This is a genomic window from Virgibacillus halodenitrificans JCM 12304 (assembly GCF_001310895.1).
Taxonomy (GTDB): Bacteria; Bacillota; Bacilli; order Bacillales; family Amphibacillaceae; genus Virgibacillus_Q; species Virgibacillus_Q halodenitrificans.
The window spans coordinates 1-45,743 of record NZ_BAZS01000032.1 but is presented as its reverse complement, the minus strand read 5'-3'; the positions used below and the strand labels follow the sequence as shown (position 1 = coordinate 45,743).

The following is a 45,743-nucleotide window of genomic DNA, read 5'->3' as shown; positions in this document are numbered from 1 at the left end:
CAAAGACGTTAAAAATCTTGCCTTGCGTGAATGGGAGTGTCCGATGTGCAAAACTCATCACCAAAGAGATATTAACGCAAGTATCAATCTTCGTAACGAAGCATTACGATTAACCGCAGGAACTGCGGGGATAGCCTAATCCAAAACTAACCGTTAGGTTGGTGTTCTTAGGAATCTCCCACTTCAATCACACCGTAAGGTCGATAAGTGGTGGGTAGTTCAACGTTTACTTCTCTAATAACCTCCGCTTTCCCCAAAAAGCATCACTTCTGAAAAAGAGGTGGGAGAGTTGTCGCTCAAGATCGAAATGGATAGAAGAGGAAACTGATTTACCATTACATTTTGTGTAAATGATCCTTCCCTAAAGAATTTTTCCGAAATCTTTCTCCCCTCACCCTCAATAGGCTTCAAAGCGTTTGTTACCGGGAACAATTTTCCCTTTGTAGCATCTAACTCACATTAAAAATTTTTCAACCTAAAAAATCCTGCTCATATCCCTAAATTACCACTGCTTTTTTTGGTATAATAAACGAATGAGCGAACTGACATTTTATAAATAGACGGTAGAATTTAATATAAATTGGAGGATTATCACTTTGTATAACATAAAAGAGTGGAAACATATATTTAAATTAGATCCAGCCAAAGAAATTTCTGACGAGGATTTGGAAGCAATTTGTGAGTCTGGTACCGATGCAGTGATCGTAGGTGGTACAGATGATATCACATTGGACGGCGTACTTGATCTATTATCAAGAGTACGTCGTTATACCGTTCCTTGTATTTTGGAAGTTTCCAATATGGAGGCAATTACACCTGGCTTTGATTATTATTACATCCCGATGGTATTAAACTCAACAGAGAAAAAGTGGATGATGGACATTCAACATCAAGCAATAAAAGAATTTGTTGATATGATGGAATTTAGTGAAGTGCTATTTGAAGGGTATTGTATCTTAAACGAGGATGCAAAGGCATTTAGTCATACGAATAGCTATTTACCAGATGAAAAAGACGTAATTGCTTATGCGTATATGGCTGAAAAAGTCTTCCATTTACCTATTTTTTATATGGAATACAGTGGGAAGTACGGAGATCCGGAGCTTGTTGGAAAGGTAAAGGAACAACTGGAAGATACAATGCTTTTCTATGGTGGTGGAATTGAAAACACATTCCAGGCAAGAGAAATGAAAGAACATGCAGATGTTATTATTGTAGGGAATATTATTTATACAGATATAAAGAAAGCATTAAAAACGGTAAAAGCAATAAAAGATAATTAAAAGGCAAGGGCGGTGTAATAATGAGTCAGACAATGGGTGACTTATTATCTGGATTGAATAAAGAACAGCAGGAAGCAGTAAAACATACAGAAGGACCACTTCTTATTATGGCAGGCGCAGGTAGTGGTAAGACACGTGTGCTAACACATCGAATAGCTTATTTACTAGGTGAGAAGGATGTAGCAGCACGGAACGTCCTTGCAATTACCTTCACAAATAAAGCAGCTAAAGAAATGAAGGAACGAGTGAGAAAGCTGGTAGGTCCGGAAAGTGAATATATGTGGGTTTCGACATTTCACTCCATGTGTGTTCGTATTCTCAGAAGAGATATTGACCGAATCGGTTACAATCAAAATTTCACCATCTTGGACAGCAGTGATCAACTGTCCGTTATTAAACAAGTTCTAAAAAACCTGGATATTGATCCTAAAAAGTTTGACCCGCGGGCTATGCTTGGGCAAATTAGTGCAGCGAAAAATGAATTGATTACCCCAGAGGAATTCAGCAATAAGGTGGGGAATTTTTATGAGCGCCAGGTTTCCCAAGTGTATGAAGGCTATCAAAAAATGCTTACAAAAAATCAATCTTTAGATTTTGATGATCTAATCATGCAAACAATACATCTATTTAACCGAGTACCGGAAGTACTGGAATATTATCAGCGTAGATTTCAATATATCCATGTAGATGAGTATCAGGATACAAACCACGCTCAGTATTCATTGGTTAAGCAGCTTGCTAATCGATATCAGAATCTATGTGTCGTAGGGGATTCGGATCAGTCCATCTATCGTTGGCGTGGAGCAGATATTACGAATATCCTCACTTTTGAAAAAGATTATCCAAGTTCAAGAACTGTATTTTTGGAACAAAATTATCGGTCCACCAAGTCTATTCTGGAAGCAGCGAATAAAGTCATTGCAAATAATCCAGGACGGAAACCGAAAAATCTATGGACAGAGAACCCGGACGGAAAGAATATACACTACTATCAAGGGGCGACAGAACAAGAGGAAGCTCTTTTCGTAACGAATAAAATCCAAGAACTTACCCGAGATGGATTTTCTCCAAGTGATATTGCCATTCTTTATCGGACAAATGCGCAGTCACGAGCGATTGAGGCAACATTTATGAAATCCAATATTGTGTATCAAATGGTAGGCGGGCACAAGTTCTATGAGCGAAAAGAGATTAAGGATTTAACTGCATACCTGCGATTAATTACAAACCCTGATGATGATATTAGTTTTGAACGTGTAGTGAATGTACCAAAACGTGGAATAGGTAAAACATCTATAGAGAAGCTGAGAGAGCATGCGACATTGCATGATATATCCTTTTTTGAAGCCGTAAAAGAAGTCGATTTTACCGGTGTATCCAAAAAAGCAGCAAATGCACTTGCGGAATTTGGTAACCTGATTAAGACACTTTCACAGCAACAGGAATTTTTAACTGCAACGGATATGGTTGAGGCAGTACTGCAACGGACAGGCTATGAAGAGATGCTAAAGAGTGAGCGGACTATTGAAGCACAAAGCCGTCTGGAGAACTTGGAAGAGTTTATGACTGTTACCAAGGAATTTGAAGCATCTGCAGAGGATAAGACGCTCGTTGCCTTCCTGACTGACCTGGCATTGGTCGCTGATATTGATAAGGTGGACGAGGAAGATCCTACAAATGAAGAGAAAATCACCTTAATGACATTGCATGCTGCTAAAGGTTTGGAGTTCCCAGTTGTTTTCCTGATCGGGATGGAGGAGAATGTCTTTCCACATAGCCGCTCCCTTATGGAAGAGGAGGAAATGGAAGAAGAGCGCAGACTTGCTTACGTAGGAATAACGAGAGCAGAACAGCAACTATATCTTACTCATGCTAAAATGCGAACGTTATTTGGTAGAACGAATATGAACCTGTTAGTCGGTTTATAAATGAAATACCAGATGAACTTATTGATGGAATGGAAGAGGCAAATGCTGCCTTGTTTGGTGGCAGTATCTTCGGTCAGCCAAAAGAAAAGCCTGCCCCAGTGAAAAGAAAGGCTCAAAAAATGCAGCAAACAACAGGAGCAGAAAGTAAAACATGGGGACCTGGTGACAAGGCAAACCATAAAAAATGGGGTGTCGGTACTGTCGTTAAAGTTCAAGGGGAAGGAGAAGGAATGGAGCTTGATATAGCATTTCCTGCCCCAACAGGAATCAAACGGGTATTGGCAAAGTTCGCTCCAATTACGAAAGAATAAGGAGGCCCTTCGCACATGGAGGAACAACAAGCGCAAAAACAAATTGAAGCACTACGGGAAATATTAAATCAATATAGCTATGAATATCATGTGTTGGATAAACCATCTGTACCAGATTCAGAATACGACCAGAAGCTTCAGGAGCTTATCAAGCTAGAGGAGGCGCATCCACAGCTAGTTACACCTGACTCCCCAACCCAACGTGTGGGAGGAGACCCTTTGGAAGGCTTTCAAAAGGTAGAGCACCGTATTCCTATGTTGAGCCTTGGCAATGCGTTTAACGAAACGGATCTCCGTGACTTTGCAAGACGCGCAACACAGCACATGGAGGAGCCGGTAACCTTTGTCTGTGAATTAAAAATTGATGGACTTGCTGTATCTTTAACATATGAGAACGGAAAGTTTGTCAGAGGAGCAACACGTGGTGACGGAACGATCGGAGAAGATATAACGAGTAATCTGCGTACAATTCGGAGTATCCCTCTTACGATAAAAGAAAAAGAAACGATTGAGGTTCGTGGGGAAGCATTTATGCCACATAAGTCCTTCCTCGCTTTGAACAAGGCAAAAGAGGAAAATGAGGAGGAGCCATTTGCTAATCCTCGTAATGCTGCGGCAGGATCTTTAAGACAGCTTGATCCTAAAATTGCCGCAAAACGGAATTTGGATATCTTCCTATACGGAGTCGGAGAATGGGCGACAAGTTCCCTTCAAACACATAGTGAGCGGCTGGATAAATTGAAAGAGCTCGGTTTTAAAACAAATCCTGAGTGGCGTCGATGTGAAAGCATAGAGGAAGTGCTTGAATATGTCGACTATTGGACAAATGAGCGACCTAATTTAAATTATGAAATTGATGGAATCGTTATTAAAGTAGATAATCTGGAACAGCAGGAGGAACTTGGGTATACAGCAAAGAGTCCAAGATGGGCTATTGCATACAAATTTCCTGCCGAAGAAGTGATGACAAAGCTTGTCGATATTGAATTAAGTGTAGGGCGTACTGGTGTAGTTACACCGACTGCTTTACTGGAACCGGTAAAGGTTGCCGGTACTACTGTTCAGCGCGCATCCTTGCACAATGAAGATTTAATTCGAGCGAAGGATATTCGCATTGGGGATATGGTAGTAATTAAAAAGGCTGGCGACATCATCCCGGAAGTAGTACGTATTGTGGAAGAGAAAAGAACTGGAGATGAAAAAGAATTTTATATGCCGGAGGCTTGCCCAGCTTGTGGAAGTGAGCTAGTGCGATTGGAAGAAGAAGTAGCACTTCGTTGTATTAATCCTAATTGCCCGGCACAGCTGAAAGAAGGGCTGATCCATTTCGTTTCCCGTAATGCCATGAATATTGATGGCTTGGGAGAAAAGGTAATTATACAGCTTTTCCAGGAAAAACTAATCCATACGATGGCAGACCTTTACCGATTAAAGGAAGAGGATTTACTGCAATTGGAGCGAATGGGTGAGAAATCCGTTTCTAACCTATTGAACGCAATTGAGACATCCAAAAGTAATTCGCTGGAAAGACTGTTATTTGGCTTAGGGATTCGATTTATTGGCGCAAAGGCTGCCAAGACACTTGCAGCAGAATTTGGTACAATGGAAAAGCTTCAGAATACTTCCTTTGAAGATCTCGTTGCTATTGATGAGATTGGGGATAAAATGGCTGATTCCATTGTGCAATATTTTGAAGAGCAAAAGGTTATTGATTTATTGAAGGATCTTCGTTCACTTGGTGTGAATATGGAGTATAAAGGGCCGAAACAAGCAACACAATCAGGAGAAGGTATTTTTGCAGGAAAGACCATTGTACTTACAGGCAAAATGGAGCAATTCACCCGTTCAGAAGCCAAGGAGTTAATTGAAGCACAAGGTGGTACTGTAACAGGCAGTGTCAGTAAAAAAACAGATTTTCTTATTGCTGGGGAAGATGCTGGATCCAAATATGATAAAGCCGAAAAACTCGGAATAACAATTTGGAATGAACAACAGCTGAAAGAAGCAATGGAGGATTAAGGAGTTTTAATAAAATGAAAAAAATAAGCTTGCTTTTATTAAGCAGCCTTTTACTTATAACTAGCTGTGCACAGAATAATACAGAGGAAGAGGTCGTGCAGGAAGATAAACAAGAAGAGCAAACCTCAATTGTCCCAAGCTATCAGCTTTCTGATGAGAATTATAAAATGATCCTTCCATATGAACCAAGTCAAGCACGAGGTGTTATTACAAACCAAGTTGGTAATCGCCTTGATATTGATGAAATGGAAGAAGGTTTGAGGAGACATTCCAAGGAAGTGTTCTCACCGAAGGACTATCTATTTCAAGAAGGTCAATTTTTAGAAAAAGATTTATTGTATGATTGGCTTAGCAGGGATTTAACTAAGAAACAGTTTGATGAAGCTTTAGAAGCAGCGATTGATAAACGCAAAAAAGACAAGCAACCCGTCTCTGACCAATGGCTCGCATATAAAAAAGAAGAACTTCGTCGTGGCCTAAACCCGCCTATAAAAGACATGACCGATGAAATGAAAACTAAAGAGAAAAAAGAATTGCAAGTTAATAGTCCTAAATATGTGACACATGTACTTGAACAAAACTTTTTAAAAAAGAAGGAAGATAAATCAGTGGAAGTCGCTGGCATGTCGATAGGTATTGCTATGAAATCTGTTTATCGGTATCAAACCGAAACAGGAGGAGCTTATTATTACAGAGATATACCTAAGAAGGAAATGCTGGAAAAAGGTAATGAAGTAGCACAAACTATTTTAGAGAGAATCCGTGGTATGGAGGGTGCAAAAAATATCCCAATTATGATCGCCATCTATAGAGAAGAAGACCAATCCTCTCCTGTACCAGGAAATTTTGTAGCTAAGACAGTAGTGGATGCTGGAAAAGAAAAGATTGGGGATTGGGAGTCCATTAAGGAAGAAAATATTCTCTTCCCTTCTGATGAGGGTAAGAAAAAGTATTTTGATGATCACGAAATTGTGACTAGCTTTGGGAACGAAATTGCTAGTTACTTCCCTAATTATGTAGGTGTTATTGGTAAAGGCTTCTATATTAATGAGGAATTGCAAAAGCTAACGCTTGAAATTCCAATTGAGTTTTATGGAAAAGGGGAAGTAATTGGTTTTACTCAATTTGCTTACGGGCTAGTTAAAGAAATGTTTTCGGATTACTATGATTTAGAGGTAAAGGTTACTTCAAGTGACAGAATGGAAAGTGTCATTTACCGAAAAGCTGGCTCGGATAAGCCTACAATACATTTTTTCCATTAATCTAATGCATACATTGAACTTTAAGAATATTTCAGTTAAAATGAAGGATGGGAATGTCCCGTCCTTTTTTTGCTTTCTAATGAAAGCGTAATCATACGGGGTAAAAAGGAATAGGAGAGGGGTTTTTTTATGGTAGTACCTTACAAACATGAACCTTTTACAGACTTTACTTTAGAGGAAAACAGGCAAGAAATGCTGAATGCTTTGAAAAAAGTGGAAGCAGATCTAGGTAAAGAGTATCCACTAATTATTGGCGGCGAGCGGATAACGACAGAAGAAAAAATCGTATCTGTGAATCCTGCAAACAAAGAAGAAGTAATTGGGTATGTATCCAAGGCAAATAAAGATTTAGCTGAAAAAGCCATGCAGGTTGCTGACAGCACTTTTGAAACATGGAGAACTTCCGATCCGAAATTTCGTGCAGATATTTTATTCAGAGCTGCAGCCATTATCCGCCGTAGAAAACATGAATTCAGTGCTCATCTTGTAAAAGAAGGCGGAAAGCCGTGGAAGGAAGCGGATGCAGATACAGCCGAAGCTATCGACTTTTTGGAGTATTATGGCCGCCAGATGCTTGCATTAAAGGATGGAGTAAAAGTGGAAAGCCGTCCGATTGAATATAATCAATATCATTACATACCGCTTGGTGTCGGTGTAGTCATATCTCCGTGGAACTTCTTATTTGCGATCATGGCAGGAACAACTGTTGCAGCAATGGTAACAGGTAATACCGTATTGCTGAAACCAGCCAGTGCTACACCAGTTATCGCATATAAATTAATGGAGGTGCTGGAAGAGGCTGGACTGCCGGCAGGAGTTATTAACTATATACCAGGTCCTGGTGGAGAAGTTGGGGATTATCTCGTTGATCATCCGCGCACCCGTTTTGTAAGCTTTACAGGATCTCGTGAAGTTGGAACTCGGATATTCGAGCGTGCTGCGAAAGTACATGAAGGCCAAAAATGGTTGAAACGTACAATCATTGAAATGGGTGGAAAAGATACAATTGTAGTAGATAATGAAGCTGATCTGGAGCTTGCTGCACAGTCTATCGTGCAATCAGCCTTTGGATTTTCCGGTCAAAAATGCTCCGCATGTTCACGAGCTGTTATTCACGAGGATGTTTATGATCAGGTAAAAGCTCGTGTTGCTGAATTAACAAAAGAATTATCAGCAGGTAATCCACATGATAATTCACATTTCATGGGACCAGTAATTGATCAAGGTGCATACGATAAAATTATGGAGTATGTAGAAATCGGGAAAAAAGAAGGAGAATTGCTTGTTGGTGGAGATGGCGATGATAGTAAGGGATGGTTCATAAATCCTACAGTTTTCGCAGATTTAGATCCCGAAGCTCGAATTATGCAGGAAGAGATATTTGGTCCAGTTGTTGGGTTAACAAAAGCCAAGGATTTCACAGAAGCAATTAAGATTGCTAACAATACGGAATATGGCTTAACAGGCGCTGTTATTACAAATAACCGTGCACACCAAGAACAAGCTCGTCGTGACTTCCACGTAGGAAATCTATACTTTAATCGTGGATGCACAGCAGCAATTGTTGGCTACCAGCCATTTGGCGGATTTAATATGTCTGGAACAGATTCCAAAGCAGGCGGTCCAGATTATTTAATCCATCATATGCAAGGAAAGACCACATCGGAAATGTTTTAATTTTAAAAATAAGACTAAAGTAACAATATTAAAATCAGCTTTCTTGATAATAGATCAAAAGTAGGGGCTGATTTTCCTGTTCGAGGAAAATCGGAAAGTTTTTTGGGTGTTTATAGCAGGTAAATGCTACTAATTTTCCCAATATGAATTATCTGAAAGTATGATATACTATTACTATAAGAAAACATTTCCTTCAAATTGGAAAGAAGGTGGGTATATTGATAGAGTTAGGATCTTATATTAAGCTGCAACGTACAAAACAAGAGATGACACAAGGGGAATTAGCACATGGAATTGTGTCCCTATCCTATTTATCAAAAATTGAAAATCTCAAAACAGAAGCAAGTCCAGAGATCATTCAAGCTCTTTGCACCCGCCTCGGAATCCAAATCGATAATTCACTTGAATCTACCATTCAAGAGAAATGCAAAGAATGGTATGGGATGTTGTTTGAAGTAAACGATAAAGAAGAGATTACTTCAAAGTTTAAAGAAATTCAGAGTTTAATGGATTCAAACTTGACTGAAAGCTTACTGTTATTTGAGATTCATAAAATTAGATACTACCTAATTTTAGGTGAATTTGATAAAGCATTAAATAAAATCAATGAGCTAAATGAGATATCAGGTACCTTTGATAATTTACATCTGTATTATTGGTATAAGTTTAGAGGGAATTATAATTCAGTAACAGCTGAATACAACCCGGCGATGCATATGTATAGACTTGCTGAAGATAAACTTAATCGTATTGAGTTAGAAGGGCAGGAAATAGCTGATACTGAATATGCTATATCTGTTACACACAGTAAATTAAGAAATACTTTGGAAGCAATTGATTATGCCAAAAAGGCATTAGATACTTTCATGAAACATTACAATTTTGTTAGATGTGCTCAGTGTCACAACATCTTAGGTATTTCTTATAGAAGAATAAAAATGTATGATAAAGCAATAAAAAACTTTAATTTAGCTTTACATTTAGGAAAGTTAAATAATAATAAACAGTTAATACAGCTTACAAATCAAAATCTTGGTCATTTATATTCCACTAAAGGAGAGGCTAAAGAAGCAATTAAGTACTTCCAAGAAGTTATCAATGATGAAGAGGTACATCTTGTAGAACGAGTAGCTGCGGTAGCTTCCCTAGTGAGAGAATACTATAATGTATACAATTTTGAAGAAACAAAAAAAGCAATTAAGTATGGATTTGAATTACTAGATCAGTTCAAGAATATTCAACAATATAAAATTTTTGATTATGTTTTACACACATATGATTATCTTTTGAGAGAAGAGCATACTAAATTTGAGAATCTAGTCATAAAAGAATTTATTCCTTTTTTAGAGAAAAATAAAGATTTTGCTAATGTAATCATTTATGCAGATTTGTTAGCAAAGCATTTCGAAAAGCAGTATAAATACAAGGATGCAACAAAATATTATAAAGTGGCTAATTTTGCCTATGAGCAAATTACAAATATTTAGAGTTTACTTTGATAAAGGGGGGATATGAGATGAAAAGATTTATAGCAGGTTTATCATTGGGTGCATTATTAGTAACAGGCTTTGCATTTGCCCAACAAAATGATCCAGTAGATTTGTCCATGGATAGAGAGCCTAGTGTACTTTCAATCAAACAACCTACAGTATTTTTTTAAGATGATTTAAGAATTAGTTAATATTTGTTTTTACCCTATTATTATATGATATATACTTGCCTGAAATAGCGTGGAACCTATTTCAGGATTTTTTTGTTTTTCAGAAAAAAATATAAAAAATTTTTAGGCTCATAAATTCAGAGTATTTACGAGGTAACGAGATTATACGCTACAATTTAATACGTACGTTTATCCATTTTTCTCTTAAGACGTTATATGATAGTTAAATCGTTTATTTCGAATCTCAGCCAAGTTGCTTCCACTATAATACACCTGGAAATTTGCGTCTCTGTTCTTACTTCGGTTGAAATATTTTTCTGGATGTGAAACCATAGTCTTTGTGCTATTAAGCAGATAAACAGAGAAAAACAGCGAAAGGAGAAGCAAATTGGAATACGCAATTAGAGGAGCAACATGGTTTTGGCTATTCGTACCAATGCCAATCGTACTTTTATTATCTATCATTACACTATTTACGGAGAGGAGAAAATAAAGCGTGGGTCTCACAACCTTGATTACTTTTATTGTTTATTTAATTGGAATGCTTGTCATTGGTGTCATCATGTACCGCATGACAAATAATTTATCTGACTACGTGCTTGGTGGGCGAAATCTGGGCCCTGGGGTAGCGGCACTGAGTGCAGGCGCGTCTGACATGAGCGGGTGGCTATTGCTTGGTCTGCCAGGTGCAATTTATGCTTCAGGAATGTCGGAAGCCTGGATGGCAATCGGACTTGCTACAGGTGCATATTTAAATTGGCAGTTCGTCGCCAAACGATTACGCATTTATACTGAAGTATCAAATAATGCAATTACCATTCCAGATTTTCTGGAGAACCGCTTTAAAGACAAATCGCATATTCTACGTGTCATTTCTGCTTTAGTAATTTTACTGTTCTTCACTTTTTATACTTCATCGGGAATGGTTGCCGGAGCAAAACTGTTTGAAGCTTCGTTTGGATTATCCTATCAATCTGCGCTTTGGATTGGAACCATCGTGGTAGTTTCCTATACATTGTTAGGAGGATTTTTGGCAGTAGCCTGGACCGATTTTATTCAAGGAATACTAATGTTCTTAGCATTGATTGCTGTACCAATTGTAGCCTTAAATGAAATGGGAGGCTGGTCAGCGGCAGTACAGGCTGTTGGTGAAATAGAACCAAGTCATTTGAATATGGTCAAAGGAGTAGGAATCTTGGCGATTATTTCCTCCTTGGCGTGGGGACTGGGCTATTTTGGCCAACCACATATTATTGTGCGTTTTATGGCATTAAGATCGGCTAAAGATGTGCCAAAAGCAAAATTCATTGGTACTGCTTGGATGATTTTAGGGCTATATGGGGCTATCTTTACAGGCTTTATCGGGCTTGCCTTTATTAGTACCCAGGAAGTGCCCATTCTTGGAAAGTTTGGAATTGATGTAGTAAACGAGGGTGGCCTGCAAATGCTGGCAGATCCGGAGAAAATCTTTATCGCTTTTTCGCAAATTCTATTTCATCCGGTAATTGCAGGAATATTGCTTGCAGCTATTTTATCAGCCATTATGAGTACGATTGACTCTCAATTACTAGTATCCTCATCTGCGGTTGCAGAGGATTTCTATAAGGCTATTTTCCGCAAGAAGGCTTCTGGAAAAGAATTAGTATGGGTTGGACGAATCGCTACGTTAGGTATTGCATTGATTGCCGCAATTATTGCAATGAACCCGGAAAGCTCTGTGCTTGAGCTCGTCAGTTACGCTTGGGCAGGCTTTGGGGCGGCGTTTGGGCCAATCATTCTCTTATCCTTATTTTGGAGAGGAATCACTCGTAATGGAGCGCTGGCAGGGATTATTGTTGGTGCTGGTACGGTGATTATATGGGGTGAATTCTTATCAGGTGGAATTTTTGATTTATATGAAATTGTTCCAGGGTTCCTGTTGAACCTTCTTGTTACTATCCTCATCAGTATGTTTGGTAAGCCAGCACCGGAAATAGAAGCAGAGTTTACCGAAACGTTGACAAAATTAAAAGAATAAGCATAAGAAATGGTCTACTTCTTCAGGAAGTGGGCCATTTTTTTAGAAGTTAAAGAATAAAATTTTTGATTCTATTAAGTTCTTTTGCATGAACGGTTGCGTCCAGCTCCAGCGCCTACCCCCTCGAGGTCTTAAGCAATAACTCTACATGGCAAAGACCTCCATTAGGATTTCTTGCTTAAGCTTGTCGGGGGCCTGCAGGAGGTAGGTCAGACAGGCGTTGCACCAAACGGTCTTCGATGGGACGAGTAATCGCAGTCCCAGGACGGGGCGGTTTTAGCCTGTCTTCCTTACTTGCAAGGCGCTTGCGCTTTTGTTGGAGTGATCTTTCATCTCTGTCTTATTTGCTTAATAGCAGTCAATTCTGCTATCATCTATAGTGTTATAATAGTATAATTAGACATTAATAACTAAAATAAACCAAGATAGATAAAGACTGGAGGGTAATAAATGGCTGATATCACCAAAGAACAGGTTAAACATGTTGCGAATTTGGCAAGACTTGCAATTACAGAAGAAGAAGCAGAAATGTTTCAGGGACAATTGAATTCCATTATTTCCTTTGCGGAGCAATTAAATGAATTGGATACAGAAGGTGTAGAACCAACTACACACGTATTAGATTTAAAGAACGTATTACGCAAGGATGAGCCGAAGGAATGGATTACACAAGAGGAAGCACTGAAAAATGCTCCTGATAAAAAAGATGGACATTATCGCGTGCCATCCATTTTAGAATAGGGAGGGAAAATAGATGTCATTATTTGATTACACGATAAAAGAATTGGAAGAAAAAATACATAATAAAGAAGTTACGGTCGAGGACCTCGTAGACACTTCTTATAAACGTATTAAAGAAGTGGATGGACAGGTTCATGCTTTCTTAACATTAAATGAAGAAAGTGCTAGAGAAGAAGCAAAGAAATTAGATGCTGCAGCTGATCAAACTGCAAGTCTTTTCGGTATGCCGGCAGGGATTAAGGATAATATTGTAACGAAAGCGTTGCGCACAACCTGTGCCAGCCAATTCTTAGATAACTTTGATGATCCATTATATAATGCAACGGTTGTTGATAAGCTGGCAAGCCAACAAGCAGTTACAATTGGGAAATTGAACATGGATGAGTTTGCTATGGGTTCATCTAATGAAAATTCAAGCTATACACCAACACGTAATCCATGGAATACCGATTATGTTCCAGGGGGGTCCAGTGGTGGCTCTGCAGCTTCTGTAGCGGCAGGAGAAGTGTTATTCTCCCTAGGTTCTGATACTGGTGGATCGATTCGTCAGCCTGCAGCATTCTGTGGTGTGGTTGGCTTGAAGCCGACATATGGCCGTGTATCTCGTTTTGGTCTTGTAGCATTTGCATCCTCCTTGGATCAAATTGGACCGATCACCCGTAATGTGGAAGATAATGCCCGCGTGCTAGAAGTAATCGCTGGAATCGACCCGATGGATTCTACTAGTGCCAATGTAGATGTACCAAAGTATACAGAAGCACTAACAGGAGATGTCAAAGGATTAAAGATCGCAGTACCAAAGGAATATCTTGCTGAAGGTGTTGCGCCTGAGGTGAAGGAATCTGTACTTCAAGCATTGAAAGTATATGAATCACTTGGTGCCACATGGGAAGAGGTTTCCTTACCACATTCTAAATATGCGGTAGCAACCTACTATCTGCTTTCATCATCTGAGGCATCAGCAAACCTTGCTCGTTTTGATGGGGTAAGATACGGCGTGCGCAGTGAAAATGCAGATAATATGATTGATATGTTCAAAAAATCCCGTAGTGAAGGCTTTGGTGAAGAAGTGAAGCGTCGTATTATGCTTGGAACCTTTGCATTAAGCTCGGGCTACTATGATGCTTACTATAAAAAAGCACAAAAAGTTCGTACATTAATCAAAAATGACTTTGATAAGATTTTCGAAGACTATGATGTAGTTATCGGACCAACAACACCAACTCCGGCATTTAAGGTAGGAGAGAAAATAGATGATCCGCTAACCATGTATGCGAATGACATCCTTACTATTCCGGTTAACCTTGCAGGCGTACCAGGAATTTCTTTACCATGTGGTTTCTCTGAAGAAGGCTTACCATTCGGATTGCAAATTATCGGAAAGCATTTTGATGAGAGTACGGTTTATCGTGCAGCACACGCCTATGAACAGGCAACAGACCACCATAAAAAACGACCTCAACTAGGAGGTGCCAACTAATGAATTTCGAAACAATTATCGGATTAGAAGTGCACGTGGAATTAAAAACAAACTCAAAAATTTTCAGTCCTAGTGTGAACGCGTTTGGAACGGACGCAAACACGAATGTAAACCCAATCGATTTAGGATATCCCGGGACGTTACCGGTGCTAAATGAAGAAGCGGTTAATTTTGCAATGAAGGCTGCTATGGCATTAAATTGTGAAATAGCAACAGATACTAAATTTGACCGTAAGAACTATTTTTATCCGGACAATCCAAAGGCATATCAAATTTCTCAGTTTGATAAACCAATTGGTGAGAATGGCTGGATTGAAATCGAAGTAAATGGGGAAAAGAAGCGAATCGGAATTACTCGTCTTCACTTAGAGGAAGATGCAGGGAAGCTGACTCATGGAAATGATGGTTACTCATTAGTGGATTTTAACCGTCAGGGAACTCCACTCATTGAAATTGTTTCCGAGCCGGATATGCGTTCACCGGAAGAGGCCTATGCTTATCTTGAAAAATTGAAAAATATTATCCAATATACAGGCGTGTCCGATGTAAAGATGGAAGAAGGCTCCCTTCGTTGTGATGCCAATATCTCTTTACGCCCAGTTGGACAGGAAGAGTTTGGTACAAAAGCAGAATTGAAGAACTTGAACAGCTTTAGCTTTGTACAAAAAGGCCTTGAATTTGAAGAAAAGCGCCAAGAGAAAGTTCTTTTGACTGGTGGGGAGATTTTACAGGAAACCCGCCGTTATGATGAAAAGACAAAAGAAACTATACTTATGCGTATTAAGGAAGGGTCAGACGATTACCGTTACTTCCCTGAACCGGATCTGGTTCCATTATATATTGATGATGCTTGGAAGGAACGTATTCGTAAGGAAATCCCTGAGCTTCCTGATGCTCGCAAAAAGCGCTATATTGAAGAGCTGGGGTTACCTGCATATGACGCGGCAGTTCTAACAAGCTCGAAGGAAATGGCTGACTTCTTTGAAGCTGCATTACAAGATGGTGCGGATATGAAGCAAGTATCGAACTGGTTAATGGGCGAAGTATCTGCTTATATGAACAAACATTATAAAGAACTGCATGACCTTGCTATAACTCCAAAAGCTCTTGCAAAAATGATTAAGCTAATAGAGGATGGTACAATCTCATCTAAAATTGCTAAAAAGGTATTTGCAGAGTTAGTAGAAAATGGCGGAGATCCAGAGCAGATCGTGAAGGACAAAGGTCTTGTACAGATTTCCGATGAAGGTCAACTAAGAGAAATTATTGCTCAAGTTCTTGCTGAAAATGAACAGTCCATAATTGATTATAAAAATGGAAAAGATAAAGCACAAAAGTACTTAGTAGGACAAGTAATGAAAGCAACCAAAGGACAGGCAAACCCTCCAATGGTGAATAAGATTCTTGTGGAAGAGCTTGATAAGAAGTAAGAGAAATGTGGCGGTCTGTTGTTCTGTTTTTGGCAACAGACTGTTCTTTTAGTCCTTACCCCTTTTCAAATTCAATGAAAAGGGCTATGATAAGCAATGGACAAACAAACATATCATTTGCCCTTGCAAAATTGAAGGAATGGGGAGGGAAAACAATGAAGAAGGCCCGAATCATTTATAACCCGACATCTGGACGGGAAGCTTTTAAAAAAGAACTAGCGACCGTTTTAGAGCGTTTTGAAGTCGCAGGATATGAAACATCTGCACACGCAACTACTTGTGAAGGTGATGCCATCCATGCAGCAAGAATAGCTGTAGAGAGAGGCTTTGATTTAGTTGTTGCAGCTGGTGGAGATGGTACGATTAATGAAGTCATTAATGGCTTGGCAGAGCAGGACAACAGGCCGAAATTGGGTATTATACCAGTCGGCACAACAAACGACTTTGCTAGAGCATTAAGTATCCCTCGTGATATAAAAAAAGCGGTTGATGTAATTTTAGAAGATCAATCCATGTTTTTAGATATAGGAAGAGTAAACGATCACTATTTTATGAATATCGCAGGTGGCGGTAAGCTGACAGAATTGACCTATGAGGTACCAAGTAAGCTTAAGACAATGCTTGGACAGTTGGCTTATTATATGAAGGGAATGGAGATGCTTCCTTCGTTAAAGCCAATCCGCGCCAAGATAGAATATGATGACAACATTATTGATGAAGATATTATGCTATTTTTAGTCTCCAACACGAATTCAGTTGGAGGATTTGAGAAGCTTGCTCCAGAAGCGAATATGCATGATGGCTATTTTGACTTGTTGATTTTACGTAAAACCAATCTTGCAGAATTTATTCGCATTGCTTCTTTGGCATTAAGGGGAGCGCATTTGGAAGATAAAAATGTAATTTATGCAAAAGCCAAAAAAATAAAAGTAACCACAGATGAAAAGATGCAGTTAAATATTGATGGAGAATTCGGCGGACTGCTTCCAGGTGAATTTATTAATTTACAGGAGCATATCGAATTTTTCGTACCGAAAGCATTTATGGAAAAAGAAATGGACAGGGAGCTTCCGTCATAGGGAGTTCTTTTTTTCGTTTCAAATCAGAACCCGCCTCCCTTATAAAAATGTATGAAAATGATTTTACCAAACAAAATATGATAAGATAGCATCACATACTAGCACGCAAAGGAAGATATAAATGGGAAAACAAGCAGCACCGGTTAAAAAGAATGAAACAGTGACAATAAGCTTTGAAGACCTTACACATGAAGGAAATGGTGTAGGCAAAATTGGCGGTTATCCATTATTTGTACCTCATGGTCTTCCTGGTGAAGAAGCAGAAGTTAAGGTAGTAAAAGTTAATGAAAATTTCGGATTCGGGAAGCTATTAAAAGTGATAAAATCGAGTCCACAGCGTGTTGAACCACCTTGCGATGTATATTACAAATGTGGTGGCTGTCAATTACAGCATATGAGCTATGCCATGCAGCTGGAAATGAAGCAGAACCAAGTAAAGAATGTCATGCGGAAGATTGCACATTTGGATCACGTACCAGTGCATTCGACTATAGGGATGGAGGACCCGTGGCGTTATCGTAATAAAATTTCCATTCCTGTTGGTGAACGCGATGGAGAGCTAATTACAGGCTTTTACCAGAAACGAAGCCACCATATTATTGAGGATATGGATACATGTGTCATTCAGGATGAAGTGAATGATCGGATGGTAGAGGCTGTTCGCCGTATTGCAGATCGCCTTGGAATCCGGTCATATGACGAAAAGAAAGACCGTGGAGTGTTAAGGCATATCATGGTACGTACAGGGAGAGCAACCAATGATACGATGATTGTACTCGTTACCAGAACGGACAAGCTGCCACATCAGGAGCAGTTAATTAAGGAATTAACGGAAACCTATCCACATGTGAAATCCATCGTGCATAACATTAATAATAAGCAAACAAACGTAATTTTAGGAAGAAAAACGAAAGTAATCTGGGGAGAAGAATATATTTACGACACGATCGGAGATATCCGTTTTGCCATCTCTGCAAAGTCGTTTTATCAGGTCAATCCTCCACAGACGAAGAAACTCTATGATAAAGCCCTGGAATATGCTGAAATTGAACCTAATGACATTGTAATTGATGCATACTGCGGTATTGGAACGATTTCTTTGTTCTTAGCACAGAAAGCCAAAAAGGTATATGGTGTGGAAGTTGTTCCAGAAGCAATCAGTGATGCTAAAATGAATGCGAAACTGAATGGGATAACCAATGCAGAATTCGTGGTAGGAGAAGCAGAAAAAGTAATGCCATGGTGGAAGGCACAAGGATTGCGGCCAGACGTAATTGTGGTAGATCCCCCACGAAAAGGCTGTGAAGTAGATTTTCTGCAGGCAATGATCGACATGAAGCCAAAGAAAATTGTTTACGTATCATGCAATCCATCTACATTGGCAAGAGATCTCAAAATCCTGGATGAAGGCGGGTATGAAACGAAAGAAGTTCAGCCTGTCGATATGTTTCCGCAGACGAATCATGTGGAGTGTGTAGTGAGGTTGGAGTTGAAATAGATGTGAAAAGTCTAGTCCATATTGGGGCTAGGCTCTTTTATCAGGGGTGAATATAAAGCTAACTAATGAATATGTTTCGACAAGAACTGACATAACTCGAGTAGTGACAGGCACCATAATAAAAGATGCGGTGTTTTGCTTGAGGCTAACAGATATCATTTTATTTAGGGTATATTCAAAAAACAAATAATGATTTGTGCAGGAGACAACCAAATATGAAACTATTAGAATGGAATATACATAAGATGACAAATAATATTCTCGTTAAGCCATTTGTATATAATAGAATATTAGAACAACAGGCAGACATAATTTGTTTGGTTGAATATATTGATGATATTGGAATAAAGAAGGCATTAAGTGAAAAATATTGGATAAGTGAGAGTATTGTTCTCTCTGGTAATCAAATACTTATTGCTATAAGTAAGAAGATAGCCCCTAATGGAATAGAATTAATAAGAGCTACCGAAGAGGTTTCGTGTTACAATTTTTTACATATTAGTTACACTAATAGTTGTAATGAGAAGTTTTCCATTATTGGAGTTAGAATGTTATCGCCTATTAATGCATCTCCACAAACTAAACCATTGAATAAATATTTGTCGCAGTTAAAAGAGTCCTTTATTTGTACGGGGGACTTCAATATAAAGAAAAATCGTATGAGTCACTGGTTTCCAAAATATAATATAGGAAACTTAAAGTATAATTCACAAGAAATTGACAATTCAAGTATTGTATACGTAGAAAAGAATACCCAGGTTATTAATGGTTTTGGGGATGTTGACCATGTATTAGGAAGTGATGATTTGCAAATTACATCAGAATATAAGTGGGATTTTATTGAGGATGATGAGCAGTATCCACAAAAAAGTAATATAAGAATTGGTGAAGTGTGGGATATTAAACCAGTATATCCAGACCATGCGATGATGATTGCGGAGATTGATATTGTTTACTAGCGATTATAGATATGCTCAGTATTAAATTCCAATTTGTCAATGAAACTATAAGCATAATCTGAAGTTGAAGTTAAGACGCATCTTCCTTTTATAAGATTATAGTGGATATGTTCCCGTCTACCGATAACTCTAGGTATGTATCCGAGAACGGGCAGTTTCAAATGACATTCATTCTATCCTCTCAAGCCACGTCGAGTGCGTCGGGAAGTGAGGCAACATTAACCGCCAACATCTGGTATTTAGTTATTTAATAACAGAACGAACACTGGTATTATTGTATTAGGAATATGTAATAGGTCTAATTAAATAGATAAACGATAGAAAAGTGAGGAACCAACATGACTGAATTAAACACAAGGTTATTTAGCGCGGCAGACAATCTGCGAAGCAAGATGGATGCATCGGAATATAAAAACTACCTATTAGGATTAATCTTTTATAAATATTTGTCTGATAGATTACTGGAAAAGGTAGTCGAAATAGCTGACGAGCCGCAAGAGGAATACAACACAAAAGAAAAGCAGACACAATTGTACATAGACTTATTAGCTGATGAAGAGATAAAGAATGACTTGATTGAAACATTGGTGGACACCCTGGGCTATGATATTGAACCCGATTATTTATTCAATGTATTAACGAATGAAGCTGCACTGAACACGTTTCAATTGAACGATTTGAATAAAGCCTTTATCGATTTGTCTACGAAATATGACCAATTCAATGGCTTATTTGATGATGTAGATTTAACCTCCAAAAAACTGGGATCAGATGATCAGCAACGGAATATTACCATCTCAGAAGTATTGAAGAAACTTAATCATATTAATCTATTGGGGCACGATGGAGACGTCATTGGGGATGCTTATGAGTTTTTGATTGGCCAATTTGCTTCGGAAGCCGGAAAAAAAGCTGGCGAATTCTATACCCCCCATGCAGTATCGGTCATGATGGCTCGGATTGCTGCAATTGGTCAAGAGCATAAAAAGCTATTTAGCGTATACGACCCAACGATGGGATCGGGTTCTCTGATGCTGAATATTCGAAACTATATTCATCATCCCGAAAGTGTAAAATATCATGGACAGGAACTAAATACAACGACCTTTAATCTGGCGAAAATGAACTTACTCCTACATGGGGTAAATAAAGAGGATATGCGTTTAAGCAATGGTGATACATTGAACAAAGATTGGCCGACAGATGAGCCGTATACCTTTGATTCTGTGCTCATGAATCCGCCATACTCTGCAAAATGGTCTTCCGATGCCACATTCATGGATGATTCTCGTTTCAACCGTTACGGCAAACTAGCACCAAAATCAAAAGCAGACTTTGCTTTTTTATTACATGGTTACTATCATTTGAAAGATTCGGGAACAATGGCAATTGTCTTACCGCATGGTGTACTTTTCCGAGGGGCTGCAGAAGGTATCATTCGCAAGAAATTATTAGAGGATGGCGGCATCTATGCTGTAATCGGCATGCCGGCAAACTTATTTTTTGGGACATCGATTCCAACAACCGTTATAATCCTAAAAAAGAATCGTACCACAAGAGATGTTTTGTTTATTAATGCAAGTAGTGAGTTTACAAAGGGGAAAAACCAAAATAAACTTACCAAAGAAAATATTGATAAGGTTGTGGAAACGTATAAAGCACGAGAAGATGTTGAGAAATACGCTCATGTCGCTACATTTGAGGAACTCAAAGAGAATGACTTCAACTTAAACATTCCTCGGTATGTAGATACTTTTGAGGAAGAAGAACCTGTGGATATGGCTGCAGTTGGTTCAACTATTAAAGATATTCGGAAAGAAAAGGCAGAGCTGGAATCTAGCCTGTATGATGTGATTTCTTCGTTAGAATATGGTGAAGAAAATGCAGAATGGATGAAGGGTGCATTAGAGGTGTTTAATTGTGGGAAATAAGCGAGTACCAGAAATAAGGTTTCCGGGGTTTACTGGGGATTGGGAACAGTGTGAGTTAGGAGATTTATCAGATGTGACAAAACTTGCTGGTTTTGAATTTACAAATTACGTTAATTATTCTGATGTAGGAAGTATTCCTGCGATTAGAGGACTGAATGTAAAAAATGGCAGCTTTATTTTTAAAGATGTTAAGTATATAGATAATAGTGATTTTTCTAAATTGAATCGAAGCAAATTATTAGCCGGGGATATTGTTTTTACTTATGTTGGAACTGTTGGGGAATCAGCAATTGTTCCGAAAAATGTTAATTGGTATTTAGCACCGAATGTCTCAAGGATTAGGGCCGAATCAATAAAACCAGAATACCTTATTCAACTATTTATGCACCCAACATTCAGAAATAAAGAGATTGAAACATGGATTGCAACTTCTTCTCAACCAGCATTAAGTATGGGAAACATTAGAAAGTTTATTATTACATTTCCCGCAATGGAAGAGCAAATCAAAATCGGCAACTTCTTCAAACAACTAGATGACACTATCGCTCTTCATCAGCAAGAACTAACCACCCTCAAACAAACAAAACAAGGGTTCTTGCAAAAGATGTTTCCAAAAGAAGGAGAGACCGTGCCAGAGGTTCGATTTCCTGGATTTACTGGGGAGTGGGAACATTGTAAGGCTAGAGAATTATGCACAATTTCAACTGGAAAGGGAAATACCCAGGATAAGGTTGAATATGGTAAATATCCATTCTACGTTCGTTCGGCAACTATTGAGAGAAGCAACGATTTTCTCTATGATCAAGAAGCAGTATTGACAGTTGGAGATGGAGTTGGAACAGGAAAAGTCTTTCATTATGTAAATGGAAAATATAATTTACACCAAAGAGTATATAGGATGTACGATTTCAATAGTACTGTCTCAGCAAAATATTTTTACTATTACTTTTCTAAAAATTTTTATCGAAGGGTTATGGCAATGACTGCCAAAACATCTGTTGATTCTGTACGTATGGAAATGATTGCTGATATGGATATTATATTTCCAAATGAACAGGAGCAGAAAAAGATTGTGGACTTATTTGATAGTCTTGAAAATACTATCACCCTTCATCAACGTGAATTAACCGTCTTACAAGAAACCAAAAAAGCATTCTTGCAAAAAATGTTTGTCTAAGCAACTAGAGAGGAGGCACAAACATGACAAAGATACCGCACAACAATGAAGGTGAAGTGGAACGCCGGCTCATTGAAGTATTGGGAGAAGGCCATAATCAGTGGAATTATCGTCCAGACTTAAAATCAGAAGAAGACCTATGGAAGAACCTGCGCCAAAAGATTACGCAAAATAACTTATCAGAGATTGGGGAACACCCCATCACTGATAATGAATTTGACAAGATTAAAACAGAATTACTATTAAAAACACGGACCCCTTTTAATGCTGCCAGATGGCTGAAAGGGGAAAATGGGATTGCCCGCATTACCATTGAACGTGATGACAGTTCCCTTGATTCCATGTCTCTCATGTTGTACTCCAACCAAGATATTGGTGGAGGAATCTCTACATATGAAGTGGTGCACCAAATTGCAAAACAAAAGGCGAATAGGGATGACCGGGATCGCCGCTTTGATGTGACACTCTTAATCAATGGGTTGCCCATTGTGCAAATGGAACTGAAACAAGTCAGTGCTAAAGACGGTGTATTCCAAGCCTTTAATCAAATAAAGAAATACGCAGAAGAAGGGATGTTTAGAAATAATATTTTCTCTACCCTGCAATTATTTATTATTTCCAATGAGCAGACCACCCGCTATTTTGCTAATGCGATGCCAAAAGACATGCACAAGAAGTTTGTCTTCAGCTGGCGGACAACTGACAACCGAAAAGTAGACAATCTTTATGAATTTGTGAAACAGGTATTAAACATTCCCGATGCTCATCGCCTGATTGCCAATTATACAATTGTAAGCGAAGATCACGATAACAAGGCGTTAATGGTATTACACCCGTACCAAATTCATGCGATTGAAGCATTATTCACCTCTGCCATGAAGCATAACTCAGGGTATATTTGGCATGCGACTGGCTCGGGAAAAACACTGACCAGTTTTGTGTCTACAAAGCTATTAGCACGTAAACCAGGGGTAGATCGTACCATTATGCTCATTGACCGAAAAGACTTGGACAACCAAACGACAACGGAATTCACTAAATTTGCTTCCGAGTTTAATACCGGCATTTCCTCTGGTACCGCCAAGTCAAATAGCTTAATTGTGGGTACCGGAAGTGCAAAAGAGTTAAGTGCTACACTGTTATCGGATACCAACTCCAATACCGTGATTATTACCACAAGACAAAAATTAGAATCCGCATTGCGCCATGCCCAAAGGCAGGAAGAACAAAAAGGCACCAAGCGCTTTAAAAAACTAATGGCACAACATATTGTCTTTGTTGTAGATGAATGCCACCGGGCGTTGAGTGCAGAAGGAATGCAAGTGATCAAGGGGTTTTTTCCAAACTCCACATGGTTTGGCTTTACCGGCACGCCGATATTCGAAGTAAATAAAAAACAGGCAAAAGGCCAATTAGCCCGCACTACCCATGATCAATATGGGGAAGTTTTGCATACATATACGATTAAAAACGCCTTAGAGGATGGCGCTGTTTTAGGGTTCCAGGTGGAGCATGAAGATACGATTGAGCCCACATCATTAAATAATCGTATCTATGATCAGCTACGTCTCAAAGAAAAGTACGCCAATTTTAGTGCTGACGAATTGAACGATACAATCGACCAAATGGATGGCATGGAAAAGGAAGCATATCTTGATCCATCTTCGTTTGAAAATGAGGATCATATTCACAAGGTCATCCACAAAATTTTCCGGCCGGATAATGCTTATACCAAATTTGATTTTCAAAATGGCCGTCCGCAAATGTCTGCTATTTTAACAACAAGTTCCATTGATATGGCGAAACGATATTATTGGGCAATTAAGGAAATGACCAAAGATCCAGATTGGCTGGCAAAAGAGTTCTCAGAACATCCGATTAGAACAGGGCGCACGATGGATGATCCTGATTTTCCCCGTATCGCCATAACATATTCGATACAGGAAAACGAGGAAGACTCCAAGCAGGCACAGGATGAAATGAAGAAGATCATCCAGGACTACAATGCTTATTATGACACCGCCTGGTCGATAGAAGACATTGAACGGTATAATGGGGATATTAATAATCGCTTAGCCCGTAAGAAGGCAGAGTTCAAAAAAATCGGCAGACAAATAGACTTAGTTATTGTTGTTGACCGTCTGTTGACCGGTTTTGATGCACCAACCATCCAGACTTTATTTGTGGATCGTAATTTGAGTTATGCCAATTTGATACAAGCCTTTTCCCGTACCAATCGTACTTATCCAGAAAAGACAAAAGGTTTAATCGTGACATTCCGCAAGCCATATACCATGGAGCAGAATGTCAAGGATGCCACGAAGTTATATTCCCAAGAACAAGAGGAATCTACACTTGTATATCCAACATATGAAGAAACGAAAAAACGCTTTAAAAAGGCTCACAAAAAACTAACAGCGGTAGTTTCTAATCCAAACGATATTGACGAGAAATCCCCGCTGGAAACACGGGTTGAATTTGTGAAAGCTTACCAGGAGCTAAATAATTCCTATGAAGCTCTGGTTACATATGATGATTACAATGATGATGTGGAGAATTCGCAAACCATTCGCAATCAGGTGGACACCATAAAAGAAAGTATAGGTGTCTACAACACGGTTAAAGGCTCACTGGTAGATGAAGGGGAAAAAGAGGGACCGCCTCCTGACTTTTCAGACATTGAATTCTATGCACAAAATGCAACGAAGGTCTATGATATCGACTCTACCTATATTGACAAACTATTAGAAACCTATGCAGCCAATAACCAGGATATCCGTGAAGAAATTGAAAAAGCCCTGCAGAAACTGAATAAATCAGAAGTGGTTAAAGACGTATACAATGCCATTTTGAATGCAATTGATGCCCAAGAGGTAGACTCAGAGGAAGATATTCTCACAGTGAAGCGACGTTTCTTTACGGAGGCATATAATAAAACTATAGAAGAGTTCGCGCAAACGTGGTTTGTAGAAGAAAGAGAGTTGCATTTGTCTGCCATTCAGTATGAGATTGGGACAGATCCTATACCCAATATCGCCGGAGTTATTAACAGTAAGCGATTTGACAAGTATAAAGCCGTACATCCCGATGCAAAGCCATTGAAATACGGACCAGAAATGAAACGACAGTGGAGAAAGACATTGGATAATGTCATTGTACCTTTGGATAATGAGTTGAGATAGAATTACTTAAGGAACCCTTAATTGTGATTTGTGTATGGTAACAGGTTATTTCTATGTAATACTTCATGTGTATTATCCACTATTTCCAGCACTCTAAGGAGTGCTTTAAACCCAATCCTCTGATAACCATTTACCATAGCGGATGACATATGTTAGACGAGTACCCATACACATGAATGAATTTCCTCCTCCCTGTCTCAAGAAAAATGGAATTCTTGGACAGAGGAGGGGTATTATATTTTATGTATCTGCTGTTTAATACCTGAATTTCTTCTACTTAGCATTAGCTTAAAAGCGTAAACGGTTTCGCCCAGCATACATTATACCTAAGTACCCATTGACTGTTGCCAATCGAAACTCCACCGAACCGTTACTGCAAGGAGCCGTTCCCGCTCCTCTAAGTCTCGCAATCCGGTCGAAAAACAGCAGTAAAGAGACCTTGACTAATGATTGCTACGTTGATTTTCTGCATCGGCTCAACTCATCTGACCTTGGTAGGATTTTTTATAAATTAAACCATTTGCTAATAAAAAGCAATTGTTTTTTCATGCATTTCATTTTCATTTCATCAAAGGGAAGTTACTATATAAAACTATATTGCTAATTAAAGAAAGTAAAGCAATAAAATAGAGAGGAGTAATTCATAAATGTTTAAAAACCTAGTTTACTTTGATTCGCAAAAAGTAGCGGAATACAGTGCTTTGTTAAAAGGAGAAAGACAGGTTGATATTAAAAAGGTTAGAAGGAATACTTCTAAATCAGTCCAAGGTAAAATCCCGGTGGTATCAGGAAAATATGGTGATACCGACGAAGTTGAAGGTGAAATTATTGATAATCCAATTTTTGATTGTAATGAGCTTGAAGAACTTCTTGAACAAAAGGGTCAAGACAACTACTTTGATTTGATAGAAAATGAGGATTATGACATTGAAACTATTCCTAAAACCGCAATTGTACGTTTTGAAGGCGATTTTAATATTCCGGTACAATTCGATATGATGGATTTAATTAACGAGTTTAAACCAATGTTAACTGCACAAATGGATCTGGAAAATGAGGGAGAAGAAGAAGTATTTAATAAGGTGTTTGGAAAAGAAAGTACAAAGATTCCTGTGTTTTTGGGTAGTGATAAATTTAAAAATAGAATTGGGTTTTCAAAATTAAATTCAAATAATTTAAAGTACCAATTAGAAGAATTAGAAGATTTTGAAGATGAAGAAGTGACTATTATTGCTAAGGTATTAACCCGTAAAGATGTTAAAAGCACCCCTATAGTAGTCTTTGATGTAATGAAGGATTTACTTTCTTTAAATAGAGCTTTGAGAAGGCAAATGGAGGATCAGGAGTTTGAAGGTATTGAAAATATTAAAAGTGATGAAGATGTGATTGTATTCGAAGTCTTAGCAATTTATCAGTAGATAATAAAATATTATATTTTACTTTAGGACAAAGAAACGGTGAGTAAAAGTTTAGATACGCTATTTCAGAATGGGGATATGACTTAGCGAAGTTAATAGGGGGACCATTTTATGAGGAGAATAATGGAATTCGATGCAATATTTGATGATGATATCAGTCCCTTTTTTAGATATTCATTAACAAGAACATGGGATAAGAATCTAAAAAAAGCCATTATTATAATGTTAAACCCAAGTATCGCAAATACTATGAAAAATGATTTATCAATTAATCGGTGCCTTAACTTTTGTATTGACAATCAATATGGTTCATTGGAAGTTGTTAATCTATACGCATTTATTGAAATTGACTCTAGTAAACTAAAAGCAAAACAAGAATTTATTGGTAAAGACAATGATTATTATCTTCAAAAAGCAGTCGATAGCGCTGAAACTATTATTGTTGCTTGGGGGAGCGACAAGGAATATAAAACAAGGAAGAGAGAAGTTTGGGATGGTTTCCTAAATAATAAAAATGTTTATTATTTTGAAGATGGTTCTAATAGAACCCCACCAATCCACATCTCTCGATTGGCGAACGGGTTTTGCTTAAAAGAATATATCCCAAGATTTAGTTACAGTAGTTAGAGACCAACTTAAGCAAACAATCTTAAAGTAATTAAATAAACTAATTTTGTTTGTAGGTATATAAACTCACCAGCACCCCGTGTGTTGCCACATAAACTATAGACATGTGTAGTGAGGTTAGAGAAGTTTATTATGGGGATACAGAAGTAAAGCACCAAATAAAGAGCCTTATTTTTATTAGAATAAGGCTTTTTTGGTAATCTAATAAAAATCGGCATGACATAATTCGGGAATTGACAGGCACCATAAAACAATATACCTAATGGAATTTCTTCCTGTGTTTTAATCCATATAGTACTTTATTCCTTCAGTTAAAAACCATCTGTTACTCGAAAGGGAACTATATAGTGCTGTTTTCCATGAATTTAATCTTGAACGTTCACAACTGTTTGCAATTCCTTCCAATGTTTTCTGAAGAGCCTCAACTCCACCTGTTAGAAAAATGTCTAACAAATAATCTATAAAGTCATTTATTTCAATTAGTGCATTCTTAGAATATAGTTTATTTAATTCTAACTTATTGAAGTAATTGTGTACCTTCCTTTTTAATGTCTCATCCCACCAATCCGGACACTTTACTTCGTAATAGTAAAAAATTTTATCATTCTCTACACCTATCTCAGCGAATAACCACCTGTCATCTTCAATATTATCGTAATAGGGATTAAGGGGGACGTTTTCTTCACTATTAGGTTTATTATCTAATTTAATAAAGTTACAGTCTTTACAAATAGGCACAAGATTGTATGGTGTAATTGCTACAGAAGCATAGTGCGCTTTAGGTAAGTGGTGATCTAAATTCGTTGCATCTCTTTCTCCACAAAGTGGGCATTTACCGTGAGGTGGAGAAGCTATAATTATATTATAAAAACTCCTACCTGGTCCTCCTACTAATTTTTGTTCATACATTTTTTTCATAGAGGCCTTATCTATTCTAATGTCTGAAGAAAAATCCATGAGACATCTTGAAGAGGCTAAATTGTCGTATGTATTAGAATCAGCTATTATAAAAGGTTTTGATTCTATCATTTTATTTAAAAAGGTTTCATCTTTGATGTTACTGACACATGCTTCAAAAACTTCATCTACAGACATAGCGGGTTTAAAGAGGCTGCGCATAAATTATTTTCTCTCCCTCTACTCTAAGTTAATTAATAAAGATTGTATAATAAACAAAGCTTCTTTCCCTAGCTCTCCGTTAAAGTGTTCTACCACTTTATCATAATCGCGATATTCTAGAACTGCTTCCAATAACATTTTATGGAAACCTGAATTGATTACTTCTAACCCGAAAACTTCCCTAGTTAATGATCCAATATTTTCACCAAATGATTCAATTTCGAGTCTCTCTGTAACAACAACTTCTCCAACTCTCCTAATTTTCCACGCGCAACTGTAAGGTATCTCTTGAAGAATTACAGGTGAATGTGTTGCTGTAATTGCGACACCATTTCTTTTAATGAGCAAATTTGATAAAGATCTAACAAATGCGGATAAGAGGGGAGGATGAAGGTGTGCTTCAGGTTCGTCTAAAATCACTAAACTTTTTTCTTCAACTTTTTCAACTAATTTAGTAATTGTTAAAAGAACAATTTTATGTCCCGAACTCAATTTTTTATCAAATAATTTGTTAGCATACTTGATCAGTTCTATATCATCAGTTATATAAGGTATTTGTGTAATACCTAACCCATTAAAAACAGGATCAGATTCTAGCATCTGTACAGCTTCTTGCCACCTCGTCCTTTTTGCGCTGTTTATGCAATTAAGCAGACTTACAACAAACTCTTCAGTTAATTTATTTGTGCTTTTTGTTCTAAAGGAGCCTTCTTTATTTGTATCCACTTCTTCCTTTAAACCTATGTATGAATAATTAATTGGAAATTCTTTTGTTTCTGAACTTAAAACAGGAGGTTTTGAATCAAAAGCACTAAAAGAAACAAATACTAAATTCGCAAATAGTTCTTCAATCGGTAAATCTTCGTACGATGTAAATCTTCCGAAATTATTTTTATTGTATAAAATAGAGCGTATCATATTATTCAATAAATGGGTTTTTCCCACGCCATTTCTTCCTATTATTGAGTGAATATTAGTGGGAGGTTTGGAATTAGGGTGTACTTCAAATGACACTTCTATATCGGTATTAGGGTTCTTATAAATAAAACTATAATGTGTGAGACTTGCATCTCCGTTAGCTAACTTTCTTAGTCTTCCTTTTACTGAAGATTTAGCTATACCCCTCATCAAAGAAAGGTCCATTACTCTTTCAGCTGCTGCCTTACGGAAAAGTTCCTGATTCAAAGCTACATCTTTTAAGCGTGTTAGAACTTGGTATCTGAATTCTTCACCAATTTTATTTAAGTTCTGATAATATTCTTCTTCTTGACCTAGAGAGAAGAAACAATCATTTAATGCTTCAAAAGAGTTTTCTATATTAGGTCTTCTTTGTCCAGATTCCATATTGAACTCACCAATTTTAACGTTACCAATAAAAGTTAAATCACCCTCCTCGTTATAATAAGACATATGATATTGAGTTTCGAATTCAAACCAGTCGTCCCAACGGTCTCTAATTAAAAATATTGTATCTGGCTGTCGATATGTTGGTCTTGTGTCTGGGTCTAGGACTTCAAAATCCATCTAATCTTCTCCTTTCTAATAAGTTCCCAGAAGTTTCATAAACAGAATATGGTTTATTCAAAATCATTTTAGGAATGAATATCCAGGCAATCCAGAAATTATTGAAGGTATTTCAAAGTTCTTTAAATATTTACATTTGATAATTACCGATAGCCTCACCTTTTTATTTATCATTTATTTAACTTAATTGGAATAGGTTTCCTTATATTTAAAATTTAACCTATATCCATAATTATGTAAATGGTAGGGACGAAGTTTCTAAGATTATAAGTAACATAAACCATCGATATGGAATATCTGAATTATTTCTCGATATCCATTTTCTGTATAACAATACGAAGTTCGCCTTTGAAAAGATAAAGGGAGAAATGTTTTTAGTGAAAAAGGAAAAACTAATTTATCAATCTGTTTCTTTCTTGGTTACAGGTTTTTTAAAACAAGGGGAAACAAGTATATCTTTGTAGAAAAAGATTATCTTTTTAATAACGAATTTTATATATATTATACTAAGGGGGATATCTTTCGGTAATAATGAAACAGAAAAGTAAGGCGGTTTAAAACCAGTTATTCAATCTTCATAAAAAGAATAATAAAACAAGCATTTATTCTCTGATGTTATCTTGAAAGTACACTTTATTAGCACCCCATGTATTGCCACATACACTCTGGACATGTGGAGTGTGTAACAAAATTAGTATTAAGATAACAAGAAAAGTCTATTTCCAAGAGGAGATAGGCTTTTTAAAGCAAACTTCATTTTTTACAGTTACAATATTTCCAACAAACAAGAAATTTAACAAACTCCACAAAAAAAACTACCTACACCACCCAGTGTACACAACCACAAAACAGGGAACTACTCTATAGTGAAACATATACCTAGAAAACGGAGGATAAATAGTGGCGAAAAATAAGGATGAAATTATTTTAAAAGGACTTCAAGAAAATAATTTAAAAAACATAGACATCAATATACCTAAAGAGAAAATAAATGTATTTACTGGTATTTCAGGTTCAGGAAAAAGCTCAGTTGTTTTTGATACATTGGCGACGGAAAGCAGAAGACAAATGACGTTGAATTATCCTCTCTATGTCAGAAACCAGATGCCGAGATATGAAAGACCTCATGCTGATCTGATGCAGCATTTGAGTCCAGTCGTAGTAGTAGAACAAAAAGCTGTTGGCAGTAATTCTCGCTCGACAGTTGGGACCTATATGGACATCCATCCATTGATTCGGCTATTGTTCTCTCGAATTGGCAGTCCGCCTATAGGTACAGCTACCGACTTTTCGAGTCAGAGTTCTTTTGGCAAATGTCCTGAATGTAATGGGTATGGCGAGGTTATTGCTCCTGATTTAAATAAGCTTGTCGATTTAGATAAATCACTTCGAGAGTATGCAGTAAGATTTAAACCACTATCTCCTTCAGGATGGCAAGGCAGATGGATGATCACTGGTGGATTATTTAATCCTGACATACCGATAAAGGATTATCCAAAAGAAATGTTTGACTTATTCATTTATGGACCACCGGAAGGAGAACGGGTCTTTGCGCCTTTCCATACGAAAGACGGTCCTCATGATCATGAGTGGGATGGATTACTACCTAGGTTTGCACGACTTTACATTAACAGGGATGTCTCAAAGTTAAAACAAACATCTCAGGATGATGTTTTAGCTGTATCCACGCATACATTATGTCCTGTTTGTGAAGGTTCAGGCCTAAATCCTAAAGTTCTGGAATGTAAAATAAATGGATTTAATATTGCAGAATATGATCAATTGGAATTGACAGAATTACTTGTAGAGTTGTCTAAAATAACAGACCCGATTGGCAGATCGATCGCACAGCAGGCAATTCCCAGTGTACAGCAACTGGTTGAGTTAGGATTAGGGTATTTGAGTCTGGCTAGAAAGATGGGGACTCTTTCAGGTGGGGAAGCACAACGGGTGAAAATTGCTCGTCATCTGGGTAGCAGTCTAAACAATATGACGTACATTTTCGACGAACCTAGTGCTGGTCTTCATCCAGAAGAAATAGATAAATTGATCTACATGCTTAAAACATTGCGTGATAATCATAATACCGTAGTTATTATCGAACATAATCTCACTGTCATAAACGCAGCAGATGAAATAATCGAGATGGGCCCGGGAGCGGGGGTGCATGGTGGTGAAATAGTATATCAAGGTGAACTGGAAGGGCTAAATAAAGCTTCTGCTATTACGGACCTGTCTCATAAACCAGTGGTAAATAAAAATCCAAGAGAAGCGGAAGCATATTTTACTATAACAAAAGCGACTGATAATAACTTGAAAGATATAAGTGTGGAGATACCTAAAAATGTCTTAGTCTCTGTATGTGGAGTTTCAGGTTCAGGAAAAAGCTCCTTAATGTTTCAGGCATTCAAAGAAAAGTACCCCGACACCATAGCGGTAAGCCAAGGGAGTATCGGAACATCCAGCCGTTCGACACTTGCTACTTATATGGGAATTATGGATGATATCCGTTCAATTTTTGCGAAGGAAACAGGACAGCCAGCTGGATTATTTAGCTTTAATTCCTTAGGAGCATGCCCTTATTGTGATGGAAAGGGAGTGACCACTCCAGACGTAGCTTTTGCAGACCCGGTAACTGTTACTTGTGAAGCTTGTGGAGGCACAAGGTATTCGGAAGAAGCTTTATCTTATCAATACCAAGGGAAGAATATAGTAGAGGTTTTGGATCTTACGATAGATGAAACAAATCACTATTTTACATTGCCAAAGATCGTAAAAAAGGTAAATACATTAAAAGATGTAGGGCTAGAGTATTTGACGCTAGGACAGACAACAAGCTCTCTAAGTGGTGGAGAAGTACAGCGACTTAAACTGGCCAGTCAACTAAAAAAAGAGGGGCAGATCTATTTGCTGGACGAACCGTCATTAGGACTTCACACTCAAGATAATGACAAGCTTTTAGATGTTTTTCATAATCTTGTGCACAAAGGGAATTCTGTTATCATTATTGAGCATAATTTGGATTTTCTTGCGGCAAGTGATTGGCTTATTGAAATGGGACCAGCAGGAGGCAAGGAAGGTGGATATGTTCTGTTCGAAGGAACGCCGACACATATGCTACAAGCAAACACACCAACAGCAAAGTGGTTAAAAGAGGCCACTAATAACTAATTATTTAATGGCTCACTTTCTTTTAATAAATAAATTTTTAAATAAAAGAGCCTTATCACAATTGGGTAAGGCTCTTTTGCTATACTTAGATTTCATGTTTCTCAAAAAAGTACGAGAATAATTCAATACCTTTCTAGATGGCACTATCTTATAATTACTTTCCCAAATCCGCATTCAAAGCTTCTTTTAGATTTATTCCACAAATATCACTACATACAGGAAATAAGCCATCTTGTCCTTTTTTCTTTGCAAGAGAATCTGATGTGGTTACAATCATTGAAACATTTTTATCTGCTGATTTCAGATATACAGGAATAATTTCACCTTCCCGATCAGAGAAGTCCATTCCTTTCTGAAACTTAATATCGATTGCGCTTAACGGGTCATTTTCACCGATCTTTTTATTGCACCAGGAGCAATTTAGCATTGTGATTTCTCCTTCCTACACCGGGGTATTATGTCACTATTTTATTTGCTCATTATAATACATATCCGATGCTTAATACAAATGCCTGAATCAAGCTTCATATTAGAACAATACAAAAGAGGCTCATCAACCGAGCCTCTTTTGTAATACCAGCTTTCATGCACCAACTATAAGTTAAAAATAATCCCCATCAGCGAATAAATAATGACAGTTGAAAATAATACTGTCATATGAATAAGCGAATATACAAATAGAGAGATCGCCCACTTTTCAGAGCTTGCTCTGTGATATTGGGTAATGCTTAAAATGAGCCATCCTGAACTTAACAATAGGGCAACAAGCATTAAGCCTAAGCTCAATGTACCAAAAAGGAAACTTATCGCAATCATGATGATCAAGTAAACATTTGTTTGCAGATATGTTCTTCTAATTCCTTTTACTACAGGTAGCATGGGAACCTTTGCTGCCTCATATTGTTTGTGGTTTCGAATCGCAATCGCGTAAAAATGCGGCATTTGCCAAATAATCATAACAACAAACAATCCCAGGACGGCTGGATGACTAATATCAGGATATATTGCTGCCCAGCCAATTAGTGGAGGCATGGCTCCGGAGATACTCCCTACCTCTGTGTTATACACTGTTCTCCTTTTCGTCCACATCGTATATGGTACAACATAAAAGAACAGCCCCAAAAACCCGAGTAATGCAGCAAGCCAAGTAGTTAAGCTTAATAAACCGATCCCCGTAATACTTAATATGATAGCCAGCCACAGGACAGTATGGAAGTTAATATCACCAGTGACGGTTGGACGGCTTTTCGTTCTTTCCATAACAGCGTCAATATCTCTGTCATACAGATTATTGAATGCTCCAGCTGCTGCGATGACAAACGCAGAGCCTACTATCGCAAATAGTATATCAGGGAGCTTTTCCATGATGCCGAATTGGTACGTATACATCGCTAAAGTAAGACCGGCAAACATGGGTATTAAATTGGATCGTATAATTCCCGTTTTTACAGTCTTTGATAAAATATCAACTGATTTATGCTTTGCTCCCATTTTTTTGTTCATTATATCTATCTTCCTTTTCCTTAACAGGTTAATCGTTGGCTAAAACCAACTGGTAACAATATGTCTCCTTGTACTATTATAAGACAAGTCGAGGATTTTATCATGTGACAGTTTTTCAATAATTAACAGCTTTTTCTACCACTATATGTTTTGTAATTTTATCAGAGGGAAAATAATAAATAAATTTAAAATAAATGTGTACATTTTGTGTCCAAAATAGGAATTATTTGTTACAATAGTTTTATAAGAGAAATCGTTTTCAAAAAAACAACCAAAGGAGCTGAGATAAATGGGTGTTACTGCAATGTTCTTGTTATTGGCAACAATTACGCCATTTCTATTAATTCAACTAAAGAGGCCGGTATTTGCGGTAGTTCAATCCGTGCTGCTCGTCGGTATGTGGTTGTACAGTTTTCAAATTATGTTTTTTACCGCACCTGGAGTTTTTTCAATTTCTTGGATGATGTTCTACGGAAGTCTTATTGGTGCTCATGTTGCTTGGATCATGTTCATTATCGCTTTGGTGGAAGAAAAACCTGCTACACTACAGGAAAATTAATCTAATAAATATAACGCGCTTGCCGAACCTGTAATCAGGTTGAAGCAAGCGCGTTTTTTTATTCATGACTTGGTTGCATTTTAAATAGCTGAAACATTGCTTGAATAAATGCAAGCACAGTAATTATTAAAAGTATAAACTTTGGCTCATAAGAGGAATAAAGAAAGCCACCCAGGGAAAAGGCTGTAAGAATGATACAGGCAATAAATAAAAACATTGGCTTCCACGTATTTTTTTGTACGCTTTCGAGTTCTGTTTTCATTACTTCCTTCTCCTTCGTCTTTATACTAATATCCTGATTCCTCTTGATGTTGTTCATGATGTTGCTCATTGCCCCCGTTATCCCCATGGTCATGACTAAACCCAAATGACATCGTGAATAGGGAACCTGCTACGACAATTGCTGCAAGCGCAAAGCCGTGGAACATCATATTCCATGGTACATGGCCATTCCCGCTTGCTGATTCGGTAACATGCATAAACATGAATAATTGGACGCCGGCTTGGAGAACCGCAAGTGCCATAATTCCAATTATAATCCACATTACTGGTAAGTCAGACTGCAATGCTGCCCATGCAGCGACAATGGTCATAACTAGTGATAAAAGGAAACCGACAATATGGTTGGTTGGTATTCGTTTCTTACTGTTTGCCATACTATAACACCATCCCTATTAAATAGACACTTGTAAAAATGAAGATCCAAATAACATCCAAGAAGTGCCAATATAAACTGATGATAAAGAATTTACGGCTTGTTACGTTTGTTATACCTCGTTTTGAAATTTGATGCAGTAACGCGAATGCCCAGCCAATACCAAGTGTAACGTGTAAACCATGGGTACCAGCTAAAATAAAGAAGCCTGACCAGTAGGCACTGGACTGTATTGTAGCACCTTCATGTGCATAATGAATAAATTCATAGATTTCAAAACCAAGAAATCCTAACCCAAGCACAAGTGTAACTAACATCCACCTAGTTAGACCTTTCACAGAACCTCTTCGCATTTCATGGACAGCTAAACCACATGTAAAGCTACTTGTAAGCAATAAAAAGGTCATGATTAAAACGGTGCCTGGCTCAAACAGTTCGGCAGGTGTCGGAGCATCCGCAGTACGGCCAAATAGTACTGCATAGGTTGCAAATAAGGTAGAAAACAAGACGACCTCAGCTCCAAGAAAAATCCAGAAACCGAGAATAGTCATTTGACCTTCATTTGTTCTGTATTCTAATGGACCGGTAGTTTTTACTTCTTCCGACATATCATAACCCCCTTGCTTTCCGCTCAGTGCGTTTAATTTCTTCAACACTTACATAATAACCTTCATCATAATCATAAGTACGAAGGATCATGAAAATAATTCCACCAATTAAACCAACAATAGCCAGCCAAATCCATTCAAATACGAGACCAAAGCTTGCTAATCCAAGGAAAGCCATCATAATAAATGGTCGTCCGGTATAGCTTGGCATGTGGATCGGTTTTACATTAGGTTCATCAAAGGTTGTTTTTCCTTCTTTCTTCATTCGTACATATGGATCGATCTCATCCACATGTGGCACAGTGGCGAAGTTGTAATAAGGAACTGGTGTAGTTGTAGCCCACTCCAGTGTACGTCCATTGCCATTCCAAGAATCTCCTGTTGTTTCACGTTCGCTATGACGGTAGCTATAGTAAACGTTATAAACGAAGATAGCGAAGCCGATGCCCATTCCAAAAGCACCTACAGTTGAAATAACGTTTAGTGGCAACCACTCTACCACATTTGTTATAAACAATCTTCTAGGCATTCCGTCTAATCCCAGGAAGTATTGTGGGAAGAAACAAACATGGAAACCAATTACGAAAAACCAGAAGGCCCATTTTCCAATACGCTCGTTCATTTTGTGACCGAACATTTTCGGATACCAATATACAAGACCTGCGAAGCAAGCAAATACAGTTCCTGCAATTAACACATAGTGAAAATGCGCAATAAGGAAATAAGAATTATGGAATTGGAAGTCTGCTGCTGCCATTCCTAGCATAACACCTGTAACTCCGCCAAGTATAAAGCTTGGGATGAAGGCTAATGCCCACAACATGGCGACAGAGAATTCGATTTTTGACTTATACAAGGTGGCAAGCCAGTTAAATATTTTAACCCCTGTCGGAACTGCAATTAACATCGTAGATACGGAGAATACAGAGTTGACAAAGGCGCCTGCACCCATTGTAAAGAAGTGATGCACCCAAACTAAAAAGCTGAGTAAGGCAATAATAATCATTGACCATACCATGGCACTATAGCCAAATAGGCGTTTCTTTGCAAATGTGGCGATAACTTCGGAAAATATTCCGAACGCCGGTAAGATTACAATATAAACTTCCGGGTGTCCCCACATCCAAAACAGGTTTGCCCACATCATTGGTAAGCCTTCACCTGTTAATGTAAAGAACTGTGAGCCAAATATACGGTCGATCGTTAGTAATGCTAGTGCGATCGTTAGTATTGGAAAAGCAAACACGATTATGAATGAAGTCACTAGTGTTGACCATGTGAATATCGGCATATGGAAAAGCTTCATTCCAGGTGCACGCATTTTTAGGATTGTTACCATTAAGTTAATCCCGGTTGCTAAAGTACCTATCCCTGAAAGCTGCAGTCCCATTAAGTAAAAGTTCTGCCCTGGTCCAGGACTCATAGCAGCACCAGATAGTGGTGTATAGCTTGTCCACCCAGCATCTGGAGAGCCTCCAATAACGAAGGAAATGTTGAATAACATTGCCCCCATGAAGAACGCCCAGAAACTTAATGCATTTAAATAAGGAAATGCGAAGTCTCGTGCTCCTATTTGTAATGGAACAATAATATTCATTAATCCGATTAAAAATGGCATTGCCATAAATATAATCATAATTGTACCGTGTGTTGTAAAAATTTCATTATAATGTTGGGAATCTAAAAAACCTAAATCCGGAAATGCCAATTGCACACGCATCATCATGGCGTCCATTCCACCACGGAATAACATGACAAGGGCACTCAGGATATACATGATCCCAATTTTTTTATGATCAACCGTAGTTAACCATTCCCTCCATAGCCATCCCCATTTCTTAAAATAGGTTAATAGAAAGAGGATTGCTACTGTTACAAGACCAATAGAGACCATTGCTCCATAAATGAGCGGGTCGCCATCAACTAAAAGGGCTTTTATATTCATGGTTTCACCTGCTTTCCTAATCCTTTACTGAAAAGTTTCCTCTTCTTTAATTTTGTCTAAATGAAGTTTTTGCTCAAAGAGCTCCCGATAACGTTTAACTGAATAATCCATGCCTTCTCTTGTGGCATGATTCACATATTCTAAATGAGTGGAAGAAAATGAATCTATATCTGTTAGACCAGGTTTAAGTAATTCATCATACTTTTTCTGTGTTAATTTTGGGGATTCATTTTGTATGTTGCTTACCCACTCATTAAAGGCTGACTCGCTTTCTGCATGTACCTTAAAGGTCTGAGCTGCAAAGCCCTCTCCATTAAAATTGGAATTACGTCCATCATAGACACCTTCTTCATCTGCCTGAAGGAATAATGTCGTTTGCATACCAGCCATGTTGTATTTTTGTCCTCCGAGAGATGGAATCCAAAGTGCTGTCATCGCATCTGCTGAGGTAAGTTTAAACTCAATTGGGCGGTCCTTTGGTATGTGTAAATAATTGACCGTCTCAATATTTTGTTCTGGGTAGCTGAAGAACCACTTCCAATCAGCTGTTGTTGCATGAATAACCAATGGTTCTTTCGCCGGCTCTGCTTCTACAGGCTCGGGTGCTTTCTCCAAATCAAATAGGGTAGTAACTGTTGGAATAGATAACATTATCACTATGATAATAGGGATAACTGTCCATACTACTTCAATTGCTTTATTACCATGTAGGTTTGGAGCATAGTCACTTTCTTTACGATTCGGGCGATTTTCCCTATATTTGATGATCATGTACGTAAACAAAGCGAATACTACTACAATAATTCCAAGCATAAACCATAGGGAGTATATAATCAGATCATATTGCTTTTCCGCAACTGGCCCTTTTGGATCAAGTACTGATATGCCTTCACAGCCACTCAAAAATACGAGTAAAACAAGTGATGCTAAAACAATCCATTTTGACCGCAGAAGTTTAGATTTCATGGGATTGCCCCTCCTGTCTATCCATTATTTTAAAAAATTTATTCATTATCGGATTTCCCGAGTATACCAAATTTGAATAAGTTTTTTTACGTGTTTTTGAAAGTGTCATGTAACTTTCAATTTATAGTAAAATTTTTGTCACAAATTGTCGACAAACGAAAGGAATTTATCTGTTGTTTTCCCTAAATTAAAGAAAATAAGCCATATATTTCTTTGAATGTTACTTCTTTTCAATAAAGATTTACTATACTGAATTAGGTGTAAGAAATACTTCATTGGATAAATAAAAAAGAATCACTATTTTCTTTATGTTTCAGATGAAGTGGAATTGGGTATTTTCTCATAAGGAATGAAGCGTCTTAAGGAGGGGAGAGGCATGAGTGAAGATCTCCAGTCTCGTCAACAATATAAAAAAGAAAAAAAGAAGGGGAAGAAAGAAAAAAGTAAATCTAGAAAAATTCTATTTCGTACCTTCTTAGCATTTGTTTTAATAGCTGTATTGGCTATCGGTTTAGGTGGTTATACAGTAATAGCATACATAAGTGATGCACCGGAAATTACTCCTGCCCAGTTGGAAAATCCCCAGTCATCTACTATCTATGATATGAATGACCAGGAAGTGACAGATGTAGCTGGGAAAGAATACAGAGAAATTGTTCCACTTAATAAAATACCGAAGCATGTGCAAAATGCTTTCATCGCCGTAGAAGATGTCCGATTTTGGGAGCATGGAGGCGTTGATATTAAACGTATTGGTGGGGCTGTGCTTGCGAATTTAAAGAATGGGTTTGGGGCGGAAGGTGCCAGTACCATTACACAACAGTTAGTGAAAAAATCTTTTCTCAGTCCGGAGAAAACGATAGAAAGAAAAGTCCAGGAAGCTTATTTGGCAGTGAAAATGGAGGAAAAGTACACCAAAAAAGAAATATTGGAAATGTATCTGAATAAAATTTATTTTGGTGAAGGAGCCTATGGAGTTTCTACAGCAGCGGAAGTTTACTTTGGTAAATCAGTAGACGAGCTGACCACCAGTGAAGCAGCTCTACTTGCAGGCCTGCCACAACGGCCAAGTGGTTATAATCCATACAAGCATCCGGAGCTTGCTAAGAAACGAAGAGATACAGTTATTTCATTAATGGAAAAGCATGGTTTTATTTCCGCTGAGGAGAGCGAAAAAGCTCAATCAACTGCAGTAAAAGATATGCTAACAGAGCAGCAAAAAGACAATACATCTTACGATAGCTATATCGATCAAGTTATTTATGAGCTAAAGAAAAATGGGATTTCTGAAAAAGATCTTTATACTTCTGGCTTGAAAATTTACACTACCCTTGATCCAAAGGCTCAGAAATTCACTGACAAAGTATTAACGACAGATGAATATATCTCCTATCCTGACGATAAGCTGAAAGCTGGTGTCGTCCTCCTTGATACAAAATCAGGAGCTATTCGTGCAATTGGCGGGGATAGAAGTCCGGGTGAGGAAGATATTAAGAAAGGATATAACTATGCAACACAATTAAGACGGCAGCCTGGTTCTACTGCAAAGCCGATTATGGCATATGGCCCAGCAATTGAAAAATTAAAATGGTCTACGTATAAGCAGATTAAAGATGAAGAGGTAGAAATAAATGGAAAGACTTTCCGGAACTGGGATAGAAGGTTCCATGGTGAGATTTCTATGCGTACCGCATTGCAATGGTCTTATAACATTCCAGCAATTAAGACCATGCAAGAGGTCGGCCCGGAGAATGCTAAGGAATTTGCAGGAAAATTAGGAATCAACTTGGAGAATGTATATCCATCTTATGCAATTGGTGGATTTGAACACGGGACTTCACCACTTCACATGGCGGGAGCATACGCTGCTTTTGGTAACAAAGGCGAATATAATAAACCACATACCATTCGGAAAGTAGTTTATCCTGAAGGTAAGGAAGAAAACTTTCAACCGAAATCAGTAAAAGCAATGAGTGACTATACAGCATATATGGTTACAGACATGTTGAAAACAGTGGTTAAAGAAGGAACTGGAACAATGGCGAATATTCCTGGTCTGCCATTAGCAGGGAAAACCGGTACAAAAATGCTACCAGAGCATATTCAGGGTGAAGGTGTATCGGATGCATGGTTTGCAGGCTATACAACTGACTATACTGCAGCAGTTTGGACCGGATATGATAAAACAACTCAGGAAACCTATATTAAAAAAGAAGATGATGATATTTCCAAATTGATCTTCAAGTATATTATGGAAGAAGTATCAAAAGAAAAAGAGACATCCGACTTTGAAAAACCTTCTTCGGTTATAGAAGTGGAAATTGATAAAGAAACCGGCCTTAAAGCAAATAAATATACACCAGAAGAAAATACTGTTACCGAATTATTCGTAAAAGGTACTGTTCCTGAAACGAAGCCAATTCCAGTACCAGATAAGCCTGAGCCGAAAGAGAAAGAAGATAAGAAGGAAAAGGAAGATAAAGAGAAAGAGAAAGAAAAAGATAAAAAAGAACAAGAGCAGGAAAAGAAAGAGCAAGAACAGAAAGAGAAAGAACAGAAAAAGAAAGATAAAAAAGATGAAGAAGATGAAGAAGATAAGAAAGACAAGAAGGAAGAAAAGAACAAAGATCAAGAGCAAAACGATGATCAAGGTAAGGATCAAGGAAAAGATCAGGAGCAAGATCAAGAGAATAAAGACGACCAACAGGATAATGAGAAAAAAGAGGAAGGTAGTACAGGGGATGGATCTAATAAAGAAGATAAAGAAGACGAGAGCTCCTCGGGAAATAAAACAGATGAACAATCGGATGGTGGTAGTAAGGAAGATGTAACTAGTCAAAGTAACAGCCCAAATAAAACAGAGGATTCAACGGATGCACAGAAGAAGGATTCCAGCTCAACGGAAAAAGATACTGGGGGCTGATCCTTCCTGTGAATTTTCAGTGAAAAAATCCACTATGTAAAAATTTTTTACTAATTTTGTATAATCCCTTGCATTTTATTTTTTTTCCATTATAATTAAGAGTAATTATTCTTGTTCGGTGTGTAAGAAGGATTTAATTTTCACCTTCGATTTCTAATTGAGCAACAATAGTAATATAATGTGGCTATGCCACGTAGGAGGAAACAAACATGCAAGAAGGTTCAGTAAAATGGTTTAACGCAGAAAAAGGTTTCGGTTTCATCGAAGTTGAAGGTGGAGACGATGTATTCGTACATTTCTCAGCTATCCAAGGTGAAGGATTCAAAACTTTAGAAGAAGGTCAAAAAGTTTCTTTTGATATCGAAGAAGGACAACGCGGACCTCAAGCAACTAACGTTGTTAAGGCGTAACTTATAAAAAAAGGACTCTATTACAGAGTCCTTTTTTATTTTCCTCTAGAAACATCCTGAGCTTTTAATTTGAGATGTTAAAAAGCATCCCTTATATATATAGAAATTACACTTCTATTTAAGTAGAATTAGGTAATTTCTTAGAACGGTCTTCCCAAGATACATCATTTTCTTCTGTTTTATATTTTATATTGGAAATTGAAACACCTAATAATGTGAGGATTCCACCAAGAATCGCATATATTGTAGGTGTTTCGCCCAACCAAACCCAAGCAATCAGGAAAGAGAATGCAGGTGTAAGGTATAGGGCACTTGTGGCTTCGGCTGCTCCATTTTTTGATGTTACATATGCTATTGCAAAGTAAGGTACAACTGTTGGGAATATTCCCAGATAGATGACTACTAACGTAACCTCCATAGGCGCTTGTAATATCTCCTGCCCCAATCCAGGGGTAAAAAACAGCATGCTGATGGTTCCAGCCCAAATCGTATACATGGTAAAAGGAAAGAATCCGTATTTCTTTAAATAGGTATGTTGGAAAACAAAATAAAAGCTTTCGGATAGAGCTGCCAGTAAAACTAAAAATATTCCAATAGTAAATGAAAAATTAGTAGAAGAGCCTCCTATCGTAATAAATACGACTCCGATCAAGGCGATCAATGCACCCATCCAACCTTGGACTTTCAGTCGCTCACCAGAATAAAGAAAAGCTATGAGCGCTGTAAAAATTGGCGTAGTAGAAACGAGTAAACTTGCTACACCTGCACTCACGGTGCGTTCCCCATAATTTAAGGCTACATGATATACGGCAAATGCCAAAAACCCCAATAAGAGAATGACTGGTATATCCTTTAATTCAGGCAAAGGCATATTTAAGAAGATAGCGATAATCAGTAATAGAGCAGAGCCAATGACAAGCCGTAAAAGTGAAAGATGCTCTGGGGAGTATGCTGTTAATGCTATTCGGATACCAGGGAATGCTGAGGCCCATAGGATAATGGTTAATAATTGAGCAATAACTATTTTTGGTTTTAATTTAACTCTCATAATTAATCCCCCCGTCTCTTAATCCAACCAACTTATTTTTGTGTTTCCAATCATAACGGCATTTTGGTAAAATGTCTTCAACCAGTTTATTAAATGAAAACCAACCAGTTGTTTGAAATGAGGGGTTAGATGAGTAAGCCTAAATATATGGAAATTATAGAATGCATAAAAGAAAAAATTGCCAAAGGTGAATGGGTAATAGGTAGTCGGATTCCCAGCCAGCGAACTCTCGCAGCGACATTTAATGTTAATAGGAGTACTGTAATTACGGCCTTGGAGGAATTGATGGCAGACGGACTTATTAAAGGTGTAGCTGGCAAAGGTACAATTGTTACTAATAATACGTGGACATTAATGGGGAATAATCCAACAGCAAATTGGAATGAAAATGTTTCATTAGGGACACATAAGGCAAGTGTAGCAACTGTACAAGCAATTAATGAGGCGGAAGCAAATGAAGCGTTTATCCAATTGTGTAAAGGTGAATTGGCAAAAGATTTGTTTCCTGGAGATAAAATGAAATCAGTGGTCAAAAGAGTCGCAGAACAAGAAATAGCATTAGGTTATGAAAAGCCAAAGGGGAATATTCGACTCCGTTACGCAATAAGCCAGTATTTAAATAAGAGAGGGATGGACGTATCACCTGAAGCAATTTTAATTGTATCTGGTGCGCTTCAAGCCTTGCATCTTATCTCAATTGGTTTATTAAAAAAAGGTTCCACCGTATTTCTTGAGAAACCTTCCTATCTCTATTCTCTATCTGTATTCCAATCTGCAGGTATGCAGCTGAAGGGACTATCAATGGATCAAGAGGGACCAATGCTGCATACTCTCTATCAAGCGAAACACACAGATAACAGTATAGTTTATACAAATCCTACTTTCCATAACCCCACTGGAAAGCTAATGTCAGATAGAAGGAGAGAGGAACTGTTGGATGTCTGCAAAGAACACCAACTTCCAATTATTGAGGATGATGTGTACAGAGATTTATGGTTGGATTGCCCCCCGCCAGCTTCATTAAAATCAAAGGATTTGAACGGGAATGTACTCTACTTGGGAAGCCTCTCCAAAACGTTAAGCCCAGGCTTACGAATTGGCTGGATTGCTGGTACAGAATCGGTCATCTCACGTTTGGCAGATCTTAAAATGCAATCTGATTATGGTTCTAGTACTCTTTCCCAACTTGTGGCAGCAGAATGGCTTACAAGTGGCCTTTATGAAGCTCATATCAAAACCGTAAGAGAACAATTAAGAATTCGTAGAACTGCTGCATTAGACGCGTTGGATAGTTACGTTTCTGATTATGCTACATGGGAAATCCCCCAAGGAGGATTGTTTATATGGCTAAAAGTAAAACCCGAATTCAAAACACCTAAATTATTTGAAAAAGCATTATCCAAGGGAATTGTATTAAATGCAGGCAGCATTTACGCAGAAACCTCCGGGCAATTTATAAGAATCTCTTATGGATGCGCCTCTATGGAAGAAATAAGAAAGGGAATATATGAATTAGGGAAATTACTTAAAGATATAAAATAGATTTCTATTAAAGATGGCGGATGTGACGGACATTGGGAGCGGGAAATCGAGTGTGAATGTCTATCATAAAGGTGATGACGGACATTGGGAA

General features: G+C 37.9%; 34 protein-coding genes and 1 pseudogene. 25 read left to right on the top strand and 10 right to left on the bottom strand.

Annotated elements, in window-relative coordinates:
• The 20 genes and pseudogenes from JCM12304_RS19165 to JCM12304_RS15080 form a co-directional block, all read left to right on the top strand.
• Positions 1-139, top strand: a 139-nt coding sequence (locus JCM12304_RS19165) for a zinc ribbon domain-containing protein (RefSeq protein ID WP_157360466.1), incomplete at its 5' end; no start/stop codon positions are given.
• 457 nt (positions 140-596) lie between these two features.
• Positions 597-1,283, top strand: a complete 687-nt coding sequence (gene pcrB, locus JCM12304_RS15165; protein WP_060681343.1) for a heptaprenylglyceryl phosphate synthase — start codon at positions 597-599, stop codon at positions 1,281-1,283.
• A gap of 20 nt (positions 1,284-1,303) precedes the next feature.
• Positions 1,304-3,522: pseudogene (gene pcrA / locus JCM12304_RS15160) on the top strand (DNA helicase PcrA).
• A gap of 15 nt (positions 3,523-3,537) precedes the next feature.
• Positions 3,538-5,541: an NAD-dependent DNA ligase LigA gene (gene ligA / locus JCM12304_RS15155; protein WP_060681340.1), complete on the top strand. Its 2,004-nt coding sequence runs from the start codon at positions 3,538-3,540 to the stop codon at positions 5,539-5,541.
• Positions 5,542-5,555: 14 nt separating this feature from the next.
• The gene (locus JCM12304_RS15150; RefSeq protein WP_060681338.1) at positions 5,556-6,803 is read left to right on the top strand and encodes a CamS family sex pheromone protein; all 1,248 of its coding nucleotides are present in this window, start codon (positions 5,556-5,558) and stop codon (positions 6,801-6,803) included.
• A 129-nt stretch (positions 6,804-6,932) separates the two neighbouring features.
• On the top strand, positions 6,933-8,480 hold the full coding sequence (gene pruA, locus JCM12304_RS15145; protein ID WP_060681336.1) for an L-glutamate gamma-semialdehyde dehydrogenase: 1,548 nt from the start codon (positions 6,933-6,935) through the stop codon (positions 8,478-8,480).
• A 218-nt stretch (positions 8,481-8,698) separates the two neighbouring features.
• The gene (locus JCM12304_RS15140) at positions 8,699-9,967 is read left to right on the top strand and encodes a helix-turn-helix domain-containing protein (protein ID WP_060681333.1); all 1,269 of its coding nucleotides are present in this window, start codon (positions 8,699-8,701) and stop codon (positions 9,965-9,967) included.
• A 29-nt stretch (positions 9,968-9,996) separates the two neighbouring features.
• The gene (locus JCM12304_RS19420; RefSeq protein WP_019378806.1) at positions 9,997-10,140 is read left to right on the top strand and encodes a hypothetical protein; all 144 of its coding nucleotides are present in this window, start codon (positions 9,997-9,999) and stop codon (positions 10,138-10,140) included.
• Positions 10,141-10,636: 496 nt separating this feature from the next.
• Complete coding sequence (gene putP, locus JCM12304_RS15135) at positions 10,637-12,157, top strand: sodium/proline symporter PutP (RefSeq protein ID WP_082388058.1); 1,521 nt, start codon at positions 10,637-10,639, stop codon at positions 12,155-12,157.
• Positions 12,158-12,607: 450 nt separating this feature from the next.
• Positions 12,608-12,898 carry an Asp-tRNA(Asn)/Glu-tRNA(Gln) amidotransferase subunit GatC gene (gene gatC, locus JCM12304_RS15130; protein ID WP_040954361.1) on the top strand — a complete coding sequence of 97 codons (291 nt, stop codon included), beginning with the start codon at positions 12,608-12,610 and terminating at the stop codon, positions 12,896-12,898.
• 13 nt (positions 12,899-12,911) lie between these two features.
• The gene (gene gatA / locus JCM12304_RS15125; protein ID WP_060681331.1) at positions 12,912-14,378 is read left to right on the top strand and encodes an Asp-tRNA(Asn)/Glu-tRNA(Gln) amidotransferase subunit GatA; all 1,467 of its coding nucleotides are present in this window, start codon (positions 12,912-12,914) and stop codon (positions 14,376-14,378) included.
• Complete coding sequence (gatB, locus tag JCM12304_RS15120; RefSeq protein WP_060681329.1) at positions 14,378-15,808, top strand: Asp-tRNA(Asn)/Glu-tRNA(Gln) amidotransferase subunit GatB; 1,431 nt, start codon at positions 14,378-14,380, stop codon at positions 15,806-15,808. The genes gatA and gatB overlap by 1 nt, the downstream gene beginning before the upstream one ends.
• A gap of 155 nt (positions 15,809-15,963) precedes the next feature.
• Positions 15,964-16,887, top strand: coding sequence for a diacylglycerol kinase (locus JCM12304_RS15115; RefSeq protein WP_060681326.1), 924 nt, complete (start codon positions 15,964-15,966; stop codon positions 16,885-16,887).
• Between the two features lie 121 nt (positions 16,888-17,008).
• The gene (gene rlmD / locus JCM12304_RS15110; protein ID WP_060681324.1) at positions 17,009-18,385 is read left to right on the top strand and encodes a 23S rRNA (uracil(1939)-C(5))-methyltransferase RlmD; all 1,377 of its coding nucleotides are present in this window, start codon (positions 17,009-17,011) and stop codon (positions 18,383-18,385) included.
• A gap of 215 nt (positions 18,386-18,600) precedes the next feature.
• A complete protein-coding gene (locus JCM12304_RS15105) occupies positions 18,601-19,344 on the top strand; it encodes a hypothetical protein (protein WP_060681322.1) in 744 nt (247 codons plus the stop codon).
• 338 nt (positions 19,345-19,682) lie between these two features.
• Positions 19,683-21,275: a type I restriction-modification system subunit M gene (locus JCM12304_RS15100; protein WP_060681320.1), complete on the top strand. Its 1,593-nt coding sequence runs from the start codon at positions 19,683-19,685 to the stop codon at positions 21,273-21,275.
• Positions 21,265-22,452, top strand: a complete 1,188-nt coding sequence (locus JCM12304_RS15095) for a restriction endonuclease subunit S (protein ID WP_060681318.1) — start codon at positions 21,265-21,267, stop codon at positions 22,450-22,452. The genes JCM12304_RS15100 and JCM12304_RS15095 overlap by 11 nt, the downstream gene beginning before the upstream one ends.
• A 23-nt stretch (positions 22,453-22,475) precedes the next feature.
• Entirely contained in the window at positions 22,476-25,634 is a 3,159-nt protein-coding gene (locus tag JCM12304_RS15090) for a type I restriction endonuclease subunit R (protein ID WP_060681316.1), read from the top strand.
• A 647-nt stretch (positions 25,635-26,281) separates the two neighbouring features.
• Positions 26,282-27,052 carry a DUF6414 family protein gene (locus JCM12304_RS15085; protein ID WP_060681314.1) on the top strand — a complete coding sequence of 257 codons (771 nt, stop codon included), beginning with the start codon at positions 26,282-26,284 and terminating at the stop codon, positions 27,050-27,052.
• 123 nt (positions 27,053-27,175) lie between these two features.
• Positions 27,176-27,679, top strand: coding sequence for a DUF1643 domain-containing protein (locus JCM12304_RS15080; protein WP_172675302.1), 504 nt, complete (start codon positions 27,176-27,178; stop codon positions 27,677-27,679).
• Between the two features lie 282 nt (positions 27,680-27,961).
• On the opposite strand, the gene JCM12304_RS15075 is transcribed toward JCM12304_RS15080, so the two are convergent.
• Together JCM12304_RS15075 and JCM12304_RS15070 are read right to left on the bottom strand one after the other, a co-directional pair.
• Positions 27,962-28,774, bottom strand: a complete 813-nt coding sequence (locus JCM12304_RS15075) for an HNH endonuclease (RefSeq protein WP_172675301.1) — start codon at positions 28,772-28,774, stop codon at positions 27,962-27,964.
• A 42-nt stretch (positions 28,775-28,816) separates the two neighbouring features.
• Positions 28,817-30,322: an AAA family ATPase gene (locus JCM12304_RS15070; RefSeq protein WP_060681308.1), complete on the bottom strand. Its 1,506-nt coding sequence runs from the start codon at positions 30,320-30,322 to the stop codon at positions 28,817-28,819.
• A 900-nt stretch (positions 30,323-31,222) separates the two neighbouring features.
• Between JCM12304_RS15070 and JCM12304_RS15065 the strand changes: the two genes are divergently transcribed.
• A complete protein-coding gene (locus tag JCM12304_RS15065) occupies positions 31,223-33,493 on the top strand; it encodes an ATP-binding cassette domain-containing protein (protein WP_060681306.1) in 2,271 nt (756 codons plus the stop codon).
• Between the two features lie 154 nt (positions 33,494-33,647).
• On the opposite strand, the gene JCM12304_RS15060 is transcribed toward JCM12304_RS15065, so the two are convergent.
• Together JCM12304_RS15060 and cyoE are read right to left on the bottom strand one after the other, a co-directional pair.
• A complete protein-coding gene (locus tag JCM12304_RS15060; protein WP_019376933.1) occupies positions 33,648-33,920 on the bottom strand; it encodes a hypothetical protein in 273 nt (90 codons plus the stop codon).
• Between the two features lie 167 nt (positions 33,921-34,087).
• Positions 34,088-34,996 (bottom strand): heme o synthase, encoded by a 909-nt coding sequence (gene cyoE, locus JCM12304_RS15055; RefSeq protein ID WP_060681304.1) that lies wholly within the window; start codon positions 34,994-34,996, stop codon positions 34,088-34,090.
• 289 nt (positions 34,997-35,285) lie between these two features.
• Here cyoE and JCM12304_RS15050 point away from each other — a divergent pair, with 289 nt between their 5' ends.
• The gene (locus JCM12304_RS15050; protein ID WP_019376931.1) at positions 35,286-35,555 is read left to right on the top strand and encodes a spore morphogenesis/germination protein YwcE; all 270 of its coding nucleotides are present in this window, start codon (positions 35,286-35,288) and stop codon (positions 35,553-35,555) included.
• Between the two features lie 58 nt (positions 35,556-35,613).
• Here JCM12304_RS15050 and JCM12304_RS15045 read toward each other — a convergent pair whose 3' ends face one another.
• The 5 genes from JCM12304_RS15045 to qoxA are packed head-to-tail and all read right to left on the bottom strand — an operon-like array spanning position 35,614 to position 39,729.
• Positions 35,614-35,817 carry a cytochrome C oxidase subunit IV family protein gene (locus tag JCM12304_RS15045; protein ID WP_060681302.1) on the bottom strand — a complete coding sequence of 68 codons (204 nt, stop codon included), beginning with the start codon at positions 35,815-35,817 and terminating at the stop codon, positions 35,614-35,616.
• 25 nt (positions 35,818-35,842) lie between these two features.
• Positions 35,843-36,211 (bottom strand): cytochrome aa3 quinol oxidase subunit IV, encoded by a 369-nt coding sequence (qoxD, locus tag JCM12304_RS15040; protein WP_060681300.1) that lies wholly within the window; start codon positions 36,209-36,211, stop codon positions 35,843-35,845.
• A gap of 1 nt (position 36,212) precedes the next feature.
• Positions 36,213-36,818 (bottom strand): cytochrome aa3 quinol oxidase subunit III, encoded by a 606-nt coding sequence (qoxC, locus tag JCM12304_RS15035; protein WP_019376928.1) that lies wholly within the window; start codon positions 36,816-36,818, stop codon positions 36,213-36,215.
• A 1-nt stretch (position 36,819) separates the two neighbouring features.
• Entirely contained in the window at positions 36,820-38,763 is a 1,944-nt protein-coding gene (qoxB, locus tag JCM12304_RS15030; RefSeq protein ID WP_060681298.1) for a cytochrome aa3 quinol oxidase subunit I, read from the bottom strand.
• Positions 38,764-38,787: 24 nt separating this feature from the next.
• Entirely contained in the window at positions 38,788-39,729 is a 942-nt protein-coding gene (gene qoxA / locus JCM12304_RS15025; protein WP_060681297.1) for a cytochrome aa3 quinol oxidase subunit II, read from the bottom strand.
• A 376-nt stretch (positions 39,730-40,105) separates the two neighbouring features.
• Here qoxA and JCM12304_RS15020 point away from each other — a divergent pair, with 376 nt between their 5' ends.
• Positions 40,106-42,652: a transglycosylase domain-containing protein gene (locus tag JCM12304_RS15020; protein ID WP_060681295.1), complete on the top strand. Its 2,547-nt coding sequence runs from the start codon at positions 40,106-40,108 to the stop codon at positions 42,650-42,652.
• Between the two features lie 209 nt (positions 42,653-42,861).
• On the top strand, positions 42,862-43,062 hold the full coding sequence (cspD, locus tag JCM12304_RS15015; RefSeq protein ID WP_019376924.1) for a cold-shock protein CspD: 201 nt from the start codon (positions 42,862-42,864) through the stop codon (positions 43,060-43,062).
• A 118-nt stretch (positions 43,063-43,180) separates the two neighbouring features.
• Here cspD and JCM12304_RS15010 read toward each other — a convergent pair whose 3' ends face one another.
• Positions 43,181-44,110, bottom strand: coding sequence for a DMT family transporter (locus JCM12304_RS15010; RefSeq protein ID WP_060681293.1), 930 nt, complete (start codon positions 44,108-44,110; stop codon positions 43,181-43,183).
• 129 nt (positions 44,111-44,239) lie between these two features.
• On the opposite strand from JCM12304_RS15010, the gene pdxR reads away from it, so the two are divergent.
• Positions 44,240-45,652: a MocR-like pyridoxine biosynthesis transcription factor PdxR gene (gene pdxR, locus JCM12304_RS15005; protein ID WP_060681291.1), complete on the top strand. Its 1,413-nt coding sequence runs from the start codon at positions 44,240-44,242 to the stop codon at positions 45,650-45,652.
• Positions 45,653-45,743: the final 91 nt, after the last annotated feature.

What these genes read in the sequence shown, in the direction of transcription:
- gatA (WP_060681331.1), top strand. Translation starts at nt 12,912, where the DNA reads ATGTCATTATTTGATTACACGATAAAAGAATTGGAAGAAAAAATACAT.
- cyoE (WP_060681304.1), bottom strand. Translation starts at nt 34,996, where the DNA reads ATGAACAAAAAAATGGGAGCAAAGCATAAATCAGTTGATATTTTATCA.
- JCM12304_RS15075 (WP_172675301.1), bottom strand. Translation starts at nt 28,774, where the DNA reads ATGTCTGTAGATGAAGTTTTTGAAGCATGTGTCAGTAACATCAAAGAT.
- rlmD (WP_060681324.1), top strand. Translation starts at nt 17,009, where the DNA reads ATGGGAAAACAAGCAGCACCGGTTAAAAAGAATGAAACAGTGACAATA.
- JCM12304_RS15105 (WP_060681322.1), top strand. Translation starts at nt 18,601, where the DNA reads ATGAAACTATTAGAATGGAATATACATAAGATGACAAATAATATTCTC.
- JCM12304_RS15050 (WP_019376931.1), top strand. Translation starts at nt 35,286, where the DNA reads ATGGGTGTTACTGCAATGTTCTTGTTATTGGCAACAATTACGCCATTT.
- cspD (WP_019376924.1), top strand. Translation starts at nt 42,862, where the DNA reads ATGCAAGAAGGTTCAGTAAAATGGTTTAACGCAGAAAAAGGTTTCGGT.
- JCM12304_RS15080 (WP_172675302.1), top strand. Translation starts at nt 27,176, where the DNA reads ATGGAATTCGATGCAATATTTGATGATGATATCAGTCCCTTTTTTAGA.
- ligA (WP_060681340.1), top strand. Translation starts at nt 3,538, where the DNA reads ATGGAGGAACAACAAGCGCAAAAACAAATTGAAGCACTACGGGAAATA.
- JCM12304_RS15100 (WP_060681320.1), top strand. Translation starts at nt 19,683, where the DNA reads ATGACTGAATTAAACACAAGGTTATTTAGCGCGGCAGACAATCTGCGA.
- gatC (WP_040954361.1), top strand. Translation starts at nt 12,608, where the DNA reads ATGGCTGATATCACCAAAGAACAGGTTAAACATGTTGCGAATTTGGCA.
- pruA (WP_060681336.1), top strand. Translation starts at nt 6,933, where the DNA reads ATGGTAGTACCTTACAAACATGAACCTTTTACAGACTTTACTTTAGAG.
- JCM12304_RS15085 (WP_060681314.1), top strand. Translation starts at nt 26,282, where the DNA reads ATGTTTAAAAACCTAGTTTACTTTGATTCGCAAAAAGTAGCGGAATAC.
- JCM12304_RS15150 (WP_060681338.1), top strand. Translation starts at nt 5,556, where the DNA reads ATGAAAAAAATAAGCTTGCTTTTATTAAGCAGCCTTTTACTTATAACT.
- qoxD (WP_060681300.1), bottom strand. Translation starts at nt 36,211, where the DNA reads ATGGCAAACAGTAAGAAACGAATACCAACCAACCATATTGTCGGTTTC.
- gatB (WP_060681329.1), top strand. Translation starts at nt 14,378, where the DNA reads ATGAATTTCGAAACAATTATCGGATTAGAAGTGCACGTGGAATTAAAA.
- pdxR (WP_060681291.1), top strand. Translation starts at nt 44,240, where the DNA reads ATGAGTAAGCCTAAATATATGGAAATTATAGAATGCATAAAAGAAAAA.
- JCM12304_RS15060 (WP_019376933.1), bottom strand. Translation starts at nt 33,920, where the DNA reads ATGCTAAATTGCTCCTGGTGCAATAAAAAGATCGGTGAAAATGACCCG.
- JCM12304_RS19420 (WP_019378806.1), top strand. Translation starts at nt 9,997, where the DNA reads ATGAAAAGATTTATAGCAGGTTTATCATTGGGTGCATTATTAGTAACA.
- JCM12304_RS15090 (WP_060681316.1), top strand. Translation starts at nt 22,476, where the DNA reads ATGACAAAGATACCGCACAACAATGAAGGTGAAGTGGAACGCCGGCTC.
- JCM12304_RS15070 (WP_060681308.1), bottom strand. Translation starts at nt 30,322, where the DNA reads ATGGATTTTGAAGTCCTAGACCCAGACACAAGACCAACATATCGACAG.
- JCM12304_RS15115 (WP_060681326.1), top strand. Translation starts at nt 15,964, where the DNA reads ATGAAGAAGGCCCGAATCATTTATAACCCGACATCTGGACGGGAAGCT.
- JCM12304_RS15010 (WP_060681293.1), bottom strand. Translation starts at nt 44,110, where the DNA reads ATGAGAGTTAAATTAAAACCAAAAATAGTTATTGCTCAATTATTAACC.
- qoxC (WP_019376928.1), bottom strand. Translation starts at nt 36,818, where the DNA reads ATGTCGGAAGAAGTAAAAACTACCGGTCCATTAGAATACAGAACAAAT.
- qoxB (WP_060681298.1), bottom strand. Translation starts at nt 38,763, where the DNA reads ATGAATATAAAAGCCCTTTTAGTTGATGGCGACCCGCTCATTTATGGA.
- qoxA (WP_060681297.1), bottom strand. Translation starts at nt 39,729, where the DNA reads ATGAAATCTAAACTTCTGCGGTCAAAATGGATTGTTTTAGCATCACTT.
- JCM12304_RS15045 (WP_060681302.1), bottom strand. Translation starts at nt 35,817, where the DNA reads ATGAAAACAGAACTCGAAAGCGTACAAAAAAATACGTGGAAGCCAATG.
- JCM12304_RS15020 (WP_060681295.1), top strand. Translation starts at nt 40,106, where the DNA reads ATGAGTGAAGATCTCCAGTCTCGTCAACAATATAAAAAAGAAAAAAAG.